Source organism: Bradyrhizobium sp. 482_C4_N1_8, from assembly GCF_052075965.1.
Classification (GTDB): Bacteria; Pseudomonadota; Alphaproteobacteria; order Rhizobiales; family Xanthobacteraceae; genus Bradyrhizobium; species Bradyrhizobium barranii.
The window spans coordinates 8,227,164-8,272,500 of the sequence record NZ_CP197231.1; the positions used below are offsets into that span (position 1 = coordinate 8,227,164).

Annotated in this window: 49 protein-coding genes (1 of these 49 running past the window's edge); 20 read left to right on the top strand and 29 right to left on the bottom strand. The window is 64.3% G+C overall.

The window, feature by feature from the left end; genetic code table 11:
* The 6 genes from AB7Z56_RS39005 to AB7Z56_RS39030 form a co-directional block, all read right to left on the bottom strand.
* A protein-coding gene (locus AB7Z56_RS39005; RefSeq protein WP_063985726.1) for a metal ABC transporter permease crosses the window boundary here: on the bottom strand, nucleotides 1-59 show its 5' end (the start). It extends 811 nt beyond the left edge of the window; 59 of the gene's 870 nt are visible here — the first part of the coding sequence; the start codon lies at nucleotides 57-59; its stop codon lies off the left edge, out of view.
* Nucleotides 60-65: 6 nt separating this feature from the next.
* A complete protein-coding gene (locus AB7Z56_RS39010) occupies nucleotides 66-818 on the bottom strand; it encodes a metal ABC transporter ATP-binding protein (RefSeq protein WP_063985727.1) in 753 nt (250 codons plus the stop codon).
* Between the two features lie 2 nt (nucleotides 819-820).
* Nucleotides 821-1,069, bottom strand: a complete 249-nt coding sequence (locus tag AB7Z56_RS39015) for a hypothetical protein (RefSeq protein ID WP_063985728.1) — start codon at nucleotides 1,067-1,069, stop codon at nucleotides 821-823.
* A 44-nt stretch (nucleotides 1,070-1,113) separates the two neighbouring features.
* Nucleotides 1,114-1,614 (bottom strand): hypothetical protein, encoded by a 501-nt coding sequence (locus AB7Z56_RS39020; protein ID WP_008138982.1) that lies wholly within the window; start codon nucleotides 1,612-1,614, stop codon nucleotides 1,114-1,116.
* Entirely contained in the window at nucleotides 1,611-2,222 is a 612-nt protein-coding gene (locus tag AB7Z56_RS39025; protein WP_063985729.1) for a permease, read from the bottom strand. Before AB7Z56_RS39025 ends, AB7Z56_RS39020 begins: the two co-directional genes overlap by 4 nt.
* A gap of 215 nt (nucleotides 2,223-2,437) precedes the next feature.
* Nucleotides 2,438-3,034: a superoxide dismutase gene (locus AB7Z56_RS39030; RefSeq protein WP_063985730.1), complete on the bottom strand. Its 597-nt coding sequence runs from the start codon at nucleotides 3,032-3,034 to the stop codon at nucleotides 2,438-2,440.
* Between the two features lie 231 nt (nucleotides 3,035-3,265).
* On the opposite strand from AB7Z56_RS39030, the gene AB7Z56_RS39035 reads away from it, so the two are divergent.
* From AB7Z56_RS39035 to AB7Z56_RS39045, 3 genes are all read left to right on the top strand, one after another.
* A complete protein-coding gene (locus AB7Z56_RS39035) occupies nucleotides 3,266-3,793 on the top strand; it encodes a GNAT family N-acetyltransferase (RefSeq protein WP_063985731.1) in 528 nt (175 codons plus the stop codon).
* An 82-nt stretch (nucleotides 3,794-3,875) separates the two neighbouring features.
* Nucleotides 3,876-5,261, top strand: a complete 1,386-nt coding sequence (locus tag AB7Z56_RS39040; protein WP_063985732.1) for an MATE family efflux transporter — start codon at nucleotides 3,876-3,878, stop codon at nucleotides 5,259-5,261.
* Nucleotides 5,262-5,357: 96 nt separating this feature from the next.
* Nucleotides 5,358-5,792, top strand: coding sequence for a DUF2147 domain-containing protein (locus AB7Z56_RS39045; protein WP_063985733.1), 435 nt, complete (start codon nucleotides 5,358-5,360; stop codon nucleotides 5,790-5,792).
* Here the strand turns inward: AB7Z56_RS39045 and AB7Z56_RS39050 are convergent.
* The gene (locus AB7Z56_RS39050; protein WP_063985734.1) at nucleotides 5,789-6,943 is read right to left on the bottom strand and encodes a DUF3095 domain-containing protein; all 1,155 of its coding nucleotides are present in this window, start codon (nucleotides 6,941-6,943) and stop codon (nucleotides 5,789-5,791) included. The two genes, AB7Z56_RS39045 and AB7Z56_RS39050, sit on opposite strands and share 4 nt — an antisense overlap.
* A 225-nt stretch (nucleotides 6,944-7,168) precedes the next feature.
* Between AB7Z56_RS39050 and AB7Z56_RS39055 the strand changes: the two genes are divergently transcribed.
* A complete protein-coding gene (locus AB7Z56_RS39055) occupies nucleotides 7,169-7,546 on the top strand; it encodes a hypothetical protein (RefSeq protein WP_231143659.1) in 378 nt (125 codons plus the stop codon).
* Between the two features lie 4 nt (nucleotides 7,547-7,550).
* On the opposite strand, the gene AB7Z56_RS39060 is transcribed toward AB7Z56_RS39055, so the two are convergent.
* The 5 genes from AB7Z56_RS39060 to AB7Z56_RS39080 form a co-directional block, all read right to left on the bottom strand.
* Complete coding sequence (locus tag AB7Z56_RS39060) at nucleotides 7,551-7,760, bottom strand: hypothetical protein (RefSeq protein ID WP_155794867.1); 210 nt, start codon at nucleotides 7,758-7,760, stop codon at nucleotides 7,551-7,553.
* Nucleotides 7,761-7,886: 126 nt separating this feature from the next.
* Nucleotides 7,887-8,609, bottom strand: a complete 723-nt coding sequence (locus tag AB7Z56_RS39065) for an SDR family NAD(P)-dependent oxidoreductase (RefSeq protein ID WP_063985737.1) — start codon at nucleotides 8,607-8,609, stop codon at nucleotides 7,887-7,889.
* Nucleotides 8,602-9,984 carry a class I adenylate-forming enzyme family protein gene (locus AB7Z56_RS39070; RefSeq protein WP_063985738.1) on the bottom strand — a complete coding sequence of 461 codons (1,383 nt, stop codon included), beginning with the start codon at nucleotides 9,982-9,984 and terminating at the stop codon, nucleotides 8,602-8,604. Before AB7Z56_RS39070 ends, AB7Z56_RS39065 begins: the two co-directional genes overlap by 8 nt.
* Nucleotides 9,971-10,216: an acyl carrier protein gene (locus AB7Z56_RS39075; RefSeq protein ID WP_014491754.1), complete on the bottom strand. Its 246-nt coding sequence runs from the start codon at nucleotides 10,214-10,216 to the stop codon at nucleotides 9,971-9,973. Before AB7Z56_RS39075 ends, AB7Z56_RS39070 begins: the two co-directional genes overlap by 14 nt.
* Nucleotides 10,217-10,364: 148 nt before the next feature.
* Nucleotides 10,365-12,179 (bottom strand): long-chain-acyl-CoA synthetase, encoded by a 1,815-nt coding sequence (locus AB7Z56_RS39080; protein ID WP_063985739.1) that lies wholly within the window; start codon nucleotides 12,177-12,179, stop codon nucleotides 10,365-10,367.
* A 285-nt stretch (nucleotides 12,180-12,464) separates the two neighbouring features.
* On the opposite strand from AB7Z56_RS39080, the gene AB7Z56_RS39085 reads away from it, so the two are divergent.
* Nucleotides 12,465-13,178 (top strand): SGNH/GDSL hydrolase family protein, encoded by a 714-nt coding sequence (locus AB7Z56_RS39085; protein WP_063985740.1) that lies wholly within the window; start codon nucleotides 12,465-12,467, stop codon nucleotides 13,176-13,178.
* 44 nt (nucleotides 13,179-13,222) lie between these two features.
* On the opposite strand, the gene AB7Z56_RS39090 is transcribed toward AB7Z56_RS39085, so the two are convergent.
* From AB7Z56_RS39090 to AB7Z56_RS39110, 5 genes are all read right to left on the bottom strand, one after another.
* Nucleotides 13,223-13,492 carry a DUF3551 domain-containing protein gene (locus AB7Z56_RS39090; protein ID WP_063985741.1) on the bottom strand — a complete coding sequence of 90 codons (270 nt, stop codon included), beginning with the start codon at nucleotides 13,490-13,492 and terminating at the stop codon, nucleotides 13,223-13,225.
* Nucleotides 13,493-13,525: 33 nt separating this feature from the next.
* A complete protein-coding gene (locus AB7Z56_RS39095) occupies nucleotides 13,526-13,804 on the bottom strand; it encodes a DUF3551 domain-containing protein (RefSeq protein WP_063985742.1) in 279 nt (92 codons plus the stop codon).
* A 127-nt stretch (nucleotides 13,805-13,931) separates the two neighbouring features.
* The gene (gene htpG, locus AB7Z56_RS39100; protein WP_063985743.1) at nucleotides 13,932-15,809 is read right to left on the bottom strand and encodes a molecular chaperone HtpG; all 1,878 of its coding nucleotides are present in this window, start codon (nucleotides 15,807-15,809) and stop codon (nucleotides 13,932-13,934) included.
* A gap of 135 nt (nucleotides 15,810-15,944) precedes the next feature.
* The gene (locus AB7Z56_RS39105; protein ID WP_071909388.1) at nucleotides 15,945-16,370 is read right to left on the bottom strand and encodes a hypothetical protein; all 426 of its coding nucleotides are present in this window, start codon (nucleotides 16,368-16,370) and stop codon (nucleotides 15,945-15,947) included.
* A gap of 264 nt (nucleotides 16,371-16,634) precedes the next feature.
* The gene (locus AB7Z56_RS39110) at nucleotides 16,635-17,249 is read right to left on the bottom strand and encodes a nuclear transport factor 2 family protein (RefSeq protein ID WP_063985745.1); all 615 of its coding nucleotides are present in this window, start codon (nucleotides 17,247-17,249) and stop codon (nucleotides 16,635-16,637) included.
* Between the two features lie 179 nt (nucleotides 17,250-17,428).
* Between AB7Z56_RS39110 and AB7Z56_RS39115 the strand changes: the two genes are divergently transcribed.
* Entirely contained in the window at nucleotides 17,429-18,298 is an 870-nt protein-coding gene (locus AB7Z56_RS39115) for an energy transducer TonB family protein (protein ID WP_063985746.1), read from the top strand.
* 82 nt (nucleotides 18,299-18,380) lie between these two features.
* Here the strand turns inward: AB7Z56_RS39115 and AB7Z56_RS39120 are convergent, their stop codons facing one another.
* Nucleotides 18,381-19,187 (bottom strand): response regulator, encoded by an 807-nt coding sequence (locus AB7Z56_RS39120; protein ID WP_014491706.1) that lies wholly within the window; start codon nucleotides 19,185-19,187, stop codon nucleotides 18,381-18,383.
* Between the two features lie 221 nt (nucleotides 19,188-19,408).
* Between AB7Z56_RS39120 and AB7Z56_RS39125 the strand changes: the two genes are divergently transcribed.
* A complete protein-coding gene (locus AB7Z56_RS39125) occupies nucleotides 19,409-19,639 on the top strand; it encodes a NepR family anti-sigma factor (RefSeq protein ID WP_063986724.1) in 231 nt (76 codons plus the stop codon).
* Complete coding sequence (locus AB7Z56_RS39130; protein WP_014491704.1) at nucleotides 19,639-20,187, top strand: sigma-70 family RNA polymerase sigma factor; 549 nt, start codon at nucleotides 19,639-19,641, stop codon at nucleotides 20,185-20,187. Before AB7Z56_RS39125 ends, AB7Z56_RS39130 begins: the two co-directional genes overlap by 1 nt.
* A gap of 97 nt (nucleotides 20,188-20,284) precedes the next feature.
* On the opposite strand, the gene AB7Z56_RS39135 is transcribed toward AB7Z56_RS39130, so the two are convergent.
* From AB7Z56_RS39135 to AB7Z56_RS39170, 8 genes are all read right to left on the bottom strand, one after another.
* Nucleotides 20,285-20,986: a nitroreductase gene (locus AB7Z56_RS39135; protein ID WP_063985747.1), complete on the bottom strand. Its 702-nt coding sequence runs from the start codon at nucleotides 20,984-20,986 to the stop codon at nucleotides 20,285-20,287.
* 136 nt (nucleotides 20,987-21,122) lie between these two features.
* A complete protein-coding gene (locus tag AB7Z56_RS39140; RefSeq protein WP_231143661.1) occupies nucleotides 21,123-22,367 on the bottom strand; it encodes an acyl-CoA dehydrogenase in 1,245 nt (414 codons plus the stop codon).
* Nucleotides 22,368-22,490: 123 nt separating this feature from the next.
* On the bottom strand, nucleotides 22,491-23,735 hold the full coding sequence (locus tag AB7Z56_RS39145) for an acyl-CoA dehydrogenase (RefSeq protein WP_063985749.1): 1,245 nt from the start codon (nucleotides 23,733-23,735) through the stop codon (nucleotides 22,491-22,493).
* A gap of 119 nt (nucleotides 23,736-23,854) precedes the next feature.
* The gene (locus AB7Z56_RS39150) at nucleotides 23,855-24,982 is read right to left on the bottom strand and encodes an acyl-CoA dehydrogenase family protein (protein WP_441256776.1); all 1,128 of its coding nucleotides are present in this window, start codon (nucleotides 24,980-24,982) and stop codon (nucleotides 23,855-23,857) included.
* Nucleotides 24,983-25,140: 158 nt separating this feature from the next.
* On the bottom strand, nucleotides 25,141-27,012 hold the full coding sequence (locus AB7Z56_RS39155) for an AMP-binding protein (RefSeq protein ID WP_063985751.1): 1,872 nt from the start codon (nucleotides 27,010-27,012) through the stop codon (nucleotides 25,141-25,143).
* A 44-nt stretch (nucleotides 27,013-27,056) separates the two neighbouring features.
* The gene (locus tag AB7Z56_RS39160; protein ID WP_063985752.1) at nucleotides 27,057-27,863 is read right to left on the bottom strand and encodes an enoyl-CoA hydratase/isomerase family protein; all 807 of its coding nucleotides are present in this window, start codon (nucleotides 27,861-27,863) and stop codon (nucleotides 27,057-27,059) included.
* Nucleotides 27,864-28,048: 185 nt separating this feature from the next.
* Complete coding sequence (locus tag AB7Z56_RS39165; RefSeq protein ID WP_063985753.1) at nucleotides 28,049-28,807, bottom strand: SDR family NAD(P)-dependent oxidoreductase; 759 nt, start codon at nucleotides 28,805-28,807, stop codon at nucleotides 28,049-28,051.
* A 55-nt stretch (nucleotides 28,808-28,862) separates the two neighbouring features.
* Nucleotides 28,863-29,441, bottom strand: a complete 579-nt coding sequence (locus AB7Z56_RS39170) for a TetR family transcriptional regulator (RefSeq protein WP_231143663.1) — start codon at nucleotides 29,439-29,441, stop codon at nucleotides 28,863-28,865.
* Between the two features lie 238 nt (nucleotides 29,442-29,679).
* On the opposite strand from AB7Z56_RS39170, the gene AB7Z56_RS39175 reads away from it, so the two are divergent.
* Together AB7Z56_RS39175 and AB7Z56_RS39180 are read left to right on the top strand one after the other, a co-directional pair.
* The gene (locus AB7Z56_RS39175; protein WP_063985755.1) at nucleotides 29,680-30,852 is read left to right on the top strand and encodes an acetyl-CoA C-acetyltransferase; all 1,173 of its coding nucleotides are present in this window, start codon (nucleotides 29,680-29,682) and stop codon (nucleotides 30,850-30,852) included.
* 177 nt (nucleotides 30,853-31,029) lie between these two features.
* Nucleotides 31,030-32,574, top strand: coding sequence for an acyl-CoA synthetase (locus AB7Z56_RS39180; protein ID WP_063985756.1), 1,545 nt, complete (start codon nucleotides 31,030-31,032; stop codon nucleotides 32,572-32,574).
* 173 nt (nucleotides 32,575-32,747) lie between these two features.
* Here the strand turns inward: AB7Z56_RS39180 and AB7Z56_RS39185 are convergent, their stop codons facing one another.
* Nucleotides 32,748-33,290 carry a methylated-DNA--[protein]-cysteine S-methyltransferase gene (locus tag AB7Z56_RS39185; RefSeq protein WP_063985757.1) on the bottom strand — a complete coding sequence of 181 codons (543 nt, stop codon included), beginning with the start codon at nucleotides 33,288-33,290 and terminating at the stop codon, nucleotides 32,748-32,750.
* Nucleotides 33,291-33,428: 138 nt separating this feature from the next.
* On the opposite strand from AB7Z56_RS39185, the gene AB7Z56_RS39190 reads away from it, so the two are divergent.
* The gene (locus tag AB7Z56_RS39190; protein WP_063985758.1) at nucleotides 33,429-34,247 is read left to right on the top strand and encodes an alpha/beta fold hydrolase; all 819 of its coding nucleotides are present in this window, start codon (nucleotides 33,429-33,431) and stop codon (nucleotides 34,245-34,247) included.
* A gap of 2 nt (nucleotides 34,248-34,249) precedes the next feature.
* Nucleotides 34,250-35,062, top strand: coding sequence for an alpha/beta fold hydrolase (locus tag AB7Z56_RS39195; RefSeq protein WP_063985759.1), 813 nt, complete (start codon nucleotides 34,250-34,252; stop codon nucleotides 35,060-35,062).
* A 167-nt stretch (nucleotides 35,063-35,229) separates the two neighbouring features.
* Here AB7Z56_RS39195 and AB7Z56_RS39200 read toward each other — a convergent pair whose 3' ends face one another.
* Nucleotides 35,230-35,685, bottom strand: coding sequence for a carboxymuconolactone decarboxylase family protein (locus tag AB7Z56_RS39200; protein ID WP_063986725.1), 456 nt, complete (start codon nucleotides 35,683-35,685; stop codon nucleotides 35,230-35,232).
* Between the two features lie 99 nt (nucleotides 35,686-35,784).
* On the opposite strand from AB7Z56_RS39200, the gene AB7Z56_RS39205 reads away from it, so the two are divergent.
* The 7 genes from AB7Z56_RS39205 (at nucleotide 35,785) to AB7Z56_RS39235 (ending at nucleotide 42,334) form a co-directional block, all read left to right on the top strand.
* Nucleotides 35,785-36,654, top strand: coding sequence for a sigma-70 family RNA polymerase sigma factor (locus AB7Z56_RS39205; protein ID WP_354098030.1), 870 nt, complete (start codon nucleotides 35,785-35,787; stop codon nucleotides 36,652-36,654).
* An 86-nt stretch (nucleotides 36,655-36,740) separates the two neighbouring features.
* On the top strand, nucleotides 36,741-37,997 hold the full coding sequence (locus AB7Z56_RS39210) for a M20/M25/M40 family metallo-hydrolase (protein ID WP_063985761.1): 1,257 nt from the start codon (nucleotides 36,741-36,743) through the stop codon (nucleotides 37,995-37,997).
* 183 nt (nucleotides 37,998-38,180) lie between these two features.
* Nucleotides 38,181-38,858, top strand: a complete 678-nt coding sequence (locus AB7Z56_RS39215; RefSeq protein WP_063985762.1) for a GntR family transcriptional regulator — start codon at nucleotides 38,181-38,183, stop codon at nucleotides 38,856-38,858.
* Nucleotides 38,859-38,999: 141 nt separating this feature from the next.
* Entirely contained in the window at nucleotides 39,000-39,800 is an 801-nt protein-coding gene (locus AB7Z56_RS39220) for a phytanoyl-CoA dioxygenase family protein (RefSeq protein ID WP_063985763.1), read from the top strand.
* 142 nt (nucleotides 39,801-39,942) lie between these two features.
* On the top strand, nucleotides 39,943-41,250 hold the full coding sequence (locus AB7Z56_RS39225) for an NAD(P)H-dependent oxidoreductase (protein ID WP_063985764.1): 1,308 nt from the start codon (nucleotides 39,943-39,945) through the stop codon (nucleotides 41,248-41,250).
* 355 nt (nucleotides 41,251-41,605) lie between these two features.
* Nucleotides 41,606-41,881: a hypothetical protein gene (locus tag AB7Z56_RS39230; RefSeq protein WP_283017750.1), complete on the top strand. Its 276-nt coding sequence runs from the start codon at nucleotides 41,606-41,608 to the stop codon at nucleotides 41,879-41,881.
* Between the two features lie 75 nt (nucleotides 41,882-41,956).
* On the top strand, nucleotides 41,957-42,334 hold the full coding sequence (locus AB7Z56_RS39235; RefSeq protein ID WP_063985765.1) for a hypothetical protein: 378 nt from the start codon (nucleotides 41,957-41,959) through the stop codon (nucleotides 42,332-42,334).
* Nucleotides 42,335-42,539: 205 nt separating this feature from the next.
* On the opposite strand, the gene AB7Z56_RS39240 is transcribed toward AB7Z56_RS39235, so the two are convergent.
* Nucleotides 42,540-43,625: an SDR family oxidoreductase gene (locus tag AB7Z56_RS39240; RefSeq protein ID WP_063985766.1), complete on the bottom strand. Its 1,086-nt coding sequence runs from the start codon at nucleotides 43,623-43,625 to the stop codon at nucleotides 42,540-42,542.
* A gap of 292 nt (nucleotides 43,626-43,917) precedes the next feature.
* Here AB7Z56_RS39240 and AB7Z56_RS39245 point away from each other — a divergent pair, with 292 nt between their 5' ends.
* Nucleotides 43,918-45,009, top strand: a complete 1,092-nt coding sequence (locus tag AB7Z56_RS39245; RefSeq protein ID WP_063986726.1) for a TRAP transporter substrate-binding protein — start codon at nucleotides 43,918-43,920, stop codon at nucleotides 45,007-45,009.
* Nucleotides 45,010-45,337: the final 328 nt, after the last annotated feature.

The window sequence follows — 45,337 nt, forward strand, 5'->3', positions numbered from 1 at the left end:
AGCGCGCGCCGCATGAACTCGAATTCGGTGAACGGGCCGATCAGCGCGTCATAGATCATCTGCGATCACGCCGCCCGCGAGCGTCCGTCCTCGGCGCAAGCCGTGGCACTATCGTCAAAAGCCTCGCACATCCGCATCGCGACCAGCAGGTTTTCCGGCGTCAGCACCTCCGCCGTCGGCCCCCAGGCCACGGGACCGCGCGCCAGCACCAGTGTTTCGGTGAAATGGTTGCGCACCATTTCCATGTCGTGCAGCGCGGCGAGCACGGTGCGGCCCTCGCCGTGCCAGTGCTTCACCAGCGCGAGCAGATCGGCCGTGGTCTTGCTGTCGATCGCGTTGAAGGGCTCGTCGAGCACGATCAGGCGCGCGTCCTGGAGCAGCACGCGCGCGAACAAGATGCGCTGCATCTGCCCGCCCGAGAGCGTTCCGATGGGGCGGTTCTCGAAGCCGTTGAGGCCGACGGAAGCGATCGCGCGCAGGATCTTCTCCCGCGCAGCCTTGCCGATGCCCCCGAACAGGCCCGCGTCGCGCCACAGCCCGGTGCCGACGAAGTCGAACACCGAGATCGGGAAGCTGCGGTCGATCTCCGCGCTCTGCGGCAGATAGGCGATATCGCGGCTATCGAGCCCGCCGAGATGGATGCTGCCGTCGAGCGGCCGGAGGATGCCGACGATGCCGCGCAACAGCGTCGACTTGCCGGCGCCGTTCGGGCCGATCACGGCTACCAGCGCACCGGAGGCGACCTCGCCGTTGAGATGATGCACGGCCGGATGCCGGTCGTAGCCGAGCGTGACATTATGGAAGTGCACGGCCGCCATGGTCACCTCATCGCCAGGAAGACCACGCCCCAGAGCACGGCACAGACGGCAAGCGCGGCCGCGAGGCGGCCGGCCATGGTCATGCGCAGGATCGACCAGGGCGCGTCCTGGGCCGGATGGGGCGAGGCCGCATCATGGACATGGGCGTGGGTATGATCGTGTCCATGCGAATGCCCGTCGCCATGAGAATGGTCATGGGACTGGCCATGAACGTGGTCGTGGTGATGAGCGTGGGACGCGGCGGGAACCATGCCAGCGACGTTATATTATAACATTACCCCTGTCCACGGCCGGCTCAAGGCTTGCCGATCACCATCGCGATGGCTGCGGCGACGAACGGGAACGGCACCGAGACGGCGCAGCGGAACCAGACGAACCGGGCCGGCATGAACGGGATTTCCCATAAAATCACCCGCTGGAAGGCAAATAAGGCCCAGGCGACGACATAGGCAACCACCTGCGGTACCCCACCGCCCGACTTCAGCGCCACCGTGCCGATGGAGAAGCCGATCACGGGTCCGCCGGGCGTGGCGGCGCCGGCGACCACGGCGGTCGCAACCCCGAGCCAGCCACTGTCCGGCCCGAGCCAGCCGGTGATCACCTCCTGCGGGATGATGGCGGCGATGTAGCCGGAGCCGATCACCCCGAGCGCGATGCGCGGCACGATGTTGATGAAGTCCATGGAGCCTTCGCGGAGCGAGGCCTTGAACACCGGTGGGCCGCGGCGAAAGGCGATCAGGCCGACGCCGAACACCGAGCCCCACAACAGGATGTCGATCAGAAGCGCGGCGCTCAATTCTCGTCGTCCTTCGCGGCCGGCTGCGGATAGATCCGAACATAGACGAAGCGGCCGAGCGCGCCGGCGAGCACCGGCAGCGGCAGCGAGATCAGGATCCGCCACAGCGTGAAGTCGGTGCCCATGATCGGGATTTCCCAGGCCACCGCGCGGCCGTAGCCGATCAGGGTCCAGCTCACGACCATGGCGATGGTGGCGCCGAAATCGGCGCCGACGGCGAGCAGCGCGCTCGCCACAGGATAGGCGGTGAAGGGTCCGCCCGGCAGGATCGCACCGAAGGCGGTGCCGATCAAAAGGCCCATCAGGCCGGATTTCGGCCCGAGCGAGCGCGAGACTTTTTCGTGCGGCAGGATTTCGGAGATGAAGGCCCCGAGCAGGCAGCCGGCCAGCACGCGCGGCAGGATGCCGCCGAACAGCGAGAGGTCGTGCGTGAGAATCTCCAGGACACCGTCCGTGCCATCACGCCGCCAGACCAGGCCCGCGCTCACCGCCACCAGCACCGCGATGATGATGGTCGACCAGCCGATCGGCTCGCGCACACGCCCCGGCCGCGGCTCGGACTCCGCGTCCTCGGCAGGCGCCGGATTGTTCGGGGAAGGCTCTGACAACGGGCTCGGTGGGCTCGAGGGTGATGCCCATCCTGATTAAGGGCGCCGCCCATGCGATGCAAACAGTACGATGGCGGGAAGCGATGCGCACCTCGCGCAGGGCCATGCGAAGCAGCAGTCGAATTCCGCACAGCAAAAAGGCGGTCGCGCATGCGACCGCCTTTTCGAGTTCGTCATCCCGGAGCGGCGACGCCGCACCCGGAAAGTGTGATGGCTCAGGCCTTGTCGAACAGGGACTCGACGTATTCCCAGTTCACGAGGTTCTCGACGAACGCCTTCAGATAGTCCGGACGGCGGTTGCGATAGTCGATGTAGTAGGAGTGCTCCCAGACGTCCACGCCGAGGATCGGGGTGGCGCCGTGCACCAGCGGATTCTCGCCGTTCGGGGTCTTGGCGATCTCGAGCTTGCCGTTCTTGACCTGGAGCCAGGCCCAGCCGGAGCCGAACTGGCCAACGCCGGCCGCCTGGAAGTCCGTCTTGAACTTCTCGAAGCCACCGAGGTCCTCGTTGATCTTCTTCTCGAGCTTGCCCGGCAGCTTGGTGCCGCCGCCATTGGGCTTCATCCAGCTCCAGAAGTGGATGTGGTTGTAGTGCTGGCCGGCATTGTTGAACACGGCCGGGTTCTTGCCGAACGAGCCCTTGACGATCTCCTCAAGGGACTTGCCTTCCCATTCGGTGCCCTTAAGCGCGTTGTTGCCGTTGGTGACGTAGGCCTGATGATGCTTGTCGTGGTGGAATTCCAGCGTCTCCTTCGACATGAACTGGCCGAGGGCGTCATAGGCGTAAGGGAGTGGGGGCAGCGTAAAGGTCATGGGTTGTTGTCCGCGACTGATGGGGAACTGGCTTAACGGGGACTCTTATAGAAGGTTCCACCGCCGTTAAATACCGCCAATTTGCGAAATTGCGTGATGCGGCCGATTGGCCGGATTGCATAAAATCGACGCATGTGGGGCGCGCTTCGACAGGCCGTAAAATATCATTGCCTTTGAGGCGCTTATGGCGGAACGAACGCACCATGGCGCGGAGATGCAAAAGAGAAAGCAATGAGCATCGAGATCGACATCCTGAACGGCGACGCTTCGTGGCGGATCGCACAGCCCCTGCTCAGTGCGGTCTGGGGACGCGACGCCGCCGAGAAGCCGTCGTGGAGCCACGTTAAATGGGCCAATGCCGACCTTCGCGTGCTGATCGAGACGCCCGAGGACGGCCTCGTCTGCCACGTCGGCATCTACTTCCGTACCGTCACCTGGAATGGACAGAAGGTTCACATCGGCGGCATCGGCGGGGTCTGCACCCGCGAGGACCGGCGCGGCCGCGGCTACGCGACCATGGCGATCGACGCAGCCATCCACACCATGCGCGCCAACGAGGCGGTCCGTTTCGGGCTGCTGTTCTCCGAATCGAACAATTTTGCGTTCTACGAGGCCCGCAGCTGGCTCCCCTTCAAGGGCGAGGTCTATTGCGAGCAGCCGGAGGGTCGGATCCGCTTCGACTACATGGCGCCCTACGTCTTCAACATCGTCCGCGCGCCGACGCTGGGCACCATCGACCTATGCGGCCTGCCCTGGTGAGCCCTGCGTGAGGGGAGGACTGGCGCGAAGATGCTGCGCCCGATAAGATGTCGATCGTCATCCAATATTCCGCCCGGTGAACATGACGATCGACGCCTCCGCAGACGCCGCGCCGCCACGTGCACCGGTCGCTTCCCCCATTGCGAGCCTGTTGACGGCGCCGATCCTGCCGACACTGCTGCGGCTCGCGATCCCCAACATGATCGCGATGGTCGGCAGCACGCTGGTTGCGATTGCCGAGACCTCCTATATCGGCCGGCTCGGCACCATTCCGCTGGCGGCGATCGCGCTGGTGTTTCCGTTCGCGATGCTGACGCAGATGATGAGCGCGGGCGCGATGGGCGGCGGCGTTTCGTCCGCGATCAGCCGCGCGCTCGGCGCAGGCGATCGTGACCGCGCCGCGACGCTGGCGCTGCACGCCGCCATCATCGGCCTCTGCGGCGGACTGTTCTTCACGGTGATGATGCTCGCCTTCGGCCGCAGCTTCTTCACGCTGCTCGGCGGACGCGAGCGCGTGCTCGAGGAAGCCAGCGGCTATTCGCAAATGCTGTTCTCCGGCGCGGTCGCGATCTGGCTCGTCAACACGCTGGCCTCGGTGATCCGCGGCACCGGCGACATGCGCCTGCCTTCGATGATTCTGATCGGGGCGAGCGCGCTCCAGATCGCGCTCGGCGGCACGCTGGGGCTCGGCCTATTCGGCTTGAAGCAATTCGGCATGCCGGGTGTCGCTGCCGGCCAGTTGATCGCCTTCACCTGCGCGGCGATCTTCTTCCTCTGGTATCTCCTGTCCGGCCGCAGCCGGCTGCCGCTGAAGGTCCGCACCTTCCATTTCGAACGCGCGATGTTCCTGGACATCCTCAAGGTCGGCGCGGTCGCCTGCCTGTCGCCGCTCCAGACCGTGCTCACGATTCTGATCTTCACAAAAATCCTCGCGACCTTCGGCACCGAGATGCTGGCCGGCTACGGCATCGGGTCACGGCTGGAATTCCTGCTGATCCCGATCACCTTCGCCTTCGGCATCGCCTCGGTGCCGATGGTCGGCATGGCGATGGGCGCCGGGCATGTGAAACGCGCGCGGCGTGTCGCCTGGACCGCGGCCGCGGCCTCGGGATTGACCGTCGGCCTGATCGGCCTCGTCATCGCGCTTGATCCGGCGTTGTGGGTATCGCTCTTCACCGGGGATCCCGGCGTCACCGCGGCGGCGCACAGCTATTTCCACTGGGCCGGTCCGGCCTTCGTGTTCTTCGGCATGGGCGTGTCGCTGTATTTTTCCTCGCAAGGCGCAGCGCGCGTCGGCGGTCCGGTGCTGGCCTCCACGGCGCGGCTGCTGATCGTCGCGATCGGCGGCGTCGGTCTCATGACGGCGCAGGCGCCGGCCTGGACCTTGTTCGCACTGGTCGGCGGCGCCATGGTCGTGTTCGGGCTTTCGACCGCGGCCTCGGTCGCCTTCGCACGCTGGGGCAAATGAGCGCAGGCAAATAAGCGCGGGAATGTGATTCCATCCAGCGTTGCACTATCCTGCCGGACTGCTATGGAGGCGCCTCCATTTTCGGGGGCACTTTCCATGTTCGGCAGATTCGCCATCCTTTCCATCATCCTGACTGCACTGTTTGGTGCGACCGCCGCCCACGCGCAGAGCGCCGATGGGACCTGGCTGACGCAGGCCGGCGATGCGCGCGTCAAGATCAGCAAGTGCGGCGGCGGCATCTGCGGCCATATCGTCTGGCTGCGCGAGCCCTATGACACCGCGACCGGCCAGCCTGCGATCGACAGCAAGAATCCCAATCCAGCGCTCGCCAAACGCGCGATGATCGGGCTGCCGCTGTTCAGCGGCATGGAGCCCTCAGGGCCGAACAAATGGTCGGGCCAGATCTACAATGCCGATGACGGCAGCACCTATGCGAGCAACGTCTCCGTGACTGGTGCGGATTCGCTGCGGGTCGAAGGTTGCGTCGGCGCGCTCTGCGGCGGCGAGACCTGGACGCGCGCGGGACGCTAGCTCGCGCCTGCCATCATCGCCTTCAACGCCGTTGCCGCCGACGCGTAGCCGCCGCGCGCGCCGTCGATGAAATGGACGTGGTCGCTGCGCAGGGCCGATGGCGTGAAACAGGTCATCATCGCGGCGTCCTGCGGGTAGAGGCCGTAGCGCACGACGCCGTCGCGTGCCGCAGCCGCGAGACGGTCGCTCAACGCGCGCTCGAGCTGCGGGGTGCAGTCGAGGATCATGCGCAGGCCGTCGTCATATTTGCGGAAGTCAGAATTCTCGACCACCTGGCGCTTGTAGACGTTTGGCACGAAACCGCCGACGTTGAGGTCGAAACGCATGATCAGATAGACGAACAGCGTGTAGGCCAGCACGCGGGCGCGGCGCGCGACCAGCGGACCGCCGCGTTTGGTGCGGGCTTCGAATTCCAGCCCCTGCGGCGGCCATTTCAGCGGCGGCCCCTGCGGCGGCACCGGGCGGCCGCCATCAGGGCTGCGCTCGACGAGATGGATGATGTCCTCGATCACCTTGCGGAAGGCGTGCGGATCGACACCGCGCGCCGGCATCACCAGCACCGACAGGATCAGGCCGCGCGCGGACGGCATCACCTCGAAGCGGCAGGACAGGCCGGAAAGATCGGGCTGCGTGCCGGCGGGTGCCTCGGCGACCGCGAACTCGCCGCGCTTCATGGCGGCGTCGGCCCAGGCGAGCCCTCCGCCGGAAAACATCGCATAGGACAAATTGGCCGACGGACCGAAGCGTGCGACGCGCACGTCGAGCCCCTGCGCGCGAATTGCACCCACCGGCACCAGCGCGACGCGCATCTTCAGATCGAGGTCTTCCCGCACCCAGGTTGCGGTCGCGGCCAGCGCCTCACGGGCACGTTCGACATCGGAAGGCGCGACCGCAAAGCTCGCGCCGTCGCCGCCGAACACGAAGGGGAATTCGCGTCCCTCGAGCGCGTTGGTCACCGCCGCGATCACGGCGGCACCGGCCATGTTGACCGCCTTGTAGCGCTGCGCCGCAATCGCCTTGGTGGAATCGACGATGTCGGCAACGCCGATGCTCCAGTCGTCAGGCAATCGCGAATAGAGCGCGGGGTCCATCAGGCTGGTGAAGCCGCGAAAGACGGGAATGCTGCCGTAGAAGGATTCGCCTGATGTCATCGAGTGATGCCGGATGGTTGGGAAGCGCGTCCGAGGAAGATACGAGGCAGGATCGATCCGGGTTCGCCGCCCGGCGTCCCCTCTTTCGATTCCCGATCATTGGCCGAAATGCACCCGGACAACAAGATCGCGCACGCTGCAAATGCCGCAGTCCGTCATTGATCGGCGTCAAAGAGCCGGCCGGAAGAGCGGCTATGGTCGGGGCATATCCAGAGATTACATGGGATGATCGAAGTGCCCGACTTCGGCAACAAGGACTCGACGGCTCCAGTGCGCCGACGCACGCGGCTCGATCCGCTCAGCGCGGTGAAGATGCCGGAAGCACTGACCGCGGCCGTCGACGCCTGGGCTGAAGCTCATCACTTGTCGCGTTCGGCTGCGATCTGCAAGCTGGTCGAACTGGGCCTGAAGGTCGCGCCCCCGGCATTCTCGTCGGCCCAGCCGGTCGCATCCGACGCCACCAGGATCGAGGCGCTGGCCGTGCACGAGATCGAGCGGCTGCTCGACCCCGCATTGCCAACGGACGAACGCGAACGCCGCATACGCCGCCTGACCGAAGGGCCGCCGGAATTTTCACGCGAGCGGATTGACCTGCCGAAGTGAACGCCTAGTGGAGCTTTTCGTCCTCGCGCTTGCGCAGGGCGTCGAGAGAGAGATCGTGGCAGCCGACCAGGCGCACGAATTGCTGCGGATACATTTCATGACCGTGTCCGCCGGAATTCTGATGCGTCATCGGGGGGCAATGGACATCGTCCGGCTTCGCGCGAGGCTCCTCGATCCGGGCTTGATTTGAAGCGGTCATGTTTGAAGTGGCCATCGACTGCTCCCTCTCGATTAGGGCAGATCGATTGACGTAAGCCAATCGATTGCGGGGCATCTTACGACCAAATCCGGCTCGATGTCATTGCGTCGGATCAACTCAATCGTGGCGGCGGAGTTCCGCTTACGCCGTGTTCCCCGCATCGATCGTGAACACGGTGCCGGTGACGTTGCGGCCGCCCTCGCCGAGCAGATATTCCACCATGCGCGCGACATCGTCGGTCTCCGGCAGGCGACGTAGCGCGCTGCGGCCGGCGATGCGCTTGCGTCCTTCGTCGGAGAGATTGTGGGTCAGCTCGGTGTCGATGAAACCAGGCGCGATCGCGTTCACGGTGATGCCGAGCTTGCCGACCTCGCGCGCGAGCGAGCGGGTGAAGCCGGTGGCGGCGGCCTTGGTCGCGCCGTAGACGGACAGGCCGTTGTAGCCCGTGGTCGCGATGATCGAGGAGATGTTGATGATGCGGCCGGCACCGTCCGCCATCATCTGGCGCGCGACATATTTGGTGAGAATGATCGGCGACAGCACGTTGAGCTGCACCAGCGCCTCGATCTCGGAATTGTGCATGGTGGCGAGCAGGCCTTCGGTGCCGAGGCCGGCATTGTTGACGAGGCCGTAGATCGGGCCGAACTCGTCGCGGATAAGCTTTGCGAACGCCGGGATCGCGTCGATCACGGCGAGGTCGCAGGCGCGGAAATGCAGGCGCCCTTCGGAGGGGCCGATCGCCGCCCTGAGCTCTTCGCTCTCGCGCCGTGCCGCCGCAATCACATTATAACCGGCATCAGCCAGCCGCTTGCCGATCGCAAGGCCGATGCCGCGGCTGCCGCCGGTGACGAGGACATTATGCATCGGTGCGCGCCAGTTTTCCGGCCGGGGTGACGTCGAGTGCATCGACGAAGCGGATCACCGCCGGCACCTTGTGGGACGCGAGCTGCGCGCGGCATTGATCCAGGATCTGGTCCCGGATCTCCTTCACCCGCGCCTGATCGGTGCCGTCGGCAAGGATCACGTCCGCGACGACGATGCCGCCGGTGATCGGGCTGCGGCGCGATTTCGCCCGCGACATCCGCACGTCGGAATGACGATTGATGACCGCCTCGATCTCCTCGGGGTGAACCTTCAACCCGCCGATATTGATGATGCCGCCGCGGCGGCCGACGAAATAATAGCGGTCACCGCGCAGCTCGACGATGTCGCCGCTGTCGACGAACCCGTCGTCATCGGTCAACGCGGCCGCATTGCGGCCGATGTAAGCATGCGCCGTGCGCGTCGAGCGGATGCGCAGCGAGCCGTCGACGACCTTCATCTCGACGCCGTTGCGGTTGCCGAGATAATCGGCCGGAAAGCCCTCCAGCCCGTCATTGACGGCAAAGCCGACGCCCGCCTCGGTCGAGGCATAGGCGTGACCGACGGAGGAATTCGGGAACGCGGCCTTCAGGCCGTCGAGCACCGCCTGGTCGGCGATCTCGCCGGACAGACGGACGTATCCCGGCGCGAACTGTGCAGCCGAGCCGCTCATCAAGAGCTTGCGCCAGTGCGATGGCGTGCCGGAGATATGGGTGACACCGCGCGCGTTCAGGCGCGCGACGTGGTCGCCGAGCGCTTCATGCGGATCGGACAGCACCATCGAGCCGCCGGAGAGGATGGCGCGCAGGAAGATCTGCAGGCCGCCATAGCGGCGAATGTCGTAGAATGTCGCCCAGGCCGGCGCGGGTCCGCGCGCAGGGCCTTCGGCGACGATGGCGCCCGTCAATGCTTCCAGCGTATGGCCGGCGATTTTTGGTACGCCCGACGTGCCGGACGTCAGCATCAGCCATTCGGTGGCGCGTTCGGTCCTGGCCGGCGTGGCGGCCTGAAGCGGCAATTGCGCGGTGACGACGAGCGCGATTGTCTTTGCGGCCCATTGCGCGGGCTCGTCGGTGACGACGGCATCGATCTCGGCGTCCGCGATCAGCGCATCGAGATGCGCCGGATTGAGATCGGGCGGGCACAGCAGCATGCGCCGCGCGACACCGTCGAGCTCGACCATGGCGAGGCCCGATTTGAGCTGGTCCGACAGCTTCAGCAGGACAGAGCGGCCCGCCAGCTCACGCAGGCGGCCGCCCAGAACCGTATGCGGCAGCACATCCGTCAGCGACACCACATGATGGGCATCGGAGATCGTGCGGCCCTTGAGCTCCGGGCTCAGATAGTCGCGGAGCGCAAAAATCTCACGCGGGGACATTTTCGTAGGCCCGCACGAAATCGCCCACGGTGGCGGGGAACGCTACGTCCTCGGAAATGGTGAAGGGATCGACGCCGGTCTCGTCCTCGAGGCGCGCCACCAGAATTGCGAAGGCGAGGGAATCGAAACCCGTCTCGTGCAGGGACAGATCGTCCGAGAGTGCGGGAAGCGTGACGTGCTGCTCCTTGGCGATCTGCTGGATCGCTTCGATGACCTTAGACCTTACCGACATGGCTGGCTCACTCTTGTTATTGATGGTTCGTGTTGCAGCGGCTCTTGATGACCGCCTCCCCAAGGCCCGTGTTGTTTACCCGACAGAAGTAAATGGCTTCTTGGACAATTCAGATAAAATTGGACCTATCTGGCGGATTTTCGTGCGGCTAGAACCTGATCGCGCCATCGATGATCCCTGCGTACACATCCGCGTCCAAGGCGATGTAGCCGCCGGATTTCGGGTCGAGCATGAACAGCGGATCGTTGATCGTGGCCGGATCAAAGCCGTCCCGGGCCAGCTCGCCTTTCTTCTGCTTGAACGTCTCGGTCGCATCGAGCTCGCGCGAGATGCGAATGAAGACAGGGCGGGCGTAAACCGGCAAGCGCTGCGCCAGATGGGCGGGTAGCCCCTCGATGTCAAACCCCTCGTTGACGACGATGGCGCTCATGCCGGCGCGGCCGTCGGTGCCGGGGATGCTGATGCCATAGGTGGTGGCATCGATCACGCCGGTGAAATCGCGCACGGCGTCGTTGACCTCCGATGTCGCGACGTTCTCACCCTTCCAACGAAAGGTGTCGCCGATGCGGTCGACGAAATGGAAGAAGCCCTTGTCATCGAGCCGCATCAGATCGCCGGTGCAGAACCAGACATCACCCTTGGCGAAGACGTCGCGCAGGATCTTCTTCTCGGTCTCGCCGGCGTCGGTATAGCCCTCGAAACGGCCACCGCCTTCATCCGCGGTGCCGATGCGGCCGATGGCTTCGCCGGCCTCGCCCCTGGCGCACGCAACGCAAAAGCCCTCTTCGTTGCGCAGCGGTGCACCGCTATCAGGATCGAGCTTGACGAGACCCGCCGGAAAGCGATGCGCGAGCAGCGGCGGAACGCGGCCGATCGCACCCGGCTGGCCCTCGACGTTGAACAGCGAGAAATTGCCTTCCGTCGCCGCATAGAATTCGAGGATGCGCGGAATGGCGAAGCGACCCTGAAAATCCTCCCAGATGTCGCCGCGCAGGCCGTTGCCGCAAACGAGCCGCAGGCGGTGACGGTTCTCGTATTCGGACGGCGCCGCCTTCAGAAGATAGCGGCAGAGCTCGCCGATGTACTGGAACAGCGTGCAATCGTGCCGCACGATGTCGGGCCAGAAGTTCGAGGCCGAAAATTTCTCCGCGATCACCACCGAGCCGCCGGCGGCGAGCATGCTGCACGGGGCGACAATGCCGCCGACCGAGTGGAACAGCGGCAGGCAATCATAGAGCCGGTCCTGCGGGGTGGCGCCGGTAAGGCCGGCGAACCAGAAGCCCCAGTTGAGGATGCGGCGGTGGCTGATGCTCGCCGCCTTCGGCAGGCCGGTGGTCCCGGAGGTGTAGATCAGCAGGGCCCGGTCGTTGATCGTCACGTCGCCATGCTCGTCCGGCGAGAGCGGCCCGTCCTCGAGCGCGGCAAGTGCGACGTCGATCGCGCGCTCGCTGCGGGCATCGCCATGGGTCCAGACTTTTGCTTCTGTCTTCAGGTGCGGCGACGCGCCGTCCAAGGCTTCCATGAGCTCGTGCGCGACGATGACATGCGACGGCCTGGCGACATCGACGCAATGCGCGAGCGACTGGCCGACGAGCCTGGTGTTGATCAGCGCGACCACGCCGCCGACCCGGCTGATGCCGAGCCACGCGGCAACATAGTCGATGCCGTTCCGCATGATCAGCGCGACGGTATCCCCCTTGGCCACGCCGACCGAGCGCGCCCAGCGCGCATAGCGGTTGATGCGCTTCGAGAGGCCTGCGTAGTCGATCGTTGTCTCATCTGCGACCAGCGCGGTGCGAGCGGGCTGACGCTGCGCCCAATCGTCAACGACGTCGGCGAACAGCCGGCCCGGCAGCGTCTCGATGCGCGCGGTGAGCTCGATCGCCTTCAGCCAGATCTTTGAAGCCGAAGGTGCGCGCGCGACTTTCGGTTGCTCGATGACGCCGGTGGTCATGCCGTCCATTCTTTCGGAACGTATCTGCTGCTTCCCCAAGCTTAGCTCGCGCGCCCTGCCCAGGTGTTAAGAGACAAGGTAAAGCCAGGTTAGTACGTGATTAACTCTGGCCATCCGACGCGGGCGAGTTCGGCGGCATGCAGACGGCGGCGACCGACCGCCGGCGCAAGGTGATCGAGTTGTCGGGGATCAGGAAGGCGTAGCGATCCGGCCTCGCCGAGGCTAGGCGCTCCCTGGCAAACGGGCTATGCTTTTCTACCCTGCGTTGTCATGGCTACGAAAGGGAGACGTCCCGTGGCTCACGATCCGTCAGAGTTTCCGGTCCAGGCCGCGCCGTTCGAGCAGCGCCTGACGAATTTCGCCGGCCGCGTGAAGGGTGGGCAGGCCAGGGTGGTTGCGATCGGCTCGTCGACCACGGCGGGCGAAGGAGGCATCGCTCCCTATCCGCAGCGGCTGCTGGCGGATCTTCGGATCAAATATCCAAATGTCGGAATCGAGGTGATCAACCGGGGTGTCGGCGGCGAAGAGGCCCCTGCTGAGCTCAAGCGGTTCGACCATGACGTCTTCGATCTGAATCCCGATCTCGTCATCTGGCAGGTCGGCACCAATTCAGTATGGCAACCCGCCGATCAGAATCCTCCCTCGTTCGCAGACACCACGAAGGCCATCCGCGAAGGTGTCGACCGGCTGCTCGACGCCGAGCGGATCGACGTGATCCTGATGGACCTTCAATATGTGCCGGCGCTGCTGACACCGGCCAAGCTCAAAAAGACGGAGGCCATGGTCGAGGCGATCAGCGAGATCGCGCATGTGAAGGGCGTCAACGTCTTTGGTCGCTTCGGGCTGATGAAGGGCTGGTACGATGTCGCAAGGATTTCGTTCGACCGCATGGTCGACCCGGGCGATGATAGCAGACTGCACGCCAGCGACTGGACCACGGACAAGATGACGTGGCAATTGACCGACGCGATCGTCGCCGCTGCCAACAAGGCGCCTCACGGCACCTAGCTCTGCGCGCTCCGCCGGATTCGCAGCTGAACGGGTGGCGGGCGCTAGCCGCTTCGCCTGTAGCGTGGGCGCGGCGGCGCAACATTGACCGGATAATACGGATTGAGATCGCAGGTCGCGGCGCGGCCCGACGCCGTGGCGCGGCACTGCGGCAGCGACGTGAAGGAGCAATCGTACCACTCCCCGCCGCCGCCGTTCGCGCCGGAATAGACGTGCATGCAGACGGGATAGCTGGGATCAAAGGTCTGCGCATGCGACGGCGCAGCTGCGGTCAGCGCGCCGACGGTGATGATCAGGCCGGATGAGAAACGCATGAGGGATGTTGCTGCGTGCCGCATCGCGAACAACTACTGCACCTTCTTGTGACGCTTGCGCGGGGGCGGCGGCGGTTCGTTGTAGGCGTAATAGGGATTGACATCGCAGCTCGCCGCGCGGCCCGACGCCGTGGCCCGGCACTGCGGGATCGAGGTGAAGGAGCAGTCGTAATAGTCGCCGCCACCGCCCCGGCCGCCCGAAGTATAGACGTGCATGCACACCGGATAGCGCGGATCATAGGTCTGGGCGTCGGCATCTGCCGCCACGAACAGCGTGGCAATCGCGGTGAGGGTCAGGACAGGCAGGCGCATGGAGACATCCTCGAATCGATGGCGGCGTCGGATCTGATGCCGACGTCCTCCTATGGCATAACACCACGCCGGAGGCGACTGTTCCTCCGGCGGATGACGGCAAGGTGAGCGGGGTGCGCTGCGCGCGCTACCCGCCCAGCCCCTGCAGGACCAGCCGGTTCAGCCTTGCCGCAAACGCGGCAGGGTCTTCGGGCAATTCGCCGTCCAGGATCTGCGCCTGTTCGAGCAGGATCAGACTGAGATCGTCGACCGCCCTGGAGCCGGCCTGCGCCCCGGTGATCGCCGTCACCAGCGGATGGCGCAGATTGATCTCGAGGATCGGCTTGGTGCGCATGCCGCGGTTCTGCTGCGACAGGATGCGCTCGAGCTCGCGGCTCGGGCCCTGACTGTCGGCGACGAGGCAGGAGGCGGAGCTGGTGAGGCGCGTCGAGACCTTGACGTCGCTGACGCGCTCGCCGAGCGCGGCCTTGATCACCGCGATGGTGGCGGCCTCGTCGGCTTGCGGCTCGTCCTTCTTCGCCTCGTCGGCCTCGTCGGTGCGCGGGATCAGGTCGAGATTGAGATCGCCCTGGCTCAGCGATTTCAGCGGCTTGCCGTCAAACTCCGATGGCATCGAGGTCCAGAAGGCATCGACCGGATCCGACAGCAGCAGCACCTCGATGCCGCGCGCGGTCGCGGCTTCCAGCCGCGGATTGGACTTCAGCCGCTCGATGCTGTCGCCGACGAGATAATAGATCTCGGTCTGGTTCGGCTTGAAACCGGCGATGACGTCCTTCAGCGAACGCTTCTCGCCCGAGGTGGTGGCGAAGCGCGACAAGGACAGCAGCTTTTCGCGCCGCTCGAAATCCTCGTAGATGCCTTCTTTCAGCACTGCGCCGAAGGCGTCCCAGATCCTGGCAAAATTCTCCGGGTCCTTGTCGGCAAGGCTTTCCAGCTCGGACACGACTCGGGTCGCCACGGCTTTCCGGATCTGCGCGAGCTGCGGATTGTTCTGGAGCATCTCGCGCGAGATGTTGAGCGGGAGATCTTCGCTGTCGACCACGCCGCGGATGAAGCGGAGATAGCCGGGCAGCAGATCGGCATCGTCGGTGATGAAGACGCGGCGGACGTAAAGCTTCACCCTGCCCTTGCGGTTCGGCTCGAACAGGTCGAACGGCTTCGTCGACGGCGCGAACAGCAGCACGGCGTAGGAATAGCGGCCTTCCGCGCGGTAGTGCAGCGTCATCGCGGGATCGTCGAAGGCGGAGGCGATCTGCTGATAGGCCTTCTTGTAGTCCTCGGCCGTCAGCTCGGACTTGGAACGCTGCCACAGCGCGCTCGCCGAGTTGATCTGGCGCGGCTCGCCCTCTTCCGGCACCAGCTCGATCGGGAACAGGATGTTGTCGGAATAGGCACTGACGATGCGCTCGATCTCGTAGGTCTCGAGATACTTCTTGGCGTCGTCCTTCAGGTGCAGGACGATCTCGGTGCCGCGTGCCACGCGCGCCACTTCCTCATCGCTTGCGTGCGCGATCTCGAAGCCGGAGCCGCCGGAGGACGTCCAGCTCCACACGTCGCTCTCGCCGGCACGCCGGCTGACGACGACGATCTTCTCGGCGACCATGAAGGCGGAATAGAAGCCGACCCCGAACTGGCCGATCAGGCCGAGGCCGTCCTTGGCCTCCTTCAGCTTCGAGACGAACGCCTTGGTGCCGGAGCGGGCAATGGTGCCGAGATGGTCGATCAGCTCCTGGCGCTCCATGCCGATGCCGTTGTCGGCGATCGTGAGCGTTCCGGCCGTCTTGTTGGGGATGATCCGGATCTTGAGCGCGTCGCCCTCGCCCAGCAGCGCCGGGCTGGCGATGGCTTCATAGCGCAGTTTGTCGCAGGCGTCCGATGCGTTGGAGACGAGCTCGCGCAGGAAGATGTCGGTCTCGGAATAGACGGAGTGCACCATGAGGTGCAAAAGCTCGGAAACCTCGGCCTGGAAAGGCTGCGTATGCGCGGCCGTATCTGACGTCGTCATGCGTTTACCCGGTCAATCAAGGGGAAAGAAACCCGGGATATAACGCGAGGGGATAGGGGATCAAGTGGACGTGAACTATCGCCCTCCCGGCGGGAAGGCGATTTGTCCGTGGCGGCCAAGGGCGGCGAAGAAGAATCAGGTCACACAGCGGCCGGGCTGGAGCAGCTTTGCGACCTCGGTCAGGGAGCTGACCATCGGCTCGCAGGCAATCGTCGGCCTCTTGGGACCCTGCTTCCGGTTCTGGAGCAGCACCGGCGGCTTGGCGTTGCCGGTCTCGATGACCGCGCGGACCCGCAGCAGCACCGACGTCTCGGCCAGATCGTTCAGCCGCATCGACACGGTGCGGGTGGGAACCGGGGCCTGCTTGACGTCGGCGAACCGGTCGGCCTTGCCGGAACGGTTGACGTTGTGACCCGCATCTTGCGTGGGCCTGTCGGCGACCGCCTGCCAGCGGTCGGCCAGATCATGGCCGGAGGCCAGCTGGACGGCACCGACCTGGACGGCACCAAGCGTCGCGGCAATCGCGACAACACCCAAAAATACCTTTTGCATCTGCAACATGGCTGTCGATCCCTCGCCCCATGGCGATCGCGGGAACAACGCGATGGGAGGACCGGCAGTTCTCAGCTGTTAAGATCACTTAACCGTGTGCGAAATTCACCGCAGGCCGCATAAAAATGCCGCACAAAAAAATTTTCACCCGCCTGGAACGACTCTCAGGCCCGAGAGTCGTCTCAACAGCCGGCTATTCCCCCCTGCCCCATAAGCCGGCGACGTAGGGCGCGACTGTGGTGATGCCAGTCGCGCCTTACTTTTGTCTGAGCCTCACTTCGGCTTCCCCGCGAGCCAGTCCCGCCCTTCGCCATAGAGCTTCTCGACTTCAGTGCCGATCAAGCCCGGCATGTCGCGCTTGACCTTGTAGCCGATCAATTCCTGCATGTAGGCGAGGTGGCGGTAGCCTTCGGGGAGCGCAGCGAGCGCTTTTTGGTCGAGTTGAAGCGTTGCGGCGGGATCGACCGGGTCGATCCGGTCCTTCTCGTAGATCGGCTGGCGGCGGACGATGCCCCATTTGCCAATGCCTGATTGGTCATGCCGCTTCTCCAGGAAATCGTAGAAGCGTCCGGTGCAGACGACGTCGCAGAGCACGTCATGCACCAGGGCACGCTGCGAGATCGTCATCTTGGTTTGCGCAATGGCGCGCGCGCCTGCGAGATCAATGCTGGTGCCGCCGAGGAAATGCAGGATGCGCACGCCCTTGGCAAACCCCTCCTGACTGACCCGCATGAAATCCCGCGCGGGCCCCTGAAACCAGGTGGCGGACATCCAGCCCTCGTCATGCCAGACCGTGGCGAAACGCTCCCAGTCGCCGGCGTCGCGCCACACCGCCCAGTTCTCGACGAGGTCGCGGATGGCGAGGCGGTCGAGGAGTTGCTGGTCCATGATGAAAAATCTCCTGGCAGCTCGAGGTCGCGATTGATGTCATCGACCCGACGTATGAACGAGGCAATTTGGCCGCCGTCAAGCGGGCTTCCCAGCCCTTCGAATTGCCCACAGCCGCGCGAGCGCGATACGGGTAGGGAGCCTTGCAATCAACCTGACCGCGATTAGTATCCGCACCGATGCAGACGAAATTCCCCTTGTTGGCCGCGCTTCTCGGATTGTTGGCGGCGTTCCCCGCACATGCGCAGACTGAACCGCAGAGCGAGACCGTCAAAGCCTGGAAGGCGGGGCTGTCGGCACATATTGCAAGCAACAGGTTCTTTCCAGTTGGAGCACGGGGGCAAACCGGCAAGGCCAGAGTCACATTCGTCATCGACCGGTCGGGCACGTTGATCTCGCGGGCGTTGGCTGAAAGCGCCGGCTCGCGGTCGCTCGACGATGCTGCGCTGGCGATCATCGCCCGCGCCGAACCGTTTCCGGCGCCACCTTCGGAGCTCAAGGAGGACTCGTTCCCTTTCACGGTGCAGATTGTCTTCAGCGGCCGTCAATTTCAGGTGCCGCCCTTAGGGGTCGTGCTGAGCAGGCCGGATCCCGCCTCCACGGATCCCGCCTCCACGGAGGCCGATCCCATGGCCGCCTGGCGCAAGACGGTCACCCAACACGTCTGGCGCCACAGGGCATTTCCTCCGGAGGCGATCGGTCAGAGGGGCGATACCGGCGTCACGTTCGTGGTCGATCGTTCAGGCAAATTGATCTCGAACGTGCTGGTAGAAAGCACAGGCTTCGCGCCGCTAGATGCCGCAACGCTCGCCATGGTCGAGCGATCCGTGCCATTCCCGAAACCGCCCGCTGAGGCGAAGGACGACCTGCAGAGAGTGACCGTCCTCATGAGCTTCGACGGAACGCGGCTAAACCCAGGGCCGTCGCCGGAACGAGAAAAATTGCTCAAATCCTGGATCGAGGACCAGGCCAGGCTGAATGCGAAGTCCCCTGGGCCAGACGATACCAAGCTGAATTCCATGCTTCGCAGCATCTGCCGCGGCTGCTGAAGCAGAGCAGAACAACTCTCTGCCAGATGCAAAAACGGCGCGCCTTGCGACGCGCCGTCTCCTTAGTCCGATAGAGGCTTGCTTACGCCGCCGGCGCCTTCGGCGCGCGGTTGCGCGAATTGCGCTGGAAGAACAGCGCCTGGCTCGCCACCGCCGACACCATCGCGGGCTGGAACGGCTTTGAGATCAGGAACGCCGGCTCGGGGCGCTCGCCGGTCAGGAAGCGCTCCGGATAGGCGGTGATGAATACCACCGGCACCTCGAAGGTGCGGAGCAGCTCGTTGACGGCGTCCAGGCCCGACGAGCCGTCGGCAAGCTGGATGTCGGCGAGGATCAGGCCCGGCCGCTTGTTCTTGGCCAGCGCCACCGCATCGGCATGGGTGCGCGCGACACCAACGACATTGTGACCGAGATTCTTCACCAGGCTCTCGAGGTCCATGGCGATGAAGGTCTCGTCCTCGATGATCAGCACGTCGGTCGCAATCTCGGCCGCCATCTCGCGTCCCGCGGCATCGGCAAGCCGCCGCGTCTCGGCGACGTCGGTGCCGAGGATGTAGCCGACTTCCTCTTCCGAGAATCCTTCGAGCGAGAGCAGCAGGAATGCCTGCCGCGGCAGCGGCGTGATGTTCGACAGCCGCCGCTCCGGCGGCATCGGCAAGGTCGTTACCTCGGCATCGTCGTTGACGGAGACCGAATTCCATATCTGGGTGAACAGCCGGAACAGGCCGGCGCGCGGACCGTGGCTCTCGTCGAGCACGGACGGATCTCCGAGCATCGCTTCCAACATGGCTGCGACATAGGCGTCACCGGAGGCCTGGCTGCCCGTCAGGGCGCGCGCGTACCGGCGCAACAACGGCAAGTGTTCAGCAACAAGCTGCGAACGGGACATCCCCACTCCATTCATCTTCGGGCCAACCTTGACGAACCAGGCAACAAGCGGGGAGGCCCGGGTTCCCCTGCTGGGCTGTCTACGCCTCACGCCAAGAAAAGTTCCGCTTATCTGGGAACTTTTTGTCGAACCTGGAATTGTGCCTATTCAGGGAACGGCTCCCGGTTGAGAGAACTTCTCGATTTTACAGTTACTTAACTCGGGGAAACGTGGAACAGGTCATGAAAGATCTCAAGTCTCAAGCCAGCAAAAGCACGACCCCCGGCAAGGGAGGCCTCACTCCGGAGATTCAGTCCCGGATCGGCCACCAGCTGCGCGCCATGTACGACGACGTGGTGCGGCAGGGGGTTCCGGACCGGTTCGCGGAACTGATCAAGAAGCTTGATGCGCCCGGAGGCGCACCCCAAGTGGAACCTGACAGGGGCTCCAACGACAACAATGGGAGGGATTAATGCCTCTCACGGACTCCCTTCGTGACGACATCCTCGCGGCCGTGCCAAGTCTGCGCGCGTTCGCGATCTCGCTGAGCGGCAATGCCGACCGCGCCGACGATCTGGTGCAGGAAACGCTTCTGCGTGCGCTCGCCAACATCGACTCGTTCCAGCCCGGCTCCAACCTGCCGGCGTGGCTGTTCACGATCCTTCGCAATCTGTTCCGCTCCGACTATCGCAAGCGGCGGCGGGAGGTGGAGGATGCCGAGGGCAACTATGCCAAGACGCTGAAGACGCAGCCGTCGCAGAACGCGCATCTCGAGTTCGAGGAGTTCCGCGGCGCGCTCGAGAAGCTTCCGCAGGACCAGCGCGAGGCCTTGATCCTGGTCGGCGCCTCCGGCTTCTCCTATGAGGACGCAGCTTCGATCTGCGGCTGTGCCGTCGGCACGATCAAGAGCCGCGTCAATCGCGCGCGCTCGAAGCTCGCTGCGCTGCTTTATGTCGATGGCGCCGAGGACTTCGGGCCCGACGAGACCGTGCGCGCCGTGATCGGCGGCAGCGGCGGATAGCGGCCGCGTCAACCGGACCGAGACGAATGTGAAGGCGGCCGTTTCTGCGGCCGCCTTTGCGCGTGTGTGAAAGCCGGATGGCGCGCGCGAGACGGGATCATTCGTCCGCGAACGTGGCGGTGTCGGCGACGCTCGCGCGCGAGGTGCGGTAGCTGTTGACCTTGTGGGCGTCGTCGGCATAGCCGAACGAGATGCCGCAGACGACGCGGCGGTCGTCGGGCAGATTGAAGTGGCGGCGGATCAGCCCGGAATGGCGCGCGAGCGCCGCCTGCGGAATGGTGCCGAGCCCGAGCGCCTGCGCGGCCAGCATGAAATTCGAGACATAAGCGCCGCAATCGATCGCACCGTAGATGCCGAGCGGCTCGTCGGTGTGAATGATCGCGACATGCGGCGCACCGAAGAAATTGTAATTCTCCAGCGCCTGTTTTGCGTAAGCCATCTTGTCGCCGCGGGCGATGCCGAGCGTGTTGTAGAGCTGAAAGCCGCTCTCGCGGCGGCGTTCGAGATAGACGCCGGCATACTCGCGAGGTGGCGTGAAATCGTAATCGTCACCCAATCCGCCCGACGCTTCCTTGTAGATCGCCTGGCGGAAGCGCTCCTTGGCCGCGCCACTGGCGATGATGACCTGCCAGGGCTGGCTGTTGCACCAGGACGCGGTGCGCTGCGCGGTGGTCAGCACATGCTCGATGGTCGCGCGGTCGACCTCCTTGGCCAAGAAGGCGCGGACGGAGTAGCGCTCGTTGAGGAGCTCTTCGAGCACGCCGATGCGGTCCTGGGTCTGGCTCACTTTTGCATCCATGAATTAGCTCGCGCTCCTCGTAGGGTGGGCAAAGGCGCGATAGCGCCGTGCCCACCGACAGACTTACCCCGGCGCATCTGCATATGGTGGGCACGCTTCGCTTTGCCCACCCTACGCGATACAGCGAGAGGCTGGATCACCGACCCTTGGTCGGGATCTTGTTATACGGCACGTCCTTGTCGACGCGAATGTCGCCCGGCAATCCCAGCACGCGCTCGGCGATGATGTTGCGCAAGATCTCGTCGGTGCCGCCAGCGATGCGCATCGAGGGCGAGGACAGCAGCATCTGCTGGAACTGCCCCTGCACCGTCTCCTCGTCGGTGCCGGTGAGAACACCGGCCGCGCCCTGGAGGTCCATGGCGTAGGTCGCGATGTCCTGGAGCATCATGCCCGACACCAACTTGCCGATCGAATTCTCCGGCCCCGGCCGATCGCCCTTCGAGAGCGCCGAGATCGCGCGGTAGCTGGTGTATTTCAGCCCGCTCGACTTCACCGCCCAGCTCGCGAGCTTCGAGCGCACGGCGGGATCGTCGATGGCGAGCCCGTCCTCGAGCATCAGATTGGAGCAGAACTCGAACATTTCAGGGACGCCGGTCGCAAGCCGCGAGCCGATCGACATCCGCTCGTTCATCAGCGTCGTCAGTGACACGCTCCAGCCCTCGCCGACGGCGCCGAGGCGCTGGCTGTCGGGGATCACCACATCGGTGAAATAGACCTCGTTGAACTCCTGCATGCCGTTGGCCTGCTTGATCGGGCGAACCTCGACGCCCGGGCTCTTCATGTCCAGGAAGAACATGGTGAGGCCCTTGTGCTTGGGCACGTTCGGATCGGTCCGCGCGATCAACAGACCGAAGTCGGAATAATGCGCGCCGGAGGTCCAGATCTTCTGGCCGTTGACGACCCAATTGTCGCCCTTCTTCTCCGCGCGGGTGCGCAGCCCCGCGACGTCGGAGCCGGCGGACGGCTCGGAAAACAGCTGGCACCAGATCTCCTCGCCGGAGGCGAGCTTCGGCAGATGGCGGCGCTTGGCGTCCTCGCTGCCAAAAGCCATCACGGTCGGGCCGCACATGCCCTCGCCGATCTGGAACGGTTGCGTCAGCTTGCCGTAGACGCCCTCCTCCTGCTGCCAGATCACCTTCTCGATCGGCGTGGCGTCGCGGCCGCCATATTCCTTCGGCCAGTGCAGGCAGGCCCAATTGCCTTCGAACTTCTTCTTCTGCCAGGCCTTGCCGACATCGACGATGTCATGATTGGCCAGCCGGATGCGGCCGAGCGAGGATTTTGACAGCTCGGCATGCAACTCCCTCGGCGCATTGGCCTCGACCCATTTGCGCGCGGTCTCGCGGAAAGCGGCTTCCTGCGGGGTGTCGTCGAAATTCATGGCGAACCTCTCAATTCTTGCTCGGTGCGTAGGGTGGGCAAAGCGAAGCGTGCCCACCACCTTCCCTCGTTCTCGACAGAATTGGTGGGCACGGCGCTACGCGCCTTTGCCCACCCTACGACTCTAGCCTCTTCCCTTCGTCGGGATCTTGTTGAACGGCACGTCCTTGTCGACCCTGATATCGCCGGGCAGGCCCAGCACCCGCTCGGCGATGATGTTGCGCATGATCTCGTCGGTGCCGCCTTCGACGCGCGTGCCCGGCGCGCGCAAGAGCATCGCCTGGAAACGGCCGGCGAGTTCGCCATCCTCGCCGCTGATCACGCCGTTCGCACCCTGCAGGTCCAGCGCGTAGGTCGCGACGTCCTGGATCATCGAGCCCGCCACCAGCTTGCCGATGGAATTCTCCGGACCCGGGCGCTCGCCCTTCGACAGCGCCGAGATCGCGCGCATGCTGGTGTACTTCAGCCCGCTCGCCTTCACCGCCCAGTTCGCGAGCTTCGAGCGTACAGCGCGATCCTCGATCGCCGGGCCGTCGTCGAGCATCAGGCTGGAGCAATATTCGAACAGCTCCGGGAAGCCGGTCGAGACGGCCGCGCCGATCGCGCTGCGCTCGTTCATCAGCGTGGTCAGCGAGACGTTCCAGCCGTCACCGACCTCGCCGAGGCGCTGATGGTCGGGAATACGGACATTGGTGAAATAGACCTCGTTGAAGTCGGATGCACCGCTCGCCTGCTTGATCGGCCGCACCTCGACGCCCGGGCTCTTCATGTCCAGGAAGAACATGGTGAGGCCCTTGTGCTTGGGCACGGTCGGATCGGTGCGGGTCAGCAGGATGCCATAGTCGGAATAATGCGCGCCCGACGTCCAGATCTTCTGGCCGTTGATGACCCAGTCGTCGCCGTCCTTTTCCGCGCGCGTGTGCAGGCCCGCGACGTCGGAGCCGCCGGCCGGCTCGGAGAACAGCTGGCACCAGACCTTTTCGCCGGATGCGAGCGGCGGGAGGTACGTGCGCTTATGCTCCTCGCGGGCGAACGCCATCATGGTCGGCCCGCACATGCCATGGCCGATGATGAACATGCGGGACAGCTGGCCGAACGGCCCCTCTTCCTGCTGCCAGATCACGCGCTCGATCGGCGACGAGCCGCGCCCGCCATACTCCTTCGGCCAGTGCAGGCAGGCCCAGCCGGCATCGGCCTTCTTCTTCTGCCAGGCCTTGGCGACCTCGAGAATATTGGCGTTCTTGAGCTGGGTGCGGCCGAGCGAGGATTTGCGCAGCTCTTCCTCGTACTGCCTGGGCGCGTTCGCGCCGATCCAGGCGCGGGCGGTGGCGCGGAATTCGGCTTCCTGCGGGGTGTCGTCGAAATTCATGGTCTGTCATCCTTCGCCGGCGTCGTAGGATGGGTAGAGCGAAGCGAAACCCATCTGTCAGACCACCCGCGTCATGATGGGTTTCGCTACGCTCTACCCATCCTACAAATCACCTGTCGTTACGCCGCGTTCTTCTTGCGCATGCGGTCGATCAACTGGTCTTCCCAATAGGACAGGCTGCCGAGCCCGAGCGCCATGGCGTTGGCGCGGCGGTAGTACATGTGACAGTCGAACTCCCAGGTGAATCCCATACCGCCGTGAACCTGGATGTTGTTCTTGGCGCAATGCTGGAACGCCTGCGTCGCGCTGATGCGCGCGGCGGCGGCGGCTTCCGGCAGCTCGGCCGCGTTGGTCGAGAGCGCCCAGGCGCCGTAATAGCTGTTGGAGCGCGCCAGCGTCGCCGACACATACATGTCCGCGAGCATGTGCTTGACCGCCTGGAACGAGCCGATCTGGCGGCCGAAGGCGATGCGGTCGAGCGCGTAGTCGCGGCCCATTTCGAGCGCGCGGTCGGAGCCGCCGACCTGCTCGAATGCGCACAGCACCGCCGCGCGATCGAGCACCTGGGTCAAAATGCTCCAGCCTTCACCCGCAGCTCCCAGCGGCTCGGCCTTGCAATCCTTAAACGTGATCTCGGCCTGTCCGCGGGTCGGATCGAGATTGGTGAGGCTCTTCACCTCGACGCCACCGGCCTTGAGGTCGACGAGGAACAGCGAGATGTCGCCGTCGCGACCGCCCGATCCGGTGCGCGCGGCGACGACAGCGAAGTCGGCGATCGCACCATCCGCGGCCGGCTTCTTCACGCCGTTGAGCACGCCATTCGCAGCGGTGAGCTTGACGTTCTTCGGCGACGGATTGCCCTTGCCCTCGAACAGCGCCAGCGTGCCGATCGCCTCGCCCGAGGCAATCGCCGGCAGCCATTTCTTCTTCTGGGCATCACTGCCCGCGATCAGCAGCGCTTCGGCGGCAAGATACACTGTCGAGGAGAACGGCACCGGCGCATTCGCCCGGCCCATCTCCTCCGCGATCACGCAGAGCTCGAGATGGCCCGCGCCAGCGCCACCGAACTCCTCTGGGATCGCGACACCGAGAAAGCCCATCTCGGCGAGGCCTTTCCAGAGGTCCTTGTCGTAGGGCGCCTTGCCGTCGAGCACGACGCGCACCGCCTTCGGCGAGCATTTTTCGGTGAGGAATTTGCGCGCCTGGTCGCGGAGCTGTTTCTGGTCGTCGGAGAAATCGAAGTTCATGGCGGGCTACCCTTATTTATTCGTTGTCATTTATTTGCGCCGTCATTCCGGGGCGCGCGGAGCGCGAGCCCGGAATCCATATCCACCAGCCGGGGTTATGGATTCCGGGCCTGGCCCTTCGGGCCATCCCGGAATGACGAGTTGAGAGAGTTGCGCATTCATCGCAGCACGATCACATCCTGATCAGGCTTGTCCGCATAGAGCCGCTTCACCAGCGCCGCACGGCGCTCCAGGCCGGCGCGCTGGTTGATGTAGCCCTTGTCGGTGAGTTCATTGCCGTCGATGGAGGGCGGCTCGGCCATCAGCATTGCGCGCGCGATAGCGCGGCTGCTGGCGCCGCCACACTCCGTGTTGTGTGCTTCGAGGCCACGTCTGAAGCAGGCGATCACCTCGGGATGTTTCACCGCGTCCTCGAAGCTCAGCTCGAGATTGCCGACGAGCTGGCGACAGGCGTGCAGGTTCGGCCATGCCAGCAGACCGATCGAGCATTGATCCTGCCCGGCAACCAGCGCGTCATGCACAACGGGCGTCGCCGCGGCGATCGCGTCAGTGCGGAGCGATCCGACATGGACGAAGGTGCCGGTGGTGAGCTTGAAGTCCTCTACGACGCGGCCGGCGAAGATGATGCCCTTCACCGGATCGGCATCGTCGACGAAGATGCCGGCATCGCCGATGCAGTAAAAACCTTCCTCGTCGAACATCTTCTTCGTCAGGTCCGGCTGGCCGAAATAGCCGGGCGTGACGTTGACGCCGCGCAGGCGCAGCTCGTATTTTGAGCCGCACGGCACCATCTTCAATTCGACGCCGGGGAACGGCAGGCCGATCAGGCCGACGCGCTCGGTGTCCCAATAGGTGCCGGTCGAGGTCGGCGCCGTCTCGGTCGAGCCCCAGCCGGTGTAGAACACGATGCGCTCGCCGGTCGTCTTCACCGCGAGCGCCTGCATGCGCTCATAGAGATCGTCGGGCAGCCGCGCGCCGCCATAGGCCATGATCGACAGGTTCTTGAAGAACGAGCGGCACAGCGCATCGTCCTTCTCCATGGCCGCCGCGAGCGCGGCATAGCCGGCCGGCACGTTGGCGTAATAGGTCGGCGAGATCTCGCGCAGATTCCGCAGCGTCTCCTCGAACTGGCCCGGCATCGGCCGGCCGTCATCGATATAGAGCGTGCCACCGTCGACCAGCACCGGGTGAAACGCCGCATTGCCGCCCATGGTGTGGTTCCATGGCATCCAGTCCAGCATGGTCGAGATCGGACCGCCGGGATCGCGCGGCCGCACCTGCATCATCATCGCCGCATTGGCGCACATCATCTCTTGCGTGTTGATGACCGCCTTGGGCATGCCGGTCGAGCCGGAGGTGAACAACAGCTTGCCCACGGTCTGCGGCGTGATCTTCGCGATCGATGCTTCGACATCGGCGGTCACGGACGTTGCCGCGAGCTCGGCAAAGCTGACGCTCGTGATGCCGTCGCAGGGACGAGCGACGTGAACGACGGTGACGCCGGTGAGGTCGAGTGCGTTCAGCGCCTTCTCGAAGGTCGGGCCGTCCTGCACCATCACCACGGCCGGCTTGATCAGGTCGAACAGATACTTCAGCTTGACGTGGTCATGGCTCATCAGCGAGTAGGCCGGCGACACCGGCGCTGCTGGCAAGCGCGCCTGCATCGCGGCCTGCGTCATCAGCGCGTGCTCGATCGAATTGCCGGAGAGGATCGTGACCGGGCGTCCCTCGAGCCTGAGATTAAGCAGCGCCTGCGTCAGCGCATCCACGGTGCGCTTGGCCTCACCGTAGGAGACCTTGCGCCATTCGCGGTTCGCTCCGCCGCGCTGCGCGAGCCAGATGCGCTCAGGCGCTTGCCTGGCCCATTTCGCCAGCGAGGCCGGAAGATGCGTCTCGTAGGCTTGCAGCGGAATGCGCGACTTCAGCACCACCGTGCCGTCGTCGCGCCGCTCGACGTCGATGTCGCGCGCGAGCCACTCGACCTTGCGAAAGGCGGGCTTCGTCATCACGGCCGCCGCACTTCCACTCATTTTGCGTCTCCCGGAATTATCGTCCTTTGCGGATCGTTCTCGTTTCAGCGCCTGATATAGACAGGCTTTCGCTTCTCAAGGAAGGCCCTGATGCCTTCCGAAAATTCCTCGGAGCGACTGCACAGGACCTGGTTGCGGTCCTCTATCGCGATAACGGTTTCCAGCGATCCCGCATCGACGCTCATGTTGAGACATTCTTTTGACAGGCGCAGTCCCACGGGCGACGCCGTCATCATCGCATCGACATAGGGCGCAGCAGCAGCATCGAGCTTATCTTCATCGACGACCTCGGACACGAGCCCAACCGCGAGCGCGCGCTCGGCGCCGATGAAACGTCCGGTCAGGATCAATTCGGACGCCACAGAGACGCCGACGAGCCGCGGCAGAAAGTAGCTGGTGCCGATGTCGCAGCCGCCGAGGCCGAGCTTGATGAAGGCGCAGTTCATCCGCGCCGACTTCGTCGCGATGCGGATGTCGGAGGCAAGCGCCAGCGCGAACCCGCCGCCGGCCGCCGCGCCCTGTACCAGAGCGATGATCGGCTGCGGACAACGCCGCATCAGCATCACGATGTCGGCGATGCGGCGCTGCGAGTCGAGCGACTCGGTGACACCGGGCGGCTCCTGCTGCCCGGCGCGGCGGGCCATCGCCGCTTTGAGGTCGAGGCCGGCGCAAAAATTCTTGCCGGCGCCTTTCAGCACGACGACGCGCGTGTCGCGGTTGCGCTGGAGGCCCTGGAAATAGACGTTGAGCGCATCGATCAGCGCGGGATCGAGGGCATTGAGGTTTTCAGGACGATTGAGCGTCACCGTATCGACGCCGTCGTTGTGCTCGATCAGCAGCGGTTGGGACATGGTGCGCTCCTGCTTACCGGTCTTGGCGGTGCCGATTATTGTGCCCTCTCCCCTTGCGGGAGAGGGCATGTACATCGCTAGCCACATACTCGCCGGGGTGAGGGGTCTGTCTCCGCGGATAGAGACCCCTCATCCGGCGCTTCGCGCCACCTTCTCCCACGAGGGGAGAAGGAAGAGCGCATCTACTACCGCGGCGCCATACGGATGGCTCCGTCGAGACGGATGGTCTCGCCGTTGAGCATCGCGTTCTCGACGATATGCACCGCGAGCGAGCCGTATTCCTTGGCATCGCCGAGGCGCGAGGGATGCGGCACCTGGGCACCGAGGCTCTTGCGGGCTTCTTCATTCAGACCCATCAACAACGGCGTGAAGAACAGGCCGGGCGCAATGGTGTTGACGCGGATCTTCTGGCTGGCGAGGTCGCGCGCGGCCGGCAGCGTTAGGCCGACGACGCCGCCCTTCGAGGCCGAGTAGGCGATCTGGCCAATCTGGCCTTCATAGGCGGCCACCGAGGCAGTGTTGATAATGACGCCGCGCTCTTCTCCGACGGGCTCGATCGTGACGAGGCGCTCGGCGAACAGACGCAGGCAGTTGAAGGTGCCGATCAGATTGACGTTGATGATGCGCGCAAACTTTTCGAGCGGATAGATGCCGTCGCGGCCGACGATGCGCTGCGAGCCGCCGATGCCGGCGCAGTTCATCAGCACGCGCGCGACGCCGTGCGCGGCTTCCGCCTTCGCGATTGCTGCCTTGATCTGCTCCTCGCTGGTGACGTCGGCATGAAGCGCGACGCCCTTCACTTCGGTAGCGACCTTCTCTGCATTGTCCTTGTTCTGATCGATCACACCAATCTTGGCGCCCTTGGCGGCCATGGCGCGCGCGGTCGCTTCACCAAGACCCGAACCACCACCGGTGATGAGAACGGCTACGTCTTTCAATTCCATGACAGGCTACCTTTCCTTGGGCGTTTCTTCTCTAGACTTGTACGTCTCGGCCGGATTATCCGGCCGCGGCAGCTTCCTCGGCTTGCGTGAGGATGCCACCGCAAATCAGCGTTTCCATGTGCTTGATGTATTGCCGGCATACGTCATCGGTGACCGGACCGACGCCGGTCGCGCGAGACATCGCGTGCCGGCCAAAGAACAGGTGATCGCAGGCGCCGATCAGGCTGGTGTAGAACAGCACCGGATCGGTGGCACGGAACTCGCCGCGGCTGACGCCCTCAGTGAGCAGGCGGCGATGGAAATCCAGCAGCGGCGCGACGAAGAACTTTGAGACTTCGTCGGCAGAGCCGGCATTGGTCTCATGCAGCAGATAGTGAATCAGCCGATTCATGTAGGGGAACCGGTAATAGGCGCGGATGATGCCGGCGATGTGCAGCTTCAGCTTCGCCGTCGATGTGATCGGTTGCGCCAGCAGATATTCGAGATTTGACATCTCGGTCGCGGCATCGCGCGCGAGCAGCGCCAGCAAGAGGCCGTCCTTGTTGCCGAAATGATATTTGACCAGCGCGGCATTGGCGCCCGACTTCTGGGCGATGTCGGACAGCGAGATCTCGATCGACGAGCGTTCGATCATCAGCTCGCTCGCGGCCACGAGCAATTTCTCTGCCGTGGAATTCTTTCCGCTGGGGAGCCTGTTCGGTACGCTGGTAGTCACGGAGTTCCCTGTTCTCGCCGCTTGAAGCGGCCGCAGATAAGCCGAAGCAGCGCCTCATCACAAGAGTTAATTGATCGATTGACTAAACGATATCGCGCCCATTAAATCCGCCGCGACAATCCAAACTCGATAGAGAACAATCCAGGGAGAGACCGACATGGCCGAGGCTTACATCGTCGCCGCTGCGCGTACCGCGGGCGGGCGCAAGGGGGGCCGCCTCGCCGGCTGGCATCCGGCCGATCTCGCCGCGAAGGTGCTGGACGAACTGGTCGATCGCACCAAGGTCGATCCCGCCCTGGTCGAGGACGTGATCATGGGCTGCGTGATGCAGGTCGGCGAGCAGTCCAACAACGTCGCGCGCAACGCGATCATGGCCTCGAAGCTGCCGGAGAGCGTTCCGGGCACCTCGATCGACCGGCAGTGCGGCTCCTCGCAGCAGGCGCTGCACTTCGCCGCGCAAGCCGTGATGTCCGGCACGATGGACGTGGTGATCGCCGCCGGCGTGGAATCGATGACGCGCGTGCCGATGGGCCTGTCCTCGCAGCTTCCGGCCAAGAACGGCTTTGGCAATTACAAGAGCCCGGGCATCGAGCACAAATATCCGAACATCGTGTTCAGCCAGTTCACCGGCGCGGAGATGATGGCCGAGAAGTACGGCCTGTCGAAGAATGATCTCGACGAATACTCCTACAACAGCCATCAGCGCGCGATCGCAGCGACGCAAGCCGGCCACTTCAAGAAGGAGATCGTGCCGCTCGAGATCACCCGCGCCGACGGCAGCAAGGACACCCATCACATCGACGAAGGCATCCGCTTCGACGCCACGCTCGACGGCATCAAGGGCGTCAAGCTGATTGCCGAGAACGGCAAGCTGACGGCGGCGAGCGCCAGCCAGATCTGCGACGGCGCCTCCGGTGTCATGGTGGTGAACGAGCGCGGCCTCAAGCAGCTCGGCCTCACGCCGCTGGCGCGCATCCATCACATGACCATGACCGGCGGCGATCCCGTCATCATGCTCGATGCTCCGCTGCACGCCACCAAGCGCGCGCTGGAGAAGGCCGGCATGACGATCGACGACATCGACCTGTTCGAGGTCAACGAGGCCTTCGCCTCGGTGCCGACCGGCTGGCTCAAGACCACCGGCGCCGATCCAGCCCGCCTCAACGTCAATGGCGGCGCCATCGCGCTCGGTCATCCGCTCGGCGGCTCCGGCACCAAGTTGATGACCACACTGGTCCACGCCCTGCACCAGCGCGGCAAGCGCTATGGTCTTCAGACCATGTGCGAAGGCGGCGGCATGGCGAATGTAACGATCGTGGAGCGGCTGTAAGCTGCTGCTGCCACACTAACGGTGTCGTCCCGGCGAAAGCCGGGACCCATACCGCGAAATCTATCGATTGTGGTTGGTCGCAGTACCGAACGACAATCCTCTGCCAAACGACGCCCTGTGGTTATGGGTCCCGGCTTTCGCCGGGACGACATCTCGTGTGCCTTGGGACCTACGCTTATGACCCATCCGTCCGTCTACGCCAAAACCACGCCCGACAAGATCGCCTACCAGATGGCCGGGACCGGCAAGGCGATCACCTATCGCGAGCTCGACGAGCTCTCGAACCAGGGCGCAAACCTGTTCCGCTCGCTCGGCCTGAAGGCCGGCGACCACATCGCGCTCTTGATGGAAAACCGTCTCGCGTTCATGGAGATCTGCTGGGCCGCGCAACGCAGCGGGCTCTATTACACCGCCATCAGCCGCTATCTGAAGCAGGACGAGATCGACTACATCATCGGCGATTGCGGCGCCAAGGTCGTGATCACCACGCCGAAATGCGCCGACCAGATCAGGGCCCTGATCAAGGGGACCGCAGGCGAGCCGATCTTCTACATGGTCGACGAACCCCAGCCCGGCTTCCGCTCCTACGACAAGGAAGCGTCGGCACAGCCGACAACGCCGATTGCGGACGAGGTCGCCGGCTACGACATGCTGTATTCGTCCGGCACCACCGGCCGACCGAAGGGCATCAAGAGGGCCTTCGAAGGCAACAAGATCGACGTGCCGAACGCCTTCCTGCGCGTCCTCTGCGCCGACATGTGCGGCATGAATGCGGAGAGCACCTATCTCTCGCCGGCGCCGCTCTATCACGCGGCTCCGCTGCGCTTCAACATGATGGCGATCGTGCTGGGCGGCACCTCCATCATCATGGAGCATTTTGACGCCGAGGATTTTCTCAAGCTCGTCGAGAAGTACAAGGTCACGCAGTCACAGCTTGTACCGACCATGTTCGTGCGCATGCTGAAGCTGCCGGACGAGGTTCGCGGCAAGTACAACGTCTCCACGCTGAAGGGCGCGATCCACGCCGCTGCCCCCTGCCCTGTCGACGTCAAGGCAAAAATGATCGAATGGTGGGGACCGATCCTGATCGAGTATTACGCCGGCTCGGAAGGCAACGGCGTCACCGTCTGCAATTCGCAGCAATGGCTGGAGCATCGCGGCAGCGTCGGCCGCGCCGTGGTCGGCAAGATCAAGATCCTGGACGAGAACGACGAGGAGCAGCCGGTGGGCGAGATCGGCACGGTCTATTTCGCCGATGCGCCTGTTTTCACCTATCACAACGATCCAGAGAAAACGAAGAAGGCCTACAACGCCAAGGGTTGGTCGACGCTTGGCGACGTCGGCTACCTCGACAAGGACGGTTTTCTGTTCCTCACCGACCGCAAGTCCTACATGATCATCTCCGGCGGGGTGAACATCTACCCGCAGGAGACCGAGGACGTGCTCATCACTCACCCTGATATCGCCGACGTCGCCGTGTTCGGCGTGCCGAACGAGGAGATGGGCGAAGAGGTGAAGGCGGTGGTGCAGCCACACGACATGAGCCGCGCCGGCAAGGCGCTCGAAGCCGACCTGATCGCCTACTGCAAGACACGTCTCTCGGCGATCAAATGCCCGCGCTCGATCGATTTCGAAGCCGAGCTGCCGCGCACGCCGACGGGCAAGCTGGTGAAGCGGCATCTGCGCGACCGGTATTGGCCGAAGACGACGGCAAAGATTTAGCCACTTGCTTACCCTCCCCTGGAGGGGGAGGGTCGGCGCGAAGCGACGGGGTGGGGTGATCTCTCCACTCGGGCACTGTTCCACTCGGAGAGACTGTCACCCCGCCCCGCTGCGCATTCCGCTTCGCTGCATGCGCATCGACCCTCCCCCTCCAGGGGAGGGTGAAGCGGAGATTAATCAAACAAACTCGGCGTGTGGTTCACCAGCGCGCCTTCGATCTCGAGCATCTTCAGCTTCGTCACCACGCCGCCATTGGCCGAGAAGCCGCCGGGCTTGTTGCCGGCGGCCAGCACGCGATGGCAGGGCACGACGATCGGGCACGGGTTGCGGCCGAGCGCCTGACCGACATCGCGCGACAGCTGGACGCCGCCGAGCTGCTTGGCGATGTCGCCATAGGTGATGGTCTTGCCGGGCGGGATGGCGCGGGCGATCTCGTAGACGCCGCGGTTGAAGTCGGGCACGCCGTCGAGATCGAGCGGGATGTCGGTGAGATCGTCCGGCTCGCCCGCGAGCAATTTTGTGATGCGGTCGATCGCCTCTCGCACCTCGGCGGTCGGCTCGGCCTCGGTGGCGTCGGCATGGCGCTGGCTGATGCGGGTGCGGATCTTCTCCTCGCCGCCCATGGGCAGTTGCGTGCCGTTGATACCACGCGGGCCCCAGGCGATGGCACAGAGGCCGATCCTGGTGTCGAACAGGGCAAAATGCTGGTCGGTCATGGCTTGGTTCCTGGCTTGCGCCCTCGTCGCATGCCCCCATTGTGATCCATGCCTAAATCTAGGCTTGGAAATAGTTGCGATCCACCCGGTTTCCGGGAATCTTGCACAGGAGTTCCTGCCCCCTCCCGCGAGCCCCGAATGCAAAGCCTCCACGTCAACGGATACGACATGCCCTATCTCGACGTGGGCGAAGACAGGAGCCGGCCGCCGCTGGTCTGTGTACATGGCTCGCTCAATGACTTCCGCGTCTGGGGCTGCGTGCTCGGACCGCTGACGCAGCGGCATCGGGTGATCGCCGTCAGCTTGCGGCACTTCTTCCCGGACCGCTGGGATGGCGTCGGCGACACCTATTCGATCGCCCAGCATGTCCAGGACGTCATCGCCTTCATCGAGAAGCTCGACGTCGGCCCGGTCGATCTGATGGGCCATTCCCGCGGCGGGCACATCTGCTTCCGCGTGGCACAGGCGCGCCCCGACCTGTTGCGGCGGCTGATCCTGGCCGAACCCGGCGGCGAGCTCGATGCGAGCCTCGATCCCGATTACGTCGGCGGCCCCTCGCCGCTGTTGGCGCGGTTCACGGCCTCGGCCGAGAAGATCGCGGCCGGCGATGTCGACGGCGGCCTTGCCGTCTTCGTGGACACGCTGGAGGGCGCCGGCACCTGGCCGCGGCTGCCGGCGATGGTGAAGCAGAATCTGCGCGACAACGCCTATACCCTGATCGGGCAGGTCCGCGACAACCGTCCGCCCTTCTCGAAGGCGGATGCGGAATCGATCAGGATGCCGACGCTGTTCATCCTGGGTGCGCGGACCAAAGGCCTGCTGCCAAAGGTGCTGCATGCGCTGGCCGCGCACGTACCCTATTCCAAGACGGCGATCATCCCGAACGCGACCCATCCGATGTTCGAGCAGGCGCCGCAAAAATACTCCGAACTGGTTCTGGATTTCCTGGCGAGCTGATCATGCAGAGCTTTCGCGTCAACGGTTACGACATGGCCTATCTCGAAGTCGGGGACGGCCCGCCGCTGGTCTGCGTCCATGGCACGCTAGGTGATTTCCGCACCTGGTATTCAGTGCTCGGCCCACTGTCGAAGTCCCATCGCGTGATCTCGGTCAGCCTGCGGCATTTCTTTCCCGAGCATTGGGACGCCATCGGCGACGATTACAAGATGGCGCAGCACGTCGCGGACACGATCGCCTTCATCGAGCAGGTCAAACCCGGGCCGGTCGACCTGATGGGGCATTCGCGCGGCGGCCACATCGCGTTTCGCGTCGCGCAAGCGCGGCCTGACCTGCTGCGCAAGCTGGTGCTGGCCGAGCCGGGCGGCGATCTCGACGCCAGCCTGTCGGTGCCCGAAGGCACGCCCGCGCATCCGCCGCTCGCTGCGAAGACGATACGCTCGGTCGAGATGATCCGCGCCGGCGATCTCGACGGCGCGCTGCAGAATTTCTACGAGGGCATCGAAGGCGACGGCTCGTGGCGGCGCGTGCCGGCGGCGGCGAAGCAACAGCTGCGCGACAACACGCTCACCTTCCTCGGCCAGATCAACGAGCAGCGCCGGCCCTACACGCTCGCTGATGCGCAGGCGATCAGGACGCCGACGCTGCTGATCGGCGGCGGTGCAACCACCGGCAGCCTCTCGGTGATGTGGCGCGTGCTGGCCGAGCACATCGCGGGCAGCAAGACCGCGGTGATCCCCAATGCCGGCCACTGGATGTTCGAGCAGGCGCCGCTTGAGTTCGGCGAGGTGGTGAACAGGTTTTTGGCGGAGTAGCTTTCTTTTTTCCTTCTCCCCTCTTGTCCGCCGAAGCCTTCAGGCGAAGGCGGATGTGGGAGAGATCACATCTGCAAATGAGTCTGCGGAGAAATACCCCTCACCCAAGTGAGTTCGTGTCTCCCAGCGGCGCTGCCCTCTCCCGCAAGGGGAGAGGGCACAGAAACTCACACCTTCCAAACGCCGACCGGCATCTTGATCGTCGCATTCAGCCGGTTCCAGACGTTGATGGTCGCGATCGAGAGGATCAGGGTTGCGAGCTCGCGCTCGTCAAAATGCTTGGAGGCCTCGTTCCAGATCGCATCCGGCACCGGGTCCTCGCGATCGGCAAGGCGCGTGACGGCTTCGGTCAGCGCCAGCGCGGCGCGTTCGGCGTCGCTGAAATAGGGCGCATCGCGCCAGGCCGAGACGGCGAACAGGCGCTCGTCGGTTTCACCCAGCTTGCGGGCGATCTTCGGATGCATGTCGACGCAGACGCTGCAGCCGTTGATCTGGCTGGCGCGCAGGTGCACCAGTTCCAGGAGCTTTTCCGGCAGCCCCTGCTTGGTCAAATTGCCGAGGGATTGAAGGTGGTTCATGGCTTCAGGCAGGACCATGACGGGGTGGTTCATGCGCGCGTGCATCATCTTGCGTCTCCGTTAGAGAATTTGGACGGTTCCGGTCACATCGGCCGGATTGGCTTCGTCATGGGCATGACGGATTGCGATGAGGGAATGTGACCGATGACCCAGAAAAACTTCGAAGAAAATTTTCTCAGCCGCCAATTCGAGGCCAGCAGGGACCATCTGCGCGCGGTCGCCTACCGGATGCTGGGTTCCAGTGCCGAGGTCGACGATGCCGTGCAGGAGGCCTGGCTGCGGGTCAGCCGCTACGACACGTCCGATGTCGCGAACCTGCGCGGCTGGCTGACCACTGTGGTCGCGCGCATCTGCCTCGACATGCTGCGCGCGCGCAAATCGCGCCGCGAGGACCCGATGGGCCCGCACGTGCCCGAGCCGGTCGACGAGACGCGGGAGCGCGAGGCGGAGATGTCCGATTCCGTCGGCGCGGCCCTCCTCGTCGTGCTCGAGACATTGCAGCCGGCAGAGCGGCTCGCCTTCGTGCTGCACGACATGTTCGCAGTCCCGTTCGAGGAGATCGCGCCGATCGTGGGACGCTCGGTCGACGCCTCGCGGCAGTTGGCGAGCCGCGCGCGACGGCGCGTCCAGGGGGCGCCGGTGCCCGAGGCGGACATCTCGCACCAGCGCGCGATCGTCGATGCCTTCCTCAGGGCTTCGCGCGAGGGCAATTTCGAGGGCCTGCTGGCCCTGCTCGATCCCGACGTCGTGTTCCGTGCCGACCAGGCTGCGGTGCGGCTCGGCACGCTGCCGGAGATCCGCGGCGCGGATGCGGTCGCACAGCTCTACAAGGGCCGTGCGCAGGCTGCACGGACGGCGCTGGTCGATGGCGAGATCGGCGTCGCCGTCATCTTCGGCGGACGTCTGCGCATCGCGCTGCGCGTGACGTTCAACGGCGACCGGATCGCGGGGATCGAGGCGGTGGCCGATGCGGACCAGATCGCGACGATGGAGGTGGAGGTGCTGGAGCGCTAGCGGGACGTGGCATCCGGACGGCCCGGATGTTACGCTGAAGTCCAATCGCGCGGTGCCAGCGCTCAAGACGCGAAAGGACGATTTCCATGACAGCCCGCTTCATTCCCCTGCTCGCCTTGTCCCTGCTCGGCCTCGCCGCCGGCAGCACCACCGCGCTTGCGGCCGCCGACGAAAAGCTGAAGGCCGCGGCCGAGCAGGAGAAGGCGCCGCTGATCGAGACCCTGCACGACATGGTGATGATCGAAAGCGGCAGCGGCGATGCCGAGGGCCTGAAGAAGATGGCCGAATTCACCGAAGCGCGCCTGAAGGCGCTGGGCGCCACCATCGAGCGGCGCAAGACCACCGCGGGTACGGGCGCCGACATGGTGATCGCCACCTTCCAGGGCACCGGGTCGCGAAAGCTGATGTTGATCGCGCATATGGACACGGTCTATCAGCGCGGCATTCTCGCAAGCGAGCCGTACCGTGTCGACGGTAACCGCATCTACGGCCCCGGCATCGCCGACGACAAGGGCGGCATCGCCGTGGTCCTGCATGCGCTCAAGATCCTGAAGGACGCCGGCTGGCAGGACTACGCCAGGCTCACCGTGTCCTTCAATCCGGATGAAGAGGTCGGCTCGATCGGGTCGGGCGAGATCATCGCCGAGTTCGCCGACCAGCACGACGTCGTGCTCTCCTGCGAACCCACGGTCGCCGCGCCGATCGCCAAGAATGACGGGCTGCTGCTGGGCGCGAGCGGCACTGCCACGGCGAAAATGGAGGTGAAGGGCCGCGCCTCGCATGCCGGCGCCGCGCCCGATCTCGGCCGTAACGCGCTGATCGAGCTCGCGCACCAATTGCAGCAGACAAAGGACGTCGCCAAGTCGATCCCGGGCACGCAGCTCAACTGGACCACGGCGCAGGCCGGCACGGTGCGCAACCAGATTCCGGAAAAGGCCGAGGCCGGCGCCGATATCCGCCTGACCATCCCCGATGGCATCGCCAAATTGCAGGCGGCGCTCGACGCGAAGGTGAAGGACAAGTTCGTGCCCGACACCGAAACCACGGTGACGATCATTGCGGGCCGCCCGCCCTTCGTCGCCAGCGATCGCGGCCGCGCGCTCGCGCAGGAGGGGCAGGCGATCTATGCCGAGATCGACCGCAAGCTCGACATCGCCGAGATGACCGGCGGCGCCACCGATGCCGGTTATGCCAACCGCAGCGGCAAGGCGGTCGTGGTCGAGAGCTTTGGCCTCGCCGGCTTCGGCTATCACGCCCGGGACGAGTTCATCGACACCAACTCGATCGTGCCGCGGCTCTATCTGGTGAGCCGGATACTGATCGAGCAGGGCAAGAAGAAGTAGGCGCCGGGGCCGGCCAAGCCATTTCGGCGAAAACAACCCCATGCACAGTAGACGGCCCTAGCGATATCAATGGCTTAGCGAGGCCAAAACGGCGGCTTGAGGACCGCCTTGACGCCCTCCCCCTCCTGCGATACCTTCGAATACGGAATTCCGTATTCCCTTTTGTGTCTCGGAGCTGCCGGCGTGATCCCTCTCGACCCGCTCCCGAACCTGATCGACCAGGTCTATGCGCGGATCCTGGAGGCGATCTCCGACCGCACGCTTCAACCCGGCCAGCGCATCCGGCAGAACGAACTCGCCGACAAGCTCGGCGTGTCGCGCCAGCCGGTGTCGCATGCGCTGCATCTGCTGCACCGGCAGGGTCTCGTCGCCGAGAGCGGCCGTCGCGGTTTTGAAGTCACCCAGCTCGACCCCTCGCGCATCCGCCAGCTCTACGAGGTGCGAGGCGCCATCGACGCGCTGGCCGCGCGGCTCGCCGCTCAGCGCGCCGCAAGCGACGCGGCGGGACGCGCGCGGTTGGACGCAGCCCTCGCCGCCGGACGCCGCATCGACCGCAAGACTTCGCTCGCCGAGCTGATCGTGCTCGACGTCGATTTTCACCGCGCGATCTATCAGCTCGCGGGCAATCCCGTGATCGAGGAGACGATCGCGCCGCAATGGCCGCATATGCGCCGCTCGATGGCGACGGTGCTCTCCGAGCTCGATTATCGCGGCAGCGCGTGGGCCGAGCATGCGACGATTGCCGGACACATTCTCGCAGGCGATGCGAAAGCCGCCGAGCGCGCAGCGCTGGCCCATGCGCAGACGGCGGGACGGATGACCGAGGAGAAATTGAGGGCGACGGACGAGGCGGCGGCGTAGCGACTATCGCGCCCCCCGTCATGCCCGGGCTTGTCCCGGGCATCCACGTTCTTCTCGCGAACGTGGAGCAAAGACGTGGATGGCCGGGTCAAGCCCGGCCATGACGAGAGAAAACAACAAATCAAAACAGGAGGACGACCCATGAAACTGTCTCAGGAGCAATTGGAGTTCTTCCACCACGAGGGCTGGCTGTTCCTCCCCGAATTGTTCAGCCAGGAGGAAGTCGACTTCCTCGCGCGCGAGGCGATCGGCATCTATGACGCGAATCGGCCCGAGGTCTGGCGCGAGAAGAGCGGCGCGCCGCGCACGGCGTTTGCCGCGCATCTCTACAACGAGGCATTCCGCATCTTGGGTGCGCATCCGCGCATGATCGACCCGGTCGAGCAATTGTTCGGCGAGCCGGTCTACATGCACCAGTTCAAGATCAACGCGAAATCGGCCTTCACCGGCGACGTCTGGCAGTGGCACCAGGATTACGGCACTTGGAAGCGCGACGACGGCATGCCGGAGCCGCGCGCGATGAACATCGCGATCTTCCTCGACGAGGTGATGCCGATCAACGGCCCCCTGATGCTGGTGCCGCAGAGCCAGAATGCCGGCGATCTCCAGGCCTCGCATGACCTTGCGACGACCTCCTATCCACTGTGGACGCTCGACGAAGAGACCGTGACGCGCCTCGTCAAGCAGGGCGGCATCGTCGCGCCCACAGGCAAGCCGGGCGGCATGCTGATGTTCCACGGCAATCTCGTGCATGGCTCGGCCGGCAACATCACGCCCTACCCGCGCAAGATCGTGTACCTGACGCTGAACGCGGTCTCGAACTACATCCGCACCCCGACGCGGCCTGAGTACATCGCGCATCGCGATTTTGCGCCGATCAAGACGGTGGACGATGATGCGCTGGTGCGGCTCGCACGTGCGCCGCGACAGGCGGCGGAGTAAGTTCTCACTGTCATTCCGGGGCGCGCCTTCTTGGGCGCGAGCCCGGAATCCATACTCCCGATCGTGGTTATGGATTCCGGGCTCGACGCTGCGCGTCGCCCCGGAATGACGAGCTTTGATTGTTGCGCTCAGGACATCCCCCATGAACCTCTTCCGCCTCCTCCAGGCCCGCGCGTCCGCTGGCAAGCCTGTCCGTGTCGCGCTGATCGGTGCCGGCAAGTTCGGCTCGATGTTTCTGGCGCAGGTGCCGCACACGCCGGGGCTGGAGGTGCCCATCATCGTCGATATCGATCGCGACCGTGCGCGCGAAGCCTGCCGCACCGTGGGCTGGAGCGCCGAGCGGATCGCGGCCACCGTCTTCACCGATGATGGCGCACGCGCCATTGCGGGCGGCGCGATGGATGTCGTCGTTGAAGCGACCGGCAATCCGGCCGTCGGCATCAAGCACGCGCGCGCTGCGATCGCGGCGGGCAAGCATATCGTGATGGTCAATGTCGAGGCCGACGTGCTGGCGGGCCCGCTGCTCGCCGAGGAAGCACGGAAGGCGGGCGTGGTCTATTCGCTCGCTTATGGCGACCAGCCGGCGCTGACCGCCGAGATGGTCGACTGGGTGCGCGCCACCGGTTTTCGCGTGGTCGCAGCCGGCAAAGGGACAAAATATCTGCCAGCCTATCACGACGTGACACCTGACGGCGTCTGGCAGCACTATGGTCTCACCGCGGGCGAGGCACAGTCGGCCGGCATGAATCCGCAGATGTTCAACTCCTTCCTCGACGGCACCAAATCCGCGATCGAGATGGCCGCGATCGCCAATGCCTGCGGGCTCGACGTGCCCGCGAGCGGCTTGCTGTTTCCGCCCTGCGGCGTCGACGATTTGCCACACGTCATGCGTCCCAGCGACAAGGGCGGCGTGTTGGAACGGTCGGGCGTGGTGGAGGTGGTGTCGTCACTCGAGCGCGACGGCCGGCCGGTGTTTCGCGATTTGCGGTGGGGCGTCTATGTCGTGCTGGAGGCGCCGAACGACTATGCCGCCGACTGCTTCAGGCAATACGGCCTGAAGACCGACGGCAGCGGACGCTTCGCGGCGATGTACAAGCCGTACCATCTGATCGGGCTCGAGCTGAACATCTCGATCCTGTCGGCGGCGCTGCGGGGCGAGCCGACCGGCCAGCCCTATGGCTTCCGCGGCGACGTTGCCGCCGTGGCCAAGCGCAATCTGCGCGCCGGCGAGATGCTGGACGGCGAAGGCGGCTACACCGTGTGGGGCAAGCTGGTGCCGGCGGCCGCGAGCCTGAAGGCAGGCGCCCTGCCGATCGGTCTCGCACATCGCCTGAAGCTGAAGCACGACGTCGCCCATGGCGAGATCGTGCGCTGGAGCGACGTCGAGTTCGACGCTAACAACGAGACGATCAAGACGCGAAAGGTAATGGAGACGGCATTCGCGAAATAGCGGCTAGAACTGCCCCGGTTGAGCGGGTGGACTGGGCCAATCCGATCGCAAATTGTTCGGATTATTCCTTGCGAACAAGTCCTGCCTTATAACGCCGCTCGGGCCCGCATCAATTGATGGTGGCATTCCGCGAACATCACGGGTTGGCGCGACTATGACGCCGGTCCGAACGCCACAATTGGCGGGATAGCCAACGTGTCGGCAGTAAGTTGCAGCACTCGCGCCTGCATTGCTTCCAATTGAGAAGCCAATAATTAGCGACGCTGACAAGGCAATTGATCGCTTCATTCTTGCCTCCTGTAGCTGATCCACGGGAGAGAATTATAGATGAAGTGTAGCTATGCCAAAGCGGTGAATGTTGAACCGTGAGTTCGGCTTCTCGATCAAAAGCCGGCATCGGCCGCAGCCCGCGCCATGTCCAACCATATGCGGACTCATGATCGCAGCAGGTTGCGTCCTCTTCGACCACGATGACCTTGGCTTCGGCCTCCTCGAAATTCTTGCGCTGGTCACAGCGATTGATAGCCCCGAGAAGCCAATGGCCGGGCCGAGCAGTGTCAGGATGGTCGCGAAGGATGACACCGGGATGCTCGTTCTGTTCGTGCTCGCCCAACGTGTCACGTCGATTTGATGTTTTGCGCGCAAAAAAAACGGGTACTGACACACGTGGCATCTTGCACCACGGTCCAACCGTAAGGAGCAATCCATGATAAATCTGAAAATTCTTGGTGCGGTCGTTGTTGTGGCATCTGCCCTGTCCAGCTCTGCTGTACAGGCGCAGTGGTACAACTCCAATCCGGACGCATGCCAAGCTGAATTCGCCAGCTGCACGGGTCTTGGAACGGGGACCACCCCCGACTATCGGGTTCGGCCATCAACTCGGCGAACGGCATATCGCCAGCCGGCAGCGGCGGACGCGACTGTCGGCAACTGGGGCAATTCCTACGCCATGTCGCCCGGCATGTCGTACGGCGAGATGGGCTGGCAGGGCAGCTGGAGTACGTATGCTGCCCGTAACGGCATCGTCTGCCGGCCCGGCACCTATTTCAAGGGTAGCGACGGCCTCCAGCATCTCTGCCAGTAGGTCATCTGCTCTGACGTTAAACAGCTCAGGCGGCCCCAAAGGGGCCGCCTGTTTCGTGCCGGAGTTGTGGCTCTCGCCGAGAATTAGCATCCAGATCGCGCGGTGGGTGCACGACTGGGTGTACGAACGACCCCGATCTCCGGATCGAGGTCGCGTACCGTCACCAGTGCTTCGAGCGGGCGGCGGGCCTTCGTGGTAGCGATCTCTATGGAAGCAGCCGTTCTTCCCTGGCTTGCTTGAACCACTTCCGGAACATGTCCTCGGTGTCCATCATCTCGGTGAAGCCGGCGCGGTTGATCTTCACGGTCGAGACGATCGAGGGCGGACCGGACTCGGTCTGGCCGTAGCGCATGCTGTAATCGGCGTATTGGAACGACAGGCCGACGAAGTCGGCGAGGTCCGGCGACACAAGGTCATGCTTGCGTCGCAACGCGTCCCAAGAAGAGACCCAATTGGGAAACTCCTTGGCGAGCGATAGCGGGATCGGCTTGCCGGGCTTCATCTCCAGCGCGTCGGCCACCGCGGGCCAGATGTTTTCCCAGGTGAAGACATCGCCATTGGTGACGTTGAAGGCTTCGTTCTGTGCCGCCTTGGCCTCGCCCGACCAGGCGATCGCGCGCGCGAGGAGATCGACGTCGACGGCCTGCGCCACCCGCGCGGCGCCGCCGGGAAAGTCGAGCGGCCTGCCCTGCTCGCGCAGCATCGCGGCATAGACGCCGAGTGGCGGGATCAGATCCATGGCGCCGCCCATGGCGAGGCCGACGATCAGAACGGGGCGCAAGATACTCCAGTGCCAGGCTTTCCCGGCCTGGAGCTCGCGCAGGAAATTTTCCTGCGCCCAATAAAAGTTGGGCTGCTCGTACATCTCGGAGCGGCCTTCGCGCGCCGGCACCGTCAAGGGGCGGACGTGAACGCCATAGGCTTTGGTGCCTTGCAGCAAGGCGACATGCTTGAGGTCTGGCGCCATCGGCTCGAGCGCGGCCATCAAATTGCGCAACATCAGATCATTGGTCTTGATCTGCTGCGGATCGCGCCAACCATCGACGAGCTGTGGCGCCTCGTAGAGCGCGGCGTAGATCAAATGGGTGGCGCCCTGAAGCTCGGCCGCGGCACGGCGGCAATCGGCTTCGCTGGTAAGGTCGATCGGGACGTGGCGGGCGCCGTAGAGGTGGCGCGGCTTGCGTCGCGACAGCGCCACAACTTCTGAAGGCTCGGATGTGCCGAAGTGTCGCAACGCGGCGTTGCCGACGAGACCGGTTGCCCCAGCGACCACGACCTTTTTGCCCGTCATGCGCGAGCCTCCCTTGTTATTGCCTAATCGCGTAGCAGATCGCTGATGGTTCCGACTTGCGTCTGGCCCGCGTTCGCACTTGCGAGGAAGGCATCAGGCTTGATTATCGCAGGGCGTCCGGTCATCCTTGCTGACGGAACCGCAACGCTCGGCTTCCAGCAACAAGAGCCCATCAGGGCCATTCGGAAACGCTCAAACAAATCTCAACAAGAGAACGTCGATCCTCGACGAAGACAAGACGACAGCAAGATCGTTCCCTGGTCGATGCATCGACGCAATGGAAGGGATGCGCATGAAACGTCGTGATTTTCTGAAGGTGACAGGCGTCGGCCTGGCCGCGAGCACAGCAGTGGCTGCGCCCGCGATCGCGCAGTCGTCGCCCGAGGTCAGGTGGCGCTACGCCACGAGCTGGCCGAAAGCCCTCGATACGCTCTATGGCGGCTGCGAATATTTCTGCAAGCAGGTCGCCGACATTACCGACAACAAATTCCAGATCCAGCCTTTTGCGGCGGGCGAGATCGTCCCGGGCCTGCAGGTGCTCGACGCCGTGTCGAACGGCACGGTCGAGATCGGCAATACCGCGCTTTATTACTATTGGGGCAAGAACCCCGCATTCACGTTCGCAACTGCCCTCCCGTTCGGCTTGAACACGCGCCAGCAGATTTCCTGGCTGCTGTGGGGCGGCGGACAGGATCTCGTCAACGACCTCCTGAAAGAGCACAACGTCTACGGCATCCCGACCGGATCGACCGGCGCGCAGATGGGCGGCTGGTTCAGGAAGGAGATCAAGACGGTCGACGACCTCAAGGGCCTGAAGATGCGCATCGGCGGCTTCGCCGGCACGATCCTCGCCAAGCTCGGCTGCGTGCCGCAGCAGCTCGCCGGCGGCGACATCTATCCGGCGCTGGAGAAGGGCACCATCGACGCGGCCGAGTGGGTCGGTCCCTATGACGACGAGAAGCTCGGCTTCGCCAAGGTCGCGAAGTACTACTACTATCCCGGCTGGTGGGAAGGCACGAGCCAGGGCCACAACATCATGAACATCGAGAAGTGGAACGCGCTGCCCAAGCACTATCAGGCGGCGATCGACGCGGCGTCACGCGACACCTTCACCTGGATCACCGGCAAGTACGATGCGGTGAATGCTCCGGCGCTGAAGCGGCTGATCGTGAACGGCGCGATCCTCAGGGGCTTCCCGCAGGAAGTGCTCGAGGCGTGCTACAACACCGCCAACGAAATCTATGCGGACCTGTCCAAGACCAATCCGCATTTCGGCAAGATGCATGCGAGCATGACCGCGTTCAAGAATGACTCGTTGCCTTGGACGCAGGTGGCCGAGCTGAGCTACGACAGCTTCATGGCGCGGATGCGGACCAAGACGTGAGGCGCTGAGCGGCTCACACGACTAAAGACGGAGAAGCCCCGGAGATGCTGCCATCTCCGGGGTTTTACGTGCTTTGGTTCTGGTTTCGGACCAAACCTGGTTGTCCCCATCGGCTTCGCAACTGCGAGCGTTCCGACGACGCTTGATTATCGCAAGGCGACCGGTCATCCTGATGGCCGGAACCGCAACGTACGGGATCCACAAAGAGCCCTGAAGGGCCGTCGGACACACTCACACCTTCACCAAAGACAAGTTCGGTTCTCGGCGAAGCAAAAGACGACACGAAGATCGTTCCCTTAGTCGAGCAATCGGCACAACGGAGGGATAC

Coding starts and splice junctions, on each gene's coding strand:
- AB7Z56_RS39010 (WP_063985727.1), bottom strand. CDS start 818: ATGGCGGCCGTGCACTTCCATAATGTCACGCTCGGCTACGACCGGCAT.
- AB7Z56_RS39015 (WP_063985728.1), bottom strand. CDS start 1,069: ATGGTTCCCGCCGCGTCCCACGCTCATCACCACGACCACGTTCATGGC.
- AB7Z56_RS39030 (WP_063985730.1), bottom strand. CDS start 3,034: ATGACCTTTACGCTGCCCCCACTCCCTTACGCCTATGACGCCCTCGGC.
- AB7Z56_RS39035 (WP_063985731.1), top strand. CDS start 3,266: ATGAGCATCGAGATCGACATCCTGAACGGCGACGCTTCGTGGCGGATC.
- AB7Z56_RS39040 (WP_063985732.1), top strand. CDS start 3,876: ATGACGATCGACGCCTCCGCAGACGCCGCGCCGCCACGTGCACCGGTC.
- AB7Z56_RS39045 (WP_063985733.1), top strand. CDS start 5,358: ATGTTCGGCAGATTCGCCATCCTTTCCATCATCCTGACTGCACTGTTT.
- AB7Z56_RS39050 (WP_063985734.1), bottom strand. CDS start 6,943: ATGACATCAGGCGAATCCTTCTACGGCAGCATTCCCGTCTTTCGCGGC.
- AB7Z56_RS39055 (WP_231143659.1), top strand. CDS start 7,169: ATGATCGAAGTGCCCGACTTCGGCAACAAGGACTCGACGGCTCCAGTG.
- AB7Z56_RS39060 (WP_155794867.1), bottom strand. CDS start 7,760: ATGGCCACTTCAAACATGACCGCTTCAAATCAAGCCCGGATCGAGGAG.
- AB7Z56_RS39065 (WP_063985737.1), bottom strand. CDS start 8,609: ATGCATAATGTCCTCGTCACCGGCGGCAGCCGCGGCATCGGCCTTGCG.
- AB7Z56_RS39070 (WP_063985738.1), bottom strand. CDS start 9,984: ATGTCCCCGCGTGAGATTTTTGCGCTCCGCGACTATCTGAGCCCGGAG.
- AB7Z56_RS39075 (WP_014491754.1), bottom strand. CDS start 10,216: ATGTCGGTAAGGTCTAAGGTCATCGAAGCGATCCAGCAGATCGCCAAG.
- AB7Z56_RS39080 (WP_063985739.1), bottom strand. CDS start 12,179: ATGGACGGCATGACCACCGGCGTCATCGAGCAACCGAAAGTCGCGCGC.
- AB7Z56_RS39090 (WP_063985741.1), bottom strand. CDS start 13,492: ATGCGTTTCTCATCCGGCCTGATCATCACCGTCGGCGCGCTGACCGCA.
- AB7Z56_RS39095 (WP_063985742.1), bottom strand. CDS start 13,804: ATGCGCCTGCCTGTCCTGACCCTCACCGCGATTGCCACGCTGTTCGTG.
- htpG (WP_063985743.1), bottom strand. CDS start 15,809: ATGACGACGTCAGATACGGCCGCGCATACGCAGCCTTTCCAGGCCGAG.
- AB7Z56_RS39105 (WP_071909388.1), bottom strand. CDS start 16,370: ATGTTGCAGATGCAAAAGGTATTTTTGGGTGTTGTCGCGATTGCCGCG.
- AB7Z56_RS39110 (WP_063985745.1), bottom strand. CDS start 17,249: ATGGACCAGCAACTCCTCGACCGCCTCGCCATCCGCGACCTCGTCGAG.
- AB7Z56_RS39115 (WP_063985746.1), top strand. CDS start 17,429: ATGCAGACGAAATTCCCCTTGTTGGCCGCGCTTCTCGGATTGTTGGCG.
- AB7Z56_RS39120 (WP_014491706.1), bottom strand. CDS start 19,187: ATGTCCCGTTCGCAGCTTGTTGCTGAACACTTGCCGTTGTTGCGCCGG.
- AB7Z56_RS39125 (WP_063986724.1), top strand. CDS start 19,409: ATGAAAGATCTCAAGTCTCAAGCCAGCAAAAGCACGACCCCCGGCAAG.
- AB7Z56_RS39130 (WP_014491704.1), top strand. CDS start 19,639: ATGCCTCTCACGGACTCCCTTCGTGACGACATCCTCGCGGCCGTGCCA.
- AB7Z56_RS39135 (WP_063985747.1), bottom strand. CDS start 20,986: ATGGATGCAAAAGTGAGCCAGACCCAGGACCGCATCGGCGTGCTCGAA.
- AB7Z56_RS39140 (WP_231143661.1), bottom strand. CDS start 22,367: ATGAATTTCGACGACACCCCGCAGGAAGCCGCTTTCCGCGAGACCGCG.
- AB7Z56_RS39145 (WP_063985749.1), bottom strand. CDS start 23,735: ATGAATTTCGACGACACCCCGCAGGAAGCCGAATTCCGCGCCACCGCC.
- AB7Z56_RS39150 (WP_441256776.1), bottom strand. CDS start 24,982: ATGAACTTCGATTTCTCCGACGACCAGAAACAGCTCCGCGACCAGGCG.
- AB7Z56_RS39155 (WP_063985751.1), bottom strand. CDS start 27,012: ATGAGTGGAAGTGCGGCGGCCGTGATGACGAAGCCCGCCTTTCGCAAG.
- AB7Z56_RS39160 (WP_063985752.1), bottom strand. CDS start 27,863: ATGTCCCAACCGCTGCTGATCGAGCACAACGACGGCGTCGATACGGTG.
- AB7Z56_RS39165 (WP_063985753.1), bottom strand. CDS start 28,807: ATGGAATTGAAAGACGTAGCCGTTCTCATCACCGGTGGTGGTTCGGGT.
- AB7Z56_RS39170 (WP_231143663.1), bottom strand. CDS start 29,441: ATGATCGAACGCTCGTCGATCGAGATCTCGCTGTCCGACATCGCCCAG.
- AB7Z56_RS39175 (WP_063985755.1), top strand. CDS start 29,680: ATGGCCGAGGCTTACATCGTCGCCGCTGCGCGTACCGCGGGCGGGCGC.
- AB7Z56_RS39180 (WP_063985756.1), top strand. CDS start 31,030: ATGACCCATCCGTCCGTCTACGCCAAAACCACGCCCGACAAGATCGCC.
- AB7Z56_RS39185 (WP_063985757.1), bottom strand. CDS start 33,290: ATGACCGACCAGCATTTTGCCCTGTTCGACACCAGGATCGGCCTCTGT.
- AB7Z56_RS39190 (WP_063985758.1), top strand. CDS start 33,429: ATGCAAAGCCTCCACGTCAACGGATACGACATGCCCTATCTCGACGTG.
- AB7Z56_RS39195 (WP_063985759.1), top strand. CDS start 34,250: ATGCAGAGCTTTCGCGTCAACGGTTACGACATGGCCTATCTCGAAGTC.
- AB7Z56_RS39200 (WP_063986725.1), bottom strand. CDS start 35,685: ATGCACGCGCGCATGAACCACCCCGTCATGGTCCTGCCTGAAGCCATG.
- AB7Z56_RS39205 (WP_354098030.1), top strand. CDS start 35,785: ATGACCCAGAAAAACTTCGAAGAAAATTTTCTCAGCCGCCAATTCGAG.
- AB7Z56_RS39210 (WP_063985761.1), top strand. CDS start 36,741: ATGACAGCCCGCTTCATTCCCCTGCTCGCCTTGTCCCTGCTCGGCCTC.
- AB7Z56_RS39220 (WP_063985763.1), top strand. CDS start 39,000: ATGAAACTGTCTCAGGAGCAATTGGAGTTCTTCCACCACGAGGGCTGG.
- AB7Z56_RS39225 (WP_063985764.1), top strand. CDS start 39,943: ATGAACCTCTTCCGCCTCCTCCAGGCCCGCGCGTCCGCTGGCAAGCCT.
- AB7Z56_RS39230 (WP_283017750.1), top strand. CDS start 41,606: ATGTTGAACCGTGAGTTCGGCTTCTCGATCAAAAGCCGGCATCGGCCG.
- AB7Z56_RS39235 (WP_063985765.1), top strand. CDS start 41,957: ATGATAAATCTGAAAATTCTTGGTGCGGTCGTTGTTGTGGCATCTGCC.
- AB7Z56_RS39240 (WP_063985766.1), bottom strand. CDS start 43,625: ATGACGGGCAAAAAGGTCGTGGTCGCTGGGGCAACCGGTCTCGTCGGC.
- AB7Z56_RS39245 (WP_063986726.1), top strand. CDS start 43,918: ATGAAACGTCGTGATTTTCTGAAGGTGACAGGCGTCGGCCTGGCCGCG.